Source organism: Polymorphospora sp. A560 (assembly GCF_045781765.1).
Classification (GTDB): Bacteria; Actinomycetota; Actinomycetes; order Mycobacteriales; family Micromonosporaceae; genus Polymorphospora; species Polymorphospora lycopeni.
Genome location: NZ_CP122282.1, coordinates 5,166,090 through 5,223,760 on the forward strand (window position 1 = coordinate 5,166,090; position 57,671 = coordinate 5,223,760).

At 72.7% G+C, this 57,671-nt stretch carries 50 protein-coding genes, 1 pseudogene and 1 riboswitch (2 of these 52 cut by a window edge); of the genes and pseudogenes, 17 read left to right on the forward strand and 34 right to left on the reverse strand.

The window, feature by feature from the left end; translation table 11 throughout:
- Positions 1–943, reverse strand: the 5' portion of a protein-coding gene (locus tag QCD66_RS22915) for a PEP/pyruvate-binding domain-containing protein (RefSeq protein WP_375733088.1). It extends 272 nt beyond the left edge of the window; the window shows 943 of its 1,215 coding nt (coding positions 1–943); its start codon is at positions 941–943; its stop codon lies beyond the left edge, outside the window.
- 57 nt (positions 944–1,000) lie between these two features.
- On the opposite strand from QCD66_RS22915, the gene QCD66_RS22920 reads away from it, so the two are divergent.
- The gene (locus tag QCD66_RS22920) at positions 1,001–1,393 is read left to right on the forward strand and encodes a DNA-binding protein (RefSeq protein WP_364212448.1); all 393 of its coding nucleotides are present in this window, start codon (positions 1,001–1,003) and stop codon (positions 1,391–1,393) included.
- Entirely contained in the window at positions 1,390–2,046 is a 657-nt protein-coding gene (locus QCD66_RS22925) for a transcriptional regulator (protein ID WP_375733087.1), read from the forward strand. The genes QCD66_RS22920 and QCD66_RS22925 overlap by 4 nt, the downstream gene beginning before the upstream one ends.
- On the opposite strand, the gene QCD66_RS22930 is transcribed toward QCD66_RS22925, so the two are convergent.
- Positions 2,043–7,499, reverse strand: coding sequence for a carboxyl transferase domain-containing protein (locus tag QCD66_RS22930; RefSeq protein ID WP_375733086.1), 5,457 nt, complete (start codon positions 7,497–7,499; stop codon positions 2,043–2,045). The genes QCD66_RS22925 and QCD66_RS22930 overlap by 4 nt on opposite strands.
- Positions 7,500–7,653: 154 nt before the next feature.
- Between QCD66_RS22930 and QCD66_RS22935 the strand changes: the two are divergent.
- Together QCD66_RS22935 and QCD66_RS22940 are read left to right on the forward strand one after the other, a co-directional pair.
- Positions 7,654–7,977: pseudogene (locus QCD66_RS22935) on the forward strand (alpha/beta fold hydrolase); the annotation flags it as partial.
- Positions 7,978–8,224: 247 nt separating this feature from the next.
- On the forward strand, positions 8,225–8,632 hold the full coding sequence (locus tag QCD66_RS22940; RefSeq protein ID WP_375733085.1) for an alpha/beta hydrolase: 408 nt from the start codon (positions 8,225–8,227) through the stop codon (positions 8,630–8,632).
- A gap of 49 nt (positions 8,633–8,681) precedes the next feature.
- Here QCD66_RS22940 and QCD66_RS22945 read toward each other — a convergent pair whose 3' ends face one another.
- A complete protein-coding gene (locus tag QCD66_RS22945) occupies positions 8,682–9,362 on the reverse strand; it encodes a hypothetical protein (RefSeq protein ID WP_375733084.1) in 681 nt (226 codons plus the stop codon).
- Between the two features lie 57 nt (positions 9,363–9,419).
- Here QCD66_RS22945 and QCD66_RS22950 point away from each other — a divergent pair, with 57 nt between their 5' ends.
- The 4 genes from QCD66_RS22950 to QCD66_RS22965 all read left to right on the forward strand — a co-directional run bounded on the left by QCD66_RS22950 (position 9,420) and on the right by QCD66_RS22965 (position 13,189).
- Positions 9,420–10,208, forward strand: coding sequence for a helix-turn-helix domain-containing protein (locus QCD66_RS22950; protein ID WP_375733083.1), 789 nt, complete (start codon positions 9,420–9,422; stop codon positions 10,206–10,208).
- 189 nt (positions 10,209–10,397) lie between these two features.
- Positions 10,398–11,582 (forward strand): macrolide family glycosyltransferase, encoded by a 1,185-nt coding sequence (locus QCD66_RS22955; RefSeq protein ID WP_375733082.1) that lies wholly within the window; start codon positions 10,398–10,400, stop codon positions 11,580–11,582.
- A gap of 205 nt (positions 11,583–11,787) precedes the next feature.
- Positions 11,788–12,354, forward strand: a complete 567-nt coding sequence (locus tag QCD66_RS22960) for a hypothetical protein (protein WP_375733081.1) — start codon at positions 11,788–11,790, stop codon at positions 12,352–12,354.
- Between the two features lie 58 nt (positions 12,355–12,412).
- Positions 12,413–13,189, forward strand: coding sequence for a DinB family protein (locus QCD66_RS22965; protein WP_364212475.1), 777 nt, complete (start codon positions 12,413–12,415; stop codon positions 13,187–13,189).
- On the opposite strand, the gene QCD66_RS22970 is transcribed toward QCD66_RS22965, so the two are convergent.
- The 7 genes from QCD66_RS22970 to QCD66_RS23000 form a co-directional block, all read right to left on the reverse strand.
- Complete coding sequence (locus QCD66_RS22970; RefSeq protein ID WP_375733080.1) at positions 13,184–14,371, reverse strand: Cmx/CmrA family chloramphenicol efflux MFS transporter; 1,188 nt, start codon at positions 14,369–14,371, stop codon at positions 13,184–13,186. The genes QCD66_RS22965 and QCD66_RS22970 overlap by 6 nt on opposite strands.
- A 315-nt stretch (positions 14,372–14,686) precedes the next feature.
- Positions 14,687–16,021, reverse strand: a complete 1,335-nt coding sequence (locus QCD66_RS22975) for an FG-GAP-like repeat-containing protein (protein ID WP_407566770.1) — start codon at positions 16,019–16,021, stop codon at positions 14,687–14,689.
- A 24-nt stretch (positions 16,022–16,045) separates the two neighbouring features.
- Entirely contained in the window at positions 16,046–17,362 is a 1,317-nt protein-coding gene (locus QCD66_RS22980; protein WP_407566771.1) for a glucosaminidase domain-containing protein, read from the reverse strand.
- 75 nt (positions 17,363–17,437) lie between these two features.
- On the reverse strand, positions 17,438–18,733 hold the full coding sequence (locus tag QCD66_RS22985) for an FG-GAP-like repeat-containing protein (RefSeq protein ID WP_407566772.1): 1,296 nt from the start codon (positions 18,731–18,733) through the stop codon (positions 17,438–17,440).
- Between the two features lie 90 nt (positions 18,734–18,823).
- Complete coding sequence (locus QCD66_RS22990; RefSeq protein WP_357515134.1) at positions 18,824–19,516, reverse strand: response regulator transcription factor; 693 nt, start codon at positions 19,514–19,516, stop codon at positions 18,824–18,826.
- On the reverse strand, positions 19,474–20,607 hold the full coding sequence (locus tag QCD66_RS22995) for a hypothetical protein (protein WP_375736234.1): 1,134 nt from the start codon (positions 20,605–20,607) through the stop codon (positions 19,474–19,476). The genes QCD66_RS22990 and QCD66_RS22995 overlap by 43 nt, the downstream gene beginning before the upstream one ends.
- On the reverse strand, positions 20,600–21,811 hold the full coding sequence (locus QCD66_RS23000) for a sensor histidine kinase (RefSeq protein ID WP_407566773.1): 1,212 nt from the start codon (positions 21,809–21,811) through the stop codon (positions 20,600–20,602). The genes QCD66_RS22995 and QCD66_RS23000 overlap by 8 nt, the downstream gene beginning before the upstream one ends.
- Positions 21,812–21,936: 125 nt before the next feature.
- On the opposite strand from QCD66_RS23000, the gene QCD66_RS23005 reads away from it, so the two are divergent.
- A complete protein-coding gene (locus tag QCD66_RS23005; protein WP_375736232.1) occupies positions 21,937–24,531 on the forward strand; it encodes a tetratricopeptide repeat protein in 2,595 nt (864 codons plus the stop codon).
- A gap of 10 nt (positions 24,532–24,541) precedes the next feature.
- Here QCD66_RS23005 and QCD66_RS23010 read toward each other — a convergent pair whose 3' ends face one another.
- The 6 genes from QCD66_RS23010 to QCD66_RS23035 all read right to left on the reverse strand — a co-directional run bounded on the left by QCD66_RS23010 (position 24,542) and on the right by QCD66_RS23035 (position 31,352).
- Positions 24,542–25,414 (reverse strand): amidohydrolase family protein, encoded by an 873-nt coding sequence (locus QCD66_RS23010; protein ID WP_375736231.1) that lies wholly within the window; start codon positions 25,412–25,414, stop codon positions 24,542–24,544.
- Between the two features lie 63 nt (positions 25,415–25,477).
- Complete coding sequence (locus QCD66_RS23015; RefSeq protein ID WP_375736230.1) at positions 25,478–26,659, reverse strand: anhydro-N-acetylmuramic acid kinase; 1,182 nt, start codon at positions 26,657–26,659, stop codon at positions 25,478–25,480.
- Between the two features lie 147 nt (positions 26,660–26,806).
- The gene (locus tag QCD66_RS23020; protein WP_364212501.1) at positions 26,807–28,048 is read right to left on the reverse strand and encodes a hypothetical protein; all 1,242 of its coding nucleotides are present in this window, start codon (positions 28,046–28,048) and stop codon (positions 26,807–26,809) included.
- A gap of 364 nt (positions 28,049–28,412) precedes the next feature.
- Positions 28,413–29,126 (reverse strand): hypothetical protein, encoded by a 714-nt coding sequence (locus QCD66_RS23025; protein WP_375736229.1) that lies wholly within the window; start codon positions 29,124–29,126, stop codon positions 28,413–28,415.
- A complete protein-coding gene (locus QCD66_RS23030) occupies positions 29,123–29,866 on the reverse strand; it encodes an iron-containing redox enzyme family protein (RefSeq protein WP_407566774.1) in 744 nt (247 codons plus the stop codon). Before QCD66_RS23030 ends, QCD66_RS23025 begins: the two co-directional genes overlap by 4 nt.
- Before the next feature lie 292 nt (positions 29,867–30,158).
- Positions 30,159–31,352 carry an FAD-dependent oxidoreductase gene (locus QCD66_RS23035; protein WP_407566775.1) on the reverse strand — a complete coding sequence of 398 codons (1,194 nt, stop codon included), beginning with the start codon at positions 31,350–31,352 and terminating at the stop codon, positions 30,159–30,161.
- A 114-nt stretch (positions 31,353–31,466) separates the two neighbouring features.
- On the opposite strand from QCD66_RS23035, the gene QCD66_RS23040 reads away from it, so the two are divergent.
- Positions 31,467–32,069, forward strand: a complete 603-nt coding sequence (locus QCD66_RS23040; protein WP_375736226.1) for a TetR/AcrR family transcriptional regulator — start codon at positions 31,467–31,469, stop codon at positions 32,067–32,069.
- 13 nt (positions 32,070–32,082) lie between these two features.
- On the opposite strand, the gene QCD66_RS23045 is transcribed toward QCD66_RS23040, so the two are convergent.
- Positions 32,083–33,486, reverse strand: a complete 1,404-nt coding sequence (locus QCD66_RS23045; RefSeq protein WP_375736225.1) for a PLP-dependent aminotransferase family protein — start codon at positions 33,484–33,486, stop codon at positions 32,083–32,085.
- Between QCD66_RS23045 and QCD66_RS23050 the strand changes: the two genes are divergently transcribed.
- From QCD66_RS23050 to QCD66_RS23065, 4 genes are all read left to right on the forward strand, one after another.
- The gene (locus QCD66_RS23050) at positions 33,485–34,438 is read left to right on the forward strand and encodes a DMT family transporter (RefSeq protein ID WP_375736224.1); all 954 of its coding nucleotides are present in this window, start codon (positions 33,485–33,487) and stop codon (positions 34,436–34,438) included. The genes QCD66_RS23045 and QCD66_RS23050 overlap by 2 nt on opposite strands.
- 377 nt (positions 34,439–34,815) lie before the next feature.
- On the forward strand, positions 34,816–34,959 hold the full coding sequence (locus tag QCD66_RS23055) for a hypothetical protein (protein WP_407566776.1): 144 nt from the start codon (positions 34,816–34,818) through the stop codon (positions 34,957–34,959).
- A gap of 47 nt (positions 34,960–35,006) precedes the next feature.
- Positions 35,007–36,575 carry a polysaccharide lyase family 1 protein gene (locus QCD66_RS23060; protein WP_375736223.1) on the forward strand — a complete coding sequence of 523 codons (1,569 nt, stop codon included), beginning with the start codon at positions 35,007–35,009 and terminating at the stop codon, positions 36,573–36,575.
- Between the two features lie 190 nt (positions 36,576–36,765).
- Positions 36,766–37,254, forward strand: coding sequence for a GNAT family N-acetyltransferase (locus QCD66_RS23065; RefSeq protein ID WP_364212525.1), 489 nt, complete (start codon positions 36,766–36,768; stop codon positions 37,252–37,254).
- 22 nt (positions 37,255–37,276) lie between these two features.
- Here QCD66_RS23065 and QCD66_RS23070 read toward each other — a convergent pair whose 3' ends face one another.
- From QCD66_RS23070 to QCD66_RS23085, 4 genes are all read right to left on the reverse strand, one after another.
- Complete coding sequence (locus tag QCD66_RS23070) at positions 37,277–37,402, reverse strand: hypothetical protein (protein WP_364212528.1); 126 nt, start codon at positions 37,400–37,402, stop codon at positions 37,277–37,279.
- Positions 37,403–37,543: 141 nt separating this feature from the next.
- Positions 37,544–38,596 carry a hypothetical protein gene (locus QCD66_RS23075; RefSeq protein WP_364212531.1) on the reverse strand — a complete coding sequence of 351 codons (1,053 nt, stop codon included), beginning with the start codon at positions 38,594–38,596 and terminating at the stop codon, positions 37,544–37,546.
- 86 nt (positions 38,597–38,682) lie between these two features.
- Positions 38,683–39,066 (reverse strand): hypothetical protein, encoded by a 384-nt coding sequence (locus tag QCD66_RS23080; protein WP_375736222.1) that lies wholly within the window; start codon positions 39,064–39,066, stop codon positions 38,683–38,685.
- Positions 39,067–39,186: 120 nt separating this feature from the next.
- Positions 39,187–39,357, reverse strand: coding sequence for a hypothetical protein (locus tag QCD66_RS23085; protein ID WP_375736221.1), 171 nt, complete (start codon positions 39,355–39,357; stop codon positions 39,187–39,189).
- Between the two features lie 80 nt (positions 39,358–39,437).
- Between QCD66_RS23085 and QCD66_RS23090 the strand changes: the two genes are divergently transcribed.
- On the forward strand, positions 39,438–40,016 hold the full coding sequence (locus QCD66_RS23090) for an IS607 family transposase (protein WP_407566777.1): 579 nt from the start codon (positions 39,438–39,440) through the stop codon (positions 40,014–40,016).
- Positions 40,013–41,392, forward strand: a complete 1,380-nt coding sequence (gene tnpB, locus QCD66_RS23095) for an IS607 family element RNA-guided endonuclease TnpB (RefSeq protein WP_407566778.1) — start codon at positions 40,013–40,015, stop codon at positions 41,390–41,392. Before QCD66_RS23090 ends, tnpB begins: the two co-directional genes overlap by 4 nt.
- 12 nt (positions 41,393–41,404) lie before the next feature.
- Here tnpB and QCD66_RS23100 read toward each other — a convergent pair whose 3' ends face one another.
- The 4 genes from QCD66_RS23100 to QCD66_RS23115 all read right to left on the reverse strand — a co-directional run bounded on the left by QCD66_RS23100 (position 41,405) and on the right by QCD66_RS23115 (position 43,123).
- Complete coding sequence (locus tag QCD66_RS23100) at positions 41,405–41,536, reverse strand: hypothetical protein (RefSeq protein WP_375737304.1); 132 nt, start codon at positions 41,534–41,536, stop codon at positions 41,405–41,407.
- Positions 41,533–41,970, reverse strand: a complete 438-nt coding sequence (locus QCD66_RS23105) for a MerR family transcriptional regulator (protein WP_357539201.1) — start codon at positions 41,968–41,970, stop codon at positions 41,533–41,535. Before QCD66_RS23105 ends, QCD66_RS23100 begins: the two co-directional genes overlap by 4 nt.
- Entirely contained in the window at positions 41,967–42,308 is a 342-nt protein-coding gene (locus QCD66_RS23110) for a hypothetical protein (protein ID WP_375737303.1), read from the reverse strand. The genes QCD66_RS23105 and QCD66_RS23110 overlap by 4 nt, the downstream gene beginning before the upstream one ends.
- Positions 42,309–42,463: 155 nt before the next feature.
- Positions 42,464–43,123 carry a class I SAM-dependent methyltransferase gene (locus QCD66_RS23115; protein ID WP_375737302.1) on the reverse strand — a complete coding sequence of 220 codons (660 nt, stop codon included), beginning with the start codon at positions 43,121–43,123 and terminating at the stop codon, positions 42,464–42,466.
- 106 nt (positions 43,124–43,229) lie between these two features.
- A riboswitch (cobalamin riboswitch) is annotated at positions 43,230–43,442 on the forward strand.
- Positions 43,443–43,557: 115 nt separating this feature from the next.
- On the opposite strand from QCD66_RS23115, the gene metE reads away from it, so the two are divergent.
- On the forward strand, positions 43,558–45,795 hold the full coding sequence (gene metE / locus QCD66_RS23120) for a 5-methyltetrahydropteroyltriglutamate--homocysteine S-methyltransferase (protein ID WP_407566779.1): 2,238 nt from the start codon (positions 43,558–43,560) through the stop codon (positions 45,793–45,795).
- Positions 45,796–45,886: 91 nt separating this feature from the next.
- Here the strand turns inward: metE and QCD66_RS23125 are convergent, their stop codons facing one another.
- The 9 genes from QCD66_RS23125 to QCD66_RS23165 all read right to left on the reverse strand — a co-directional run.
- Positions 45,887–46,354, reverse strand: coding sequence for a hypothetical protein (locus QCD66_RS23125; protein WP_407566780.1), 468 nt, complete (start codon positions 46,352–46,354; stop codon positions 45,887–45,889).
- Positions 46,351–47,412: a WxL protein peptidoglycan domain-containing protein gene (locus tag QCD66_RS23130; protein ID WP_407566781.1), complete on the reverse strand. Its 1,062-nt coding sequence runs from the start codon at positions 47,410–47,412 to the stop codon at positions 46,351–46,353. The genes QCD66_RS23125 and QCD66_RS23130 overlap by 4 nt, the downstream gene beginning before the upstream one ends.
- An 84-nt stretch (positions 47,413–47,496) precedes the next feature.
- Entirely contained in the window at positions 47,497–48,690 is a 1,194-nt protein-coding gene (locus tag QCD66_RS23135; RefSeq protein WP_375736855.1) for an Ig-like domain repeat protein, read from the reverse strand.
- 157 nt (positions 48,691–48,847) lie between these two features.
- Complete coding sequence (locus tag QCD66_RS23140; protein WP_375736857.1) at positions 48,848–49,621, reverse strand: phosphate ABC transporter ATP-binding protein; 774 nt, start codon at positions 49,619–49,621, stop codon at positions 48,848–48,850.
- Positions 49,622–49,695: 74 nt separating this feature from the next.
- Positions 49,696–50,619 (reverse strand): class E sortase, encoded by a 924-nt coding sequence (locus QCD66_RS23145; RefSeq protein ID WP_364212559.1) that lies wholly within the window; start codon positions 50,617–50,619, stop codon positions 49,696–49,698.
- Complete coding sequence (locus tag QCD66_RS23150; RefSeq protein WP_375736854.1) at positions 50,616–52,274, reverse strand: Ig-like domain-containing protein; 1,659 nt, start codon at positions 52,272–52,274, stop codon at positions 50,616–50,618. Before QCD66_RS23150 ends, QCD66_RS23145 begins: the two co-directional genes overlap by 4 nt.
- A 70-nt stretch (positions 52,275–52,344) precedes the next feature.
- On the reverse strand, positions 52,345–53,481 hold the full coding sequence (locus QCD66_RS23155) for a hypothetical protein (protein ID WP_375736853.1): 1,137 nt from the start codon (positions 53,479–53,481) through the stop codon (positions 52,345–52,347).
- A gap of 163 nt (positions 53,482–53,644) precedes the next feature.
- Positions 53,645–56,212 (reverse strand): hypothetical protein, encoded by a 2,568-nt coding sequence (locus QCD66_RS23160; protein WP_375736852.1) that lies wholly within the window; start codon positions 56,210–56,212, stop codon positions 53,645–53,647.
- Positions 56,209–57,671 carry the 3' portion of a phosphate ABC transporter substrate-binding protein PstS gene (locus tag QCD66_RS23165; RefSeq protein ID WP_375736851.1) on the reverse strand. Its footprint extends 172 nt past the window's final position, so the window shows 1,463 of its 1,635 coding nt (coding positions 173–1,635); the start codon falls outside the window, past its right edge; it ends in the stop codon at positions 56,209–56,211. Before QCD66_RS23165 ends, QCD66_RS23160 begins: the two co-directional genes overlap by 4 nt.

A 57,671-nucleotide genomic window follows, 5' to 3' on the forward strand; every position in this document is an offset into this window, starting at 1 on the left:
CGGTGGCCGTACCCCGGCTGCCGGGCGTGCCGGCCAGCGAGCCGGTCGGTGCCGGGGCGGCCGGTGGCGCGGGAGGTGGCGTGGCGGTCACCGGGCGCGCCTGGAGCAGCCAGATCCGGTCCCCGACGGCCGCCCACTCGATGTCCTGCGCGCCGCCGAGCAGCGCGGCCACGGTACGGCCGAGGCGGGCGAGCCGTACGGCGGCCGCGTCGTCGAGGACCGGCCGGTTCCGGGCGCCGGCCGGGACCTCGCGTACGGCGACCCGGCCCTCGTGCCGGTCGAGGCGGATCCGCTTGTCGGCGACGGATCGGGCGACGGTGTCCCGCGCGTCCACCCGGTACGTGTCCGGTGTGACGCGGCCTTCGACGATGCTCGGGCCGAGCCCCCACGACGCCTCGATCACGGTCGGGCCGGGGTGCGCGGGATCGGGGGTGAACATGACACCCGACGCCCCCGCGTCCAGGTGCCGCTGGACGATCACCGCCATCTCCGGGACGGCGGTGTCGTCGGTGGACCGGTAGGCGGCGGCGCGCGGCGACCACAGTGACGCCCAGCAGGCGCGTACGGCGTCCGTCACGGCCGGCGCACCGCGCACGGCGAGGAAGCTGTCGTGCCGGCCGGCCGCGGATGCCGTGGCCGTGTCCTCGTTCGTGGCCGACGACCGCACCGCCACCGGCGGGTGGCCGAGGGTGGCGAGCGCGTGGGCCAGCAGGTCGGGGAGGCGGGGCGGCATCGGCGTGGCCGCCACGGCCCGCCGGGCGGCGGCGAAGCCCTGCCCGGCGGCGAGCCGCGCGAGGTCGAGGTCGCGGGTGGCGGCACGGTAGGCCGCGCGGGGCACGACGACGCCGGGCGGCACCGGCAGGCCGGCGCGGATGAGCGCGCCGAGCGTGCCCGCCTTGCCGCCGCAGGTGTCGACCGTCGCGTCCGCGAGGGGTACGAGCATCTCCCACCTCCTCAACACAATGTTGACAACAGAACGTTGATGATGCAGGGTCACGGCATGCCACGCAAGCAGGACACCGGAGACGCCGCCCGCGCCGACCAGCGCCAGGCCCAACGCGAGCGGGAGGCCCGCGACCGCCTCCTCGACCTCGGCGCGGACGCCCTCGCACCGCGCCCGTGGCGTCCCCCACCCGTGCCGGCGTCCGCGGTCGATCTCGCGCAGTTCGCCCTCTGGCGGTCGTCGGACCTCTCCCGGGAGGGCATCCTGGCCGCGCTCGCCCTCCTGCCCGCCGCGCGGGCCGAGGTCGACGAACTCGAGGCCGGTCTGCTGTTCGCGGCCCGCACCGCGGGCCTGACCTGGGCCGAGATGGCCGAGCCGATGGGGCTCGGCTCACCCCAGGCGTGCCAGCAGCGATACGACCGCCTCACGACCCGGCGGGACGCGAGGTGACCAGGGGCTCGGCACCGGACCTGCTCGTCCTGCACGCGGTGCGGCTCAAGGGCTTCGCGGACACCCGGGCACTCGCCGACCGGTTCGGGCTCGACCCACGCACGACCGAGGAGTCGCTGCGCGACCACGAGGCACACGGCCGGGTCACGCACACCGGCTTCGCCGGCACGTACGGCTGGTCACTCACCGAGGCGGGGCGCGCCGAGAACGAACGCCGGCTCGCGGCCGAACTCGCGCACACCGGCGGAGCGGAGGCCGTACGCCGGGTGCACCGCGACTTCCTCCCCCTGAACGGCCTCCTGCGCCGCGCCTGCACCGACTGGCAACTGCGCCCGACGCCGGACGATCCGCTCGCCGCCAACGACCACACCGACCCGGAGTGGGACGCCGGCGTCCTCCACGAACTCGCCATCGTGGACCGCGCGCTCACCGCCGTCGTCGACCGGCTCGGGGTGATCCTCGCCCGGTTCCACGGCTACGACACGCGCTTCTCCGCCGCACTGACCCGCGCCCGCGCCGGCGAGGTGGCCTGGGTCGACCGGACCGACGTCGACTCCTGCCACCGGGTGTGGTTCGAACTGCACGAGGACCTCCTTGCCACGCTCGGAATCGACCGTGGCAAGGAGGCTGACGCTGTCTCCCGCCTCCGCTAGCGCAGGCGGGTCTCGATGGCCTCGATGATGCGGGGCCGGAGCTCGGCGGCGCGGATGACGGCGTCGACCGAGCCGACCTCGACCGCGCGCCGGATGTCGTGCACGCGGTCGAACTCCGTGGCCACCTCGCCGAGCTTCTCGGCCCGGACCGACGACCGGAGTTCGTCGAGTTCCGCGGTCAACGCGGCCCGGTCGGCGCCGGAGGCGGCCGCGGCCCGGGCCTCCAGATCCCGTACGCGCGGGTCGGCCGCGGTGCGCGCGTTGACGTCGCCGGCGAACACCACCGCGGCTGCGGGGGCGCCGCCGAGCACCGAGGCGAACGAGCCCTCCAGCGCCAGCACGGTCATGTTCGGGTTCAGCGCCTTCGAGAACACCACGAACGCGCCGCCGTGGTACCGCGAGATCACGCAGAACACGATGGGCCCACGGAAGTTCACGATCGCGCGCCCGATCTCGGCGCCGTACTCGAGCTGGAGCTTGCGCATCGACTCCGGTGAGCCGTCGAAGCCGGACAGGTTCGCCAGCACCACCAGTGGCCGGTTGCCGCTGGCCGCGTTGATCGCCCGCGCGGCCTTCTTCGACGACTGCGGGAAGAGGGTGCCGGCGGTGTAGGTGTCCGGGCCGTCGGTGGGCGGGAAGCCGCGTCGCGGCACCGCGCGGGACTCGATGCCGAGCAGGCACACCGGCATGCCGCCGAGGTGCACGTCCTGCACCACCGCCGTGTCCGCGTCGGCCATGCCCGCCCAGCGTTCCAGCACCGGGTGGTCCTGGTCGGACAGGGCCCGCATCACCGTACGGATGTCGAACGGCTTCTTGCGGTCCGGGTTGGCCGCGGCGGAGAAGATCTCGCCGACGGTGGTGAAGTCGCTGCCGTCCACGGTGTGCGGGAAGTCGGAGACGTCGCGGTCGACGGGGTCGGTGGTCACCGACCGGCGCGGCGCCGTCTCGCCGGGTGCGACGTACGTGTGGTCGTAGTACGACATCAGCAGGTCGCGCGCGGCGCCGAGGTTCGGCGCCCAGTACTGCGCCTGCCCGTTGGGACCCATCACCCGGTCGTAGCCGCCGATGCCGAAGTTGTCCTCGGCCGACACCCCGCCGGAGAAGTCGAGCGACTGCTTGCCGGTGAGCACCATCGCCGAGTCCGGCGTCATCACCAGGATGCCCCGGGTGTGCATCAGCATCGTCGCCTCGGCGTTCCAGTACGGCTGGGCGCCGACGGTGATCCCGGCGACCACGATGTTGATCTCGCCGCCGTCCTGGGTGAACTCGACGATCCGCTTGAGCGCCGCGGCCACCCAGTCCATGTTCTCGGTGCCCGACTCCATGGAGATCCGCGCGCCGGCGGACAGCGCGTACCACTCCAGCGGCACCCGCATCCGCTCGGCCAGGTCGAGCGCGGCGATCACCCGGCGGCACTCCGGTTCGGACAGCGCGCCGAGCGACTTCGTCGGGTCGCCGAGCAGCACGACCCGGGTGACACCCTGCGGGTGCCGCTGCGTCCGGGTGGTGACGACGCCGGCGACGATGGCCGCGGTGTTGCGGCCCTTCGGCCGGTCGACCGGCACCAGCGCGTGGTCGTCGTCGAGGTCGTGCTCGACGAAGTCGCCGAGCAGGCCGGTCAGCTCGTACGGGTAGACCGCGTTGCGACTGCTGGCCCGCAGCACCTTCTGCCGGTAGCCGTCGAGCGGCTCGACCGGTTCGTCCGACGGCTCGCCGACGGTCAGGCTGATGCCGCCGGTGGCGTGGAAGGAGATCCGCATCGCGATCGGGACCAGCTCACCGGTCTGCGGGTCGCGCTGCCGCGCGATGAACTCGATCTCCTCCAGCCCGGCGCCGGCGGTCGTCGGCAGCACCCGCCCGGCGATCATCTCCAGCTCGGCGCGGGTGAGGTCGCTCGGCGGCCAGACGTAGAGGACGATGCGGTTGGTGTTGAAGCGGTTCTTCGACGGCCGTCGCGCCTGGGCGCGGCGGATCGAGTCGAGGCAGGTGGCGATGGTGTCCTCGGCCGTGGGCAGGGCGACCAGCCGACCGTCGTGCTCGCGCAGCTCGGTCAGGTCGCGTACCTGGGCGAACGCGACCAGCCGGTCGTCGGACGGGTTGCCGCGCGCCACGCACTGGAAGAGGTAGACCTCCTCGTCGGAGGACGGCAGCCGGGTGAGGTCGAACTTGCTCAGCCGCTCCATCCGCATCCGCTGCGCGATGTAGGGGTGCAGGCCGCGGATCAGCCGTTCCTCGGCCATCCCGGTGGTCGAGGGGCGGAACGTGAAGTGCTGGTGCATCACGGTGCCGCTGCGGCCGGCGACGGCGACGGTGAGCCGGCGGACCTGTTCGGGCAGCGGGTGTGCGCTGACGACGTCGTGCAGCGTGCCCGCCATCGCCTCGGAGTCCGTGGGCTGGTTCTCCCAGGCGAGGTAGATGTCGGCGTCGATGGCGTCCTCGCCCCCCGCCAGTTCGGCGAGCCCGTGCAGCGCGCTGCCGAGCGCCTCGTAGCTCACCGCCGCGGAGACCACGGACGAGCCGGCGCGTTCGGCGACCACGAACGCGCAGCCGGCGACCTGCCTGGTGCGGACGCTGGTGAGCCCCTTGTTGCCGTAGTAGCGCCGGGTCAGCACCTCCAGCATGACCGAGTTGTCCAGGTCGGCGCGGGCGAGCCGCTGGCCGAGCAGCCGGACCAGCGGCTCGGTGCTGCGTACCATCTCGGCGACGCGTTCGGCCCGGTCGGCCGAGTCCGGGTGGGCGTCGAGGTGGCGCAGGTGCCGGCGGACGCCGGCGTAGACGAGGGCGCGGTTGCGGCGCAGCAGCGGCTGGCCGAACCAGGCGAAGACCACGCCGCGGGCCAGGTCGGCGACCACCGGGAAGCGCACCTGGGTCGCGGCGACCAGCCGCTCCAGCGCGAGACCGGCCGGCTCGCGCAGCGTCTCGTCCGGCGGCGGCTCGCGCAGCCAGGCGCGTAGCAGCGTCGCCACGACGGTGGCGTCGGCGGCCGCGCGCTGCTGGGCGAGGAAGATCCGGAAGACCGCGGCTTCGAGGTCCGGGCAGCGCTCCAGTTCGGCGACGCCGTAGTGCCCGAGCGCCTTGGCGAGCTTGGTCTGGAACGTCTCCGGCACCCCGGCCCGTTCGACGTCGAGGCTCTGCAGGTAGGTGTGGAAGTATTCGCGGGCGCTGTGCACGTGGCTGTCGCCGCCGTCCTCGCCCGCCGGCCGGTTACGGCTCAGCTCGGCGAGGTCGGCGAAGACGTCGAGGAGTTCGAGTTCCTCGGCCAGCGGCCGGTGGCCGTCGTCGGTGGCCGCCCGGCGCGCGACGAGGTAGTCGTCGAGCACCCGGCGGTCGTCGTGCGGGTCGACGTCGAAGCCGAGCAGCAGGCTGCGCAGGTCTTCCCGGCCCCGGCCGGCGCGCTCGCGGGCCGGGATCCGCTCGGGGGTGGCGGGCAGATCGAGTTCGACGGACCCGGTGGTCGAGGTCTCCTCGGCCTCGGCGTCGGCGATCGGCTCCAGGCGCAGCAGTGGGGCGCCGGTCTCCACCTGGCTGCCCACGGAGACGACACATTCCTTCAGCCGTGCCTTGAACGGCGCCCGCAGCACCGTCTCCATCTTCATGCTCTCCAGCACCAGCACCGGTGCGCCCGCCTCGACCTCCGCCCCGACCTCCAGCGGCGTGGCGACGACCAGCGCGGGCATGGACGAGCGGATGACGCCACCCTCGTCGCGGCTGACCCGGTGCGTGACGCCGTCAACCTCGACCAGGTGGACCGGCCCGTAGGTGCTGGTGAGCAGGCGGTAGCGGGTGCCGTTGACGACGGTCTGGCCGGTGTGCCGGTCGAAGCGGTCGAGTTCGACGTCGGCGGTGCGGACGTCGTCGCCGGCCTCGATGCCGACCCGGAACCGGTGCGCGCCGATCCGGGCGACGCGTACCCGGTATCCGGCGCCGCGCAGCTTGAGGTCCAGGGGGCGGCCGCTGGAGTGCCGCACCTGTGGGCGTCCGCCGAAGGCGGTGGACAGCAGCCGCTGCCGCTCGACGCGTTCCTCCTCCTCGTACGCCTCGATGGCGGCGGCGGCCAGCGCGACGGCGGAGTGCCGGTGCGAGACGAGCCGGCCCTCGCCGCGTACCCGGTCGATCCAGCCGGTGTCGGCGCTGGCGTCGATCACCTCGGGCTGGTCGAGCAGGTCGAGCACGAAGCTCTTGTTCGTCGCGCCGCCCTCGATGATCACCGTGGTCTGTGCCATCGCGCGCCGTAGCCGGCCGAGTGCCTCGTCGCGGTCGTGGCCGTACGCGATGATCTTCGCGATCATCGAGTCGAAGTCGCCGGGGATGGTGTCGCCCTCGCTGACCCCGGTGTCGACGCGGATGCCGGGTCCGGCGGGCAGGTCGAGCCGGGCGATGCGGCCCGGGGAGGGCGCGAAGTCGCGGTCGGGGTCCTCGGCGTTGAGCCGGGCCTCGATGGCGTGCCCCCGCTCCACCGGCGGCCGGCCTTCGAGGCGACCGCCGGACGCCACCCGCAGTTGCGCCTTGACCAGGTCGAACCCGGTGGTGGCCTCGGTGATCGGGTGCTCGACCTGCAGCCGGGTGTTGACCTCGAGGAAGGCGAACAGCCGGTCGCCGGGGTGGTAGAGGAACTCGACGGTCGCCGCGCCGCGGTAACCGACCGCGACGGCCAGCCGTTCGGCGGACGCCTTGAGTTCGGCGGTCTGCTCCGGGCCGAGCACCGGTGACGCCGACTCCTCGATGACCTTCTGGTTGCGCCGCTGTACGGAGCAGTCACGGACGCCGAGCGCCCAGGCGGTGCCCTGGCCGTCGGCGATGACCTGGACCTCGACGTGCCGGGCGCCGGTGACCAGCCGTTCCAGGAACACCACGCCGCTGCCGAACGCGCGGGCGGCCTCCTGGCTGGTGCGCTCGTAGGCGTCGGCGAGTTCGGCCGCGTTGTTGATCACGCGGATGCCGCGCCCGCCGCCGCCCGCGGTCGCCTTCAGCATCAGCGGGTAGCCGATGTCGGCCGCCGCCGCCAGGGCGGCCTCCACGCTCTCGACCGCGCCACGGCTCCAGGGGGCGACCGGTACGCCGACCTCCTCGGCGATCAGCTTCGCGCCGATCTTGTCGCCGAGCTTGCGCATGGCGTCCGGGCTCGGCCCGACGAAGGTGACCCCGACCCGCTCGCACAGCTCGGCGAACGCCGGGTCCTCCGCGACGAAGCCCCAGCCGACCCAGGCGGCGTCGGCGCCGGTCTCGACCAGGGCGCGCTCCAGGACCTTCAGGTCCAGGTACGGGCGCGCGGACGCGGGGCCGAGGTCGTAGGCGATGTCGGCCTCGCGTACGAAGGTTGCGGTGCGGTCGACGTCGGTGTGCAGGGCTACTGTCTCGATCCGGGTCCCGGTCTCCGCGGCCAGCTCGCGGACGGCGTGGATGAGGCGCATCGCGGCCTCACCACGGTTGACGATGGCGACGCGGTTGAACACCCGAGCGAGCCCTTCTGTAGACCGACGATGTGCGTGCCGCGACTCTGCGGCCCCCGGCAGTGTTTCACCCTTCCGTCTACGAGCTGGCAGCGCCATGTCGCAAACACTGCACACTTCTCAGCTTCCGTTGTAGGAAACATCCAAAGGTCGGCACGTGGCCACCCGATCGCTGGACAGGGCGGTCGACGTCGACACCCTCAGCGTGGTCGAGGACATGGACGCCGTACGCCGCTCGCTCGGCGAGCGCACGATCAGCTACTTCGGCCTGTCCTACAGCACCCTGATCGGCCAGCAGTACGCCGAGCGGCACGGCGACCACGTCCGCGCCATGGTCCTCGACAGCGTCATGGACCACAGCCTGGGCACCCGGCGGTTCGTCGAGACCGAGGCCGCCGCCGAGGACTCGTTCCGGGAGTTCGTCTCCTGGTGCGACCGCACCGGATCCTGCGCGCTGCACGGGCGAGACGTGGTCCGGGTGTGGAACGACCTGCTGCGGCGGGCCGACCGCGGCGAAGTCGCCGACCCGCGCACACCCGGCACGCCGGTCACCGCGCAGGCGCTGCGCGACCGGGCCTTCGCCGAACTCTACGGCCCCACCTGGGCGGTGCTCGCCGAGTTCCTGTCGGTGCTGGACGCGTCCTCCGTCGCCCCGCCCCCCCGCCGACGAGCCGTACCTGAAACCGCACCTGTTCCCGGCGGTGTTCTGCCTGGACTGGAGCCTCCCGGTGCGCGACCACCGCGAGTTCGCCGCCCTGACCCGGCGGGCCGAACGGACCGCACCCCACATGAAGGGCTCGCCGCTGGCCCGCGACGCCGTGGCCGCCTGCGTCGGCCGCTCCGCGGACACGGTGAACCCGCAGCACCGGCTACGGATCACCAAGGCGCCGAAGATCCTGCTGCTCAACGCGCGGCACGACCCGTCGACCGCCTACGAGTGGGCGGTCAACGTCCACCGGCAGTCCCGCACTGCCACGGTTCTGCTGACGTACGAGGGCTGGGGCCACGGCGTCTACGACCGGAGCGACTGCACCCGCAACGCCACCGACGCCTACCTGATCGACCTGACCGTGCCCCGCGACGGGACCCGCTGCGCCGCCGTCGAACCGGTCGTCACCCCGATGTCCGCGCGGTGAGCCGGCCGGCGCCGGACCCGACCGTGGTCGGGTCCGGCGCCGGGAAAGGTCAGGAGACGTACGTCCGCCCGCCCAGTTCCCGCCAGCCGAGCACGCCGTACCAGATCATGACCGGCAGGTGCAGGACGTAGCCGACCTGCTCCAGCATCGGCGACGGGCCGGCTGTTCCGGTGGTCCACGGCAGGGCGACCGCGGCGAGACCCGACAGCGCGGCGACCACGCCGGCACGGCGGAGTCCGGCGGGCAACGTGGTGAAGAACGTGGCGGACGCGAGGGCTGCGACCCAGAGCAGCCCGGCCAGGTTGACCATCCACTTGGCGACGAGCATCACCGCCCTGGTCACGGTGATCGCCGCCGGGTCGGCGGGGTCGGCGGCGAGCTGGGTCAACGCCAGGTTTCCGGCGTCGTGCAGCAGTCCCGCCAGCCCCGCGGCGGCCAGCAGCCCGGCGGGCAGCAGCGCGAGGTGCGGGCCGGTCACCCGCGCGCGGGCGGCCATCAGGAGGCCGGCCCCGGTCAGCGCGAGCCAGCCGATCACGTCGAGGCCCAACTCGAGCAGGTGCAGCCCGGGACGGGCGTTCACCGCGGCGAGCGTGGCGGCCGGGTCGGCCGGATTCAGGGTCAGTCCGGATGGCACGACGATGACGGCGGCGGCGACCATGGTGGTCAGCGAGGTCAACAGCAGGAGACCGGTCAGTCGTACGGCCGGTGCACTGTGGTGGGTGGACGTCATGGCCGCCGACGCTAGAACCCTGACGTAGGGCGAAGGTCAAGCCGCGAGGAGGACGACGTGTGGCGCATCGGGCAGTTGGCGACCATGACGGGGGTTTCCGACCGCACCCTGCGTCATTACGACAGCATCGGATTGCTGGTGCCGGCAGCCGTGGACCGGGCCACGGGTTACCGGTGGTACGGCGTGCCGGAGCTGGCCCGGCTGGAGCGCATCCGCGGACTGCGCCGCCTCGGCCTGTCGCTGCGCCAGATCACCGACCTGCTGGACGCGCCCGACGACCGGCTCCGGCAGGCGCTGACCGAGACGGTGGACGCCCTGCGCCGGGACATCGCCAGCCTGACCGAGACCATGGCCGCCGCCGAGGACCGGCTCGCCGCCGACACCCCGATCCTGCCCCGGCGGTCCCGGGTGGCCGCCCGCCGCCTGAACGTCCGCCGTCTGCGGGTCGGCCACCCGGCCGAGCTGGCGGCCCTTTGCGCCACCTCTGCGACGGTCCTGTTGACCTGGCTGACCGGGCATCCGGCCGGCGGCTTCGCCGCGGCCGTGGCAACCGGTCGCGGGGGTGAGAGTCTCACCCTGCCCGGTCGGGACGTGGTACGCGTCGTCGTGCCGCCCGGGCACGGCGTGGTCCGCGCCGGGCAGGACCTCTTCGACTGGCTGCACCGCAACCGTCTGGCGGTCACCGGCCCCACGCTCGAGGAACGGCTGGTCGACGCCGACGGCGCCAGCGCCACCGTCCTGGAGGTGCCGGTGCGGCCCGTGGCCGAACCCGGCATCGACGCACGCGACGGGGACACCGGCGCCGGGACCGGTTACCGACTTGTTGGACCGGGTCGGGCCCACTAGCATTCCGCGCATGATCATTCAGTTCATGCGCCTGCGTTCCGCCTGAGGCGGCGCGCCGTGCCGGTCGTCCATCGACCGGCTTTCGGCCGGCCCGGCTGAACCCCCGCCCACGCGCGGGAGGCCCGGGTCGGTCCACGTCGTGTCGCCGCCGGACGGCATCTTTCCTCCGACTCGACAGGACTTCTTCACATGCGTAAAACAGCTCATGTCGCCATGGTCGGCAGCACCACGCCCAGCCACGTCTACCCGTCCCTGGGCCTGATCCGGGAACTGGTCGACCGCGGGCACCGGGTCACGTACGCGGTCGGCGAACCACTCACCGGCCTGGTCACGCCGACCGGGGCGGAGCCGGTCGCCCACCCGTCGATCCTGCCGCAGGGCGACACCGCCTGGCCGGAAGACCCCGGTACGGCGATGCGGGTGTTCCTCGACGAGGGCATCGCCGTGCTACCGCGCCTGACCGCCCGCTACGACACCGACCGTCCGGACCTCGTGCTCTACGACATCGGCGGGCTGCCCGGACCGCTGCTGGGCGCCCGCTACGGCGTACCGGCGGTGCAACTGTCGCCCGCGATGGTCGCCTGGGACGGCTACGAGGAGGACATGGCGGAGTTCATCACCGCCCTGGCCGCCTCGGAGTCCGGACGGGACTACTACGCCACGTTCGACAGGTGGCTGGCCGACAACGGCATCCACCAGGACGCGCGGACGTTCCTGAACCATCCGGCACACGTGCTGGCGCTCATCCCCCGGGTGATGCAGCCGAACGCCGACCGGGTGCCGGAGCACCGGGTACGGTTCGTCGGTCCGTGCCTCGACCCGGCCCGGCTCGCCGAACCCGGCTGGGCGCCGCCGGACAGCGGGCGCCGGGTCCTGCTGGTCTCCTTCGGCACGGCCTACAACGACCAGTTGCCGGTCTACCGGGCCTGCCTGGACGGGTTCGCCGACTCGCCGTGGCACGTGGTCATGGCCATCGGCGACAAGGTCGACCCGGCCGACCTGGGGCCGCTGCCGGACAACGTCGAGGCGCACCGCCGCGTACCGCAGCTGGCGGTCCTGGCCCACGCGTCGGCCTTCGTCACCCACGCCGGCATGGGCGGCTGCACCGAGGCACTCTGGTTCGGCGTACCCACGGTCGCGATCCCGCAGGCGGTGGACCAGTTCGCCAACGCCGACCGGCTGGTCGAGGCCGGGGTCGGCCGGCGGCTGCCGGCCGAGGAGGTCACCGCGCGGACGCTGCGCGCGGCGGTCGACGCGGTCGCCGACGACCCGCGGCTGCGGCACCGCCTGGCCGAGATCCGGGCCGAGGTACGGACGAACGGCGGGCTGCGGCACGCGGCGGACGCGGTGGAGGCGTTTCTTCCCGGGCGCTGAGCACGGTGCGGGGGCCGCCGGGAGGTGGCGGGAGGTCCGGGGCGTCCACAGCGCCGCCGGCACCGCCGACCAGAGCCGCTGCCGGCGGCCCGCGTTCCGCTGCCAGATCAACGACACCCGACCACGATGCATCGAACAACCTCTATGCTCGCCGTTACCTCGACCGCGCGGCCACGCGTGTCGGCGCGCGAACGGAGAGATGGCCATGGCCGCTGATCGCACCCTGCCCACGCTCCACTTCCACCGTCTGCGAACGGTGCTCCTCGCACTCGGTCTCGCGCTCGGCCTCGCCGCACCCACGCTGGTGGCGACTCCCGCGTCGGCCCAGCCGACCACGCAGGCCCGCGACCCCCTGTGCTGGGCCGACGGATTCAGCGAACCGCCGGGCATCGGCCGGCCGCTCGCACTCACCTGGTCACGCATCGGCAACCGGTCCAACGGCGGCTACACCTACCGCTACTGGATGGTGCAGGAGGTGAGCGCCACATCGAACCTTTACTACCAGCGCAGCCTGGTGGCCAGGTGCTCCGGCGACTCGCTGGTCTCCACCACGACGATCACCGCGACCGACGGGACCGGCACCCAGGCATGCACCAGTCCCGGTGACATCCACCTACCGGTGGGGAGCACCGAGCGGTTCGTCGGCCAGCGCGTCGCGTACGTGCGGTCGTCCCTCGTCTTCACCTACACGTTCCGGTACTGGCACCGGGAGGCGCTGTCGATCGCCACCCTCCAGTGGTTCTACCAGTCCAGCGGCGTCGTCATGTGCTGACCCACGCGGCGGGGCGAACCGCCACACCGACGAGCGCGAACGTCGCTAGTGTCGCGGCATGGTGGAATTCATCGGCGATGATCTCAGGGGTTCGCGGTTCGAGCGGGTGAACCTCAGCGGTGCGCGGTTCCGCGCCAGTGACCTGAGCGGTGCGAGCCTGCGCGGCGTGGCGATGACCGGCGTGGTGATGCGCGGCGTCGAACTGGTCGACGTCGACATCTACGGCGAGATCGCGAACCTGACGGTCAACGGCGTCGACGTCGGGCCGCTGATCGACGCCGAACTGGACCGGCGGTACCCGGACCGGGCCAAGATGCGCCCGGCCACGGCCGCCGGCTTCCGGCAGGCGTGGGACACCGTCGAGCGGCTCTGGGCCGGCACCGTCGCACGGGCCCGACGTCTCGACCCCGACCTGTTGCACGAGTCCGTCGACGGCGAGTGGTCCTTCGTCGAAACCCTGCGCCACCTCGTGTTCGCCACCGACGCGTGGGTCAGGAGGGCCATTCTCGGCGATCCGGCACCGTGGGATCCGTTGGGCCTGCCGTGGGACGAGATGCCGGAGACGGCGGGAATCCCCAGGGACCGGGCCGCACGCCCCTCGCTGGACAGCGTCCTCGACCTGCGCCGCGACCGGATGTCAACCGTCCGCGAGGTCGTCGACGGCCTCACCGACGAGACGCTCGGCGGCCACACCCGGCCGGTGGTGGCACCGGGGTGGCCGCCGCCGGACAGTTTTCCGGTGCGGGAATGCCTGCTGATCGTCCTCAACGAGGAATGGGAACACCGCCTCTACGCCGAACGGGACCTCGCCGTGCTCGAGGCGCGCGACTCATAGTGCGTCGTCGCGGCGGACTTCGCCGGTGCCGCGCCCGACGACGTGGCGGAACCGGAGCGCGAGGACGAGCGCGAGCGCGACCAGGATGGCGCTGGCCCACACCGGTCCCGATCGGCCGGCACCGGCGGTGAGCGTCGCCGCCGCGATCGCGGGCCCGGCGGCGGCTCCCACGTTGAGGGCGGCGGTGGCATAGGAACCGGCCATCGTCGGGGCTCCGGTGGCCTCGTAGAGCACCCGGGTGATCAGGGTGCTGCCGACCGCGAACGACAGCGCTCCCTGGGTGAACGCGAGGCCCAGCAGGGCCGCCGGTACGTCGGCGGTGAGGCCGAGTGCGATCCAGCCGCCGAGCAGGAGCGGGCCGCCGCCGGCGACCACGGCACCGGGGTGCCGGTCGGCGAACCGGCCGGCGACCGTGACACCGGCGAAGCAGCCCAGACCGAACAGGGCCAGCACGGTCGAGATCCACAGTGGCCCCAGCCCGGCGACGTCGGTGACGATCGGGGCCAGGAAGGCGAAGGTGGCGAAGGTGGCGGCGTTGACCAGCGCGCCGAGCAGCAGGACCACGATCAGTCGTGGTCGCCGCAGCCGCGCCAGTTCGTGCCGCAGGAACGGGCCACCCGGGTCGCCGGCGCGGCCGGGGCCGGCGGGGATGCCGCGCACCACCGCGAGCGCGGCGGGCAGCCCCAGCAGGGCGACGGCCCAGAACGTCGCCCGCCAGCCGTGGAGCGCACCCAGCAGTGCCCCACCCGGTACGCCGACGACGGTGGCGACGGTCGTACCGGCGAGCAGGATCGACAGGGCACGTCCCTTGCGGTCGGCGGGGACGAGGTCGGCGGCGGCGGTGAGCGCGACCGCGAGGAAGCCGGCGTTCGCGAACGCCGCCACGACGCGGGTGACGAACAGGACCGGAAAGCTGTCGGTGAGCGCGCCGACGACGTGCGCGGCAAGGAACACGCCCAGGAATCCCAGGAGGCTGATCCGGCGCGGCCACGTACGGGCCAGGGCGGCCATGAGCGGCGCACCGACGATCATGCCGACGGCGAAGGCGGATGTCAGCAGTCCGGCGGTGGCGACGGATATGCCGAGGTCGGTGGCGATGTCCGGCACCAGGCCGGCGAGCATGAACTCCGAGGTGCCCATGGCGAACACGGCCACGGCAAGCAGGTAGAGCGGCAGAGGCATCGAGTACTCCGAGGTGACGAGAGCTGGTGGGACGTCATCTCGGTCACCGCGTCGGCAGGGCCCGGCCCCGAACGCCACCCGCCGGTGCGGTCCGCGCCGGCAGGTCGAGGTTTCAGTGGTTCAGGGGGCTGACGGGTGACCGAAAGCCCCCACCCTGGATGCCTCAGGACTCGACATGCGGCCATGTTACGTCACCGGTTCGCGCGGGCGGTCCGGCGTCGAGCGGTGGCCATCGCGGAGGTACGGCCGGTCATAGGCGCGGCTGTGCCGGCATGTCGGCGGATCGACATGCCGGCACAGTTCACGCACCCGCGGTCAGTAGTTGGCGAGGCGGTGGGTGGACCAGCCGTGGCCGATCTGGGCCGGTGCGGCGAAGGTGCCGTCACCGTCCCCGGTCCAGCGGATCAACGTGTTGTCGCTCGCCTTCACGCCGACGATGTCGGCCTTGCGGTCGCCGTTGACATCCAGCACGGCGAACTCGCGGACGCCCTGCCAGCCCCCGCCGACGACGACCGGTGCGGTGAAGCCACCCTGGCCGTTGCCCTTCCAGAACAGCAACGTCCCGTCCGGCTTCGTCCCCCAGATGTCAGCATCACCGTCACCGTCGGCATCACCGGCGGCGAACCGGGACACCTGGCTCCAGCCCGTACCGACCCGACGCGGCTCCGCGAACTGACCCCGACCCGTGCCGACGTAGAGGTTCAGGTAGTCACCGACCTTCGCCAGGATGTCGGCCTTGTCGTCACCGTTCACATCCGCGACCGTGAACCACTGCACGGTCTTCCAACCCTGACCAACCTGCGTACGGGAACCGAAACCACCCTTGGCGTCGTTGTGCCAGTACCACAACACCCCGTCCGTCGCCGTCGCGAACAGATCCGCGAACCCGTCCCCGTTCGAGTCACCGACCGCGATCCGGTTGTAGTTGTCGATCCACCCCGACCCGACCCGGACCGCCGCACCGAACGTCCCCGCCGAACGACCCGGATACATCCACATCACATCGTTCGCATCCACCGCCACCAGATCCTCGAACCGGTCACCATTCACACTCTCCGCCGGCCGATCCGGCACGGAGATGTTCGGCGGTGACACGTACCCGCTGATCAGGACGTCGCGTTCGCCGGCCCGCTGGGTGGCCGGGTTGATGCGCCGCTTGACCACCGCGTCGTTCTGGTTGCCCTCGATGGTCGTGATGGTGCCGTCGGAGTGCACGGTGTGGACGATGCCGACGTGGCCTCCCACACCGGAGCCCGGCGTACCCCACACGACGACGTCACCGGGGGCCGGGCTGCCGGTCCCGCCGGAGGGGCGGGCCTTCCAGAGCCCCTGCTGCTGTCCCCAGGTGCCGACGCCGGTGGCGACGTCGGTCGTGAACACCGGGGAGACACCGGCGTTGCGCCAGACCCACTCGGCGAACATCGCGCACCAGGCGGTGGTGATGCATGGACCGTACTTCTGGCAGCGGCCGTTGGCCTCGGAGTTGCCGACCTCGCCCTCGGCGACGGCGACGATGCCGGCACGGGTGGCGGCGTGGGCCGTACGGGTGCCGAGGGTCGCGTCCTGCACCGCGTACGCGGCAAGCATGGTGAGTATCCCGATGACCGCGGTGACGACCGCTCGCGCCCGCGGTTTCCTGACTGTCTGCATGTTCACGGCTCCTCTGTTCCTGGTCTAGTGGTTGGCGAGGCGGTGGGTGGACCAGCCGTGGCCGATCTGGGCCGGTGCGGCGAAGGTGCCGTCACCGTCCCCGGTCCAACGGATCAACGTGTTGTCGCTCGCCTTCACACCGACGATGTCGGCCTTGCGGTCGCCGTTGACATCCAGCACGGCGAACTCGCGGACGCCCTGCCAGCCCCCGCCGACGACGACCGGTGCGGTGAAGCCACCCTGGCCGTTGCCCTTCCAGAACAGCAACGTCCCGTCCGGCTTCGTCCCCCAGATGTCAGCATCACCGTCACCGTCGGCATCACCGGCGGCGAACCGGGACACCTGGCTCCAGCCCGTACCGACCCGACGCGGCTCCGCGAACTGACCCCGACCCGTGCCGACGTAGAGGTTCAGGTAGTCACCGACCTTCGCCAGGATGTCGGCCTTGTCGTCACCGTTCACATCCGCGACCGTGAACCACTGCACGGTCTTCCAACCCTGACCAACCTGCGTACGGGAACCGAAACCACCCTTGGCGTCGTTGTGCCAGTACCACAACACCCCGTCCGTCGCCGTCGCGAACAGATCCGCGAACCCGTCCCCGTTCGAGTCACCGACCGCGATCCGGTTGTAGTTGTCGATCCACCCCGACCCGACCCGGACCGCCGCACCGAACGTCCCCGCCGAACGACCCGGATACATCCACATCACATCGTTCGCATCCACCGCCACCAGATCCTCGAACCGGTCACCATTCACACTCTCCGCCGGCCGGTCGGGGGCGGTGGTGTTGAAGCGGTACAGGTTGTAGGTACGCATCAGGCTGATGACCTTGTTCGCGTATTCCGGATCGGTGGCGTATCCGGCGCGGTGCACCTCGCGGATGAACTGGTCGGGATCGTCCACGTGGTCGAACGCGGCCGCGTACCGCGCGGTCCGCAGCAGCCGGCCGTAGTCGCGGAACGAGTCCGTGCTGCTGGCGTACCCGCGGAAGTACTGGTTGACGGTGTAGCAGCCGGACGGACCGCACTCCTGGGTCGGATAGTTGTGGCAGCTCGTCGCGATCGGGCCCGGCGCGTTCGACGCGGTGCACTTGAAGCCGAAGAAGTTCCTCCGTTCGCGGGTCAGTCGGCTCTCGCCCCACGCGGATTCGAGGATCGACTGGCCGAGGGCCACCGATGCCGGCACGCCGTACTGCTGCTGCACGGTCTGGGCGGAGGCGGCGTAGCTGCTGATGTATGTCTCGGGCGGGACCGCCGACGCGCTGTTCACCAGCGCGGTGGAGAGCATTCCGCCGATGAGTGCCGCGGCGGTCAGCCGGGCAAGGAGACGTCTTTTCACGTACAACTCCTGGGGTTCGATTCTGGGCATGCGCCATCGACCGCGATTCGCGGGTGGTGGTGACTGAGTGGTGGATCAGTAGTTGGCGAGGCGGTGGGTGGACCAGCCGTGGCCGATCTGGGCCGGTGCGGCGAAGGTGCCGTCACCGTCCCCGGTCCAGCGGATCAACGTGTTGTCGCTCGCCTTCACGCCGACGATGTCGGCCTTGCGGTCGCCGTTGACATCCAGCACGGCGAACTCGCGGACGCCCTGCCAGCCCCCGCCGACGACGACCGGTGCGGTGAAGCCACCCTGGCCGTTGCCCTTCCAGAACAGCAACGTCCCGTCCGGCTTCGTCCCCCAGATGTCAGCGTCACCGTCACCGTCGGCATCACCGGCGGCGAACCGGGACACCTGGCTCCAGCCCGTACCGACCCGACGCGGCTCCGCGAACTGACCCCGACCCGTGCCGACGTAGAGGTTCAGGTAGTCACCGACCTTCGCCAGGATGTCGGCCTTGTCGTCACCGTTCACATCCGCGACCGTGAACCACTGCACGGTCTTCCAACCCTGACCAACCTGCGTACGGGAACCGAAACCACCCTTGGCGTCGTTGTGCCAGTACCACAACACCCCGTCCGTCGCCGTCGCGAACAGATCCGCGAACCCGTCCCCGTTCGAGTCACCGACCGCGATCCGGTTGTAGTTGTCGATCCACCCCGACCCGACCCGGACCGCCGCACCGAACGTCCCCGCCGAACGACCCGGATACATCCACATCACATCGTTCGCATCCACCGCCACCAGATCCTCGAACCGGTCACCATTCACACTCTCCGCCGGCCGATCCGGCGCCGGTGCCGGCGGGTTGCCGAAGTAGATGTAGCGGAAGCTGGACGCGGGGACCGTACGGGTGCCGTACCCGCTCGGGGTCGCCCAGTTGTACTCCTCGATCAGCACCGTGCCGTTCGAGTTGACCCGGGCCACCCAGGCGACGTGGCCGAACGAGCCGGCGTCGGTCTGCGCGACCGCACCCGCCCGTGGCGTGCCGCTGACCGTCAGGCCGGCCCGTCGGGCGGCGTCGTCCCAGGTGTTGGCGTTGCTGAAGTGCTGCCCCTTGTAGCGGTTGGTGAAGTCGATGCCGAGGCGGTCGTTGAGCCGCCACGCCACGAACGAGGTGCACTGTCCCTTGTAGTAGTTCCACGGGTCGACGCCGCTGCTCTGCCCCCGGTAGGGGTAGTCGTCGACGACCGGACCGGCATCGGCGGCGGCCGGGCGCGCGGTGTCGGCCACGTCCACGGCACCGGTGGTGAACATGCTGAGCGTGAGCGCCGCGGCGAGCGCGACCACGATGTGTCGTAGCCCGGGCAGCCGTCTGGCTGTACGTGTCAAGGTCGTACCTCCTGTGAGCGCGGGCGGGTTTGCCCAGCGCCGACGGTATGGAAGACCGGGCACACGCTGTGTCAGGTGAACACCCCACAGTCACGACACGGGGTCTGGTGCCGCGCCGAGTTCGTCGAGCGTGATCAGGCCGTCGTGGAGGGCGCGGGTGACGAGGTCGCTCTTGGTACGGGCGGCTCGGCCGACGTTGGCGTACTTGATCCGTACCCGCTCGATGTGGGTGTCGACGGTCTTGACGCTGATCCTCAGCCGGGCGGCGACGAGTTCCTTGGAGGAGGCGGCGAACCAGGCCCGCAGCACCTCCGCCTCCCGATGGGAGATCCGGGGGCGGCCCGGGTCGTCGTCACCGGCCAGCGCCCCGCCGAGCGACGGCGCGGTGTACGGCCGGCCGGCCGCGGCCGCGCGGATCGCCGGAACCAGGTGCTCCGGCCCCTCGGTCTTGGTCAGGTATGCGAGCGCGCCCAGGTTGACGCACTTCAGCACGGTCGGGCTGTCCGAGTGCTGGGAGTAGACGACGACCCGGCGGCCGTAATCGGCGAGCCGGCGCAGTTCGCCGAAGGCGGGGTTCTTCGGCACCAGTTCCAGGTCGAAGATCACCACATCGGCGCCGGCGCCCGGCCCGGTCCACACGTTGGCCATCCGGGCCCGTGCGTCGATCAGTTCGATCGTCGGTCGCGCCTGCTCGCACCAGTAACGTACGCCGGCGGCGATCGCGGCGTGGTCGTCGACGATCACCGCGGTGATGCGTCCGCCTGCCAGCGCACTTCCACCCATAGCTGCTCCTCGCTGCGAAACGTGTCGAGTCGTACCTGCGGTGTCACCGGCCGGGGCAGGTCCACCGGCCCGCAGTCGGCGAGTACGTTCACACAGACCAGGTCGGGTCCGCCGACCACGGTGACCCGGGCCCAGGAGGCGGCCGTGGCGAGGACCGTGAGCGGGGCCTCGGTGAGGTCGCGGCGGACCGGCGGCGGCAGTTCGGGCCACTGTCCCCGGGTGTCCAACTCCACCAGTACGCCCTTGCGGTCCGCGACGTCGGCACAGTGTCGCAGTTCGTGCAGCAGCCGGTTCGGCACGACGTCCACCTCGGCGAACAACCGCCGCATCCGGGCCGCCTCGATGGCACAGTCGTGCTGGACCCCCCGGTCGGTCGGGTCGAGCCGCCCGGTGGCCAGCCCCTCCAGCAGCGGGACCATGCTCAGGTCCAGGTCCGCGAAACGCTGCCGCCGTCGCTGGTGGGACTCGACCGCGGCGGCCTCCACCACGGCGACCTGCTCGGTCTGCCACTTCGCGGCGGCCGCCGACCGCGCGATCCCCTGGAACGCCGCGGCCGTCACCGCCATGCACAGCGGGTAGCCGATGACGCCGATCGACCCGGTCGCGAACCGGAGCACCGTGGCCCGGTCGGCGGCCGTGTTCAGCAGCATGCTCGTCAACGCGATGCCCCAGTGCAGGGCGAGGAAGGCGAGAGGAACCGGCAGCGGCCGCCCGACCAGCGGCGCGAGCCCGACCCAGTTGGCCTGGCCGAAGATCCAGTCGCCGGCGGTGGCGGCGTGCCCGTACGGCAGCGCGGCGTACGACAGCACCGAGGCGGTGACCACCGTGCCGATGGCCGCCCACTGCCACCTGACCGGCGCGAGCCGGCCACGGAACACCAGCGCCGCCTCGACGCACAGCACGGCGGCGAGCATCGCGAACGCGCACGCCTGCGCCCACGCCGACTCGTAGCGCTCCCAGTCCCGCAGCATGTTCGGCAGGCTCAGCAACAGCAGGCCACCGGTCCCGGCGGCCAGGATCCCGATCCGCAGCCGGGCCATCAGCTGGGCCCGCGTCGTGCGTTCGATGACGGCCCGGTGCTGGTCACTCACCACGCCACTCCAGCGACACCGTGGTGCCCGCACCGATCCGGGAGGTGATCCGTACGGTGCCGCCGACCGCGGCGACCCGGCCCCGTACGCAGTCACGCAGCCCGCGCCTGGTCGGCGCCACCCGGCCCGGCTCGAACCCCCGGCCGTCGTCGACCACGTCCACCCGCAGCCGGCTGCCGCCCCCGCTCACCAGTACCCGCATCTCGCCGGCGGCGGCGTGCCGCACGACGTTGTTCATCGCCTCCCGGGCCGCGTCGGCCACCGCCCGCCCGACCCGGCCCGGCACCGGCAGGACCGGCGGGGCGGAGAAGCGGACCGGCAGCCGGTTGACCGCCGCCACCTCCACCCGCAGCAGCTCGACCAGGTCGGACCGCGACGGTGCCTGCCGGCCGTACGCGCGCAGCATCTCCAGGTCCCGCCGTGCCCGCGGTCGCAGCCAGTCGTCGTGCGCCCGGACCTGGCCACCACCCACCATCATCAGGGTGGACGCCGCCGTGTCGTGCAGCGCGTTCACGAGGTCGCGTTCGTCGGCCCGGACGGCGGCGGCGACCCGCTGCGCCTTGCGGCCCGCCTCCGCCTCCAGCGCCAGCCGGTCCGCGCTCCCGGCCCCGCGCACGACCAGCGTCCACGCCGTCCGGGACAGCGTCGCGATGGCCAGCACCCAGATCGCCGCGTTCACCACGTCCGCCGCCGGGCCGGTCAGCAGCACGACGGCGAGCAGTGTTCCGGCCGCCCCCGCGGTCGCCACCACGCCGTGGACCAGCGGGGTGTGCCACTGGTACGCCACACACGCGAAACTCACCAGCAGCCGGATCCAGCCGACGTTGCCCTCCACCGCCGAGTCGGTCCAGAGGATGCTGAGGCACGCCGCCACCATCACCGCGACGTCGACCGCCGTCGCCCACAGTCCCGAGCGGCGCAGCAGCCACCAGACGTAGACCGCGCTCCACACCGTCACGCCGCCGACCACGACGGCGGTCGGCACCAGGTGCTCACCGGTCGCCCGGACCAGCCCGAGCACGGCGACCGGGCCGAGAACCGCCAGCCGTACGCCGGCGGCGAAGCGCCGCCCGAACCGGGACAGGAACACGACCGACTCGCCGCCCTCGACGGGCGCACCGCTCACCGCACCCGGCCCCTTCTCCTCGACCGGTCGCCCGCGGCGTTCCGGTGGACGGTCGTCGACCGGAACCCGTCGGACCATGCCCGGCACGATGGCAGCCCGTCCGGTGGCGGTCGAGAACTTCGATCAAACTCGACCAACGACGTGCCGCCGGACTTCCCCGAGGCCGCTGTCGCGGCTCCAGCGGGATCGCCGACAATGGCGGGGTGGCGGTCCAGAAAGCCGATCAGGCTCAGCCGGTCCCCGATCCCCCGCCCGGCCCCGCCGGTGCGCGTACCCTCGACGAGCTGGTCCGGCGGCTGCGCCGGCTGCACGCCTGGTCGGGCCTGTCCTACCGGGAGCTGCACCGCCGGGTGGTCCGGTCCCGCCGCCGGCGCGGCGTGCCGGAGCTGCCGGCCTACAACACCGTCTACCGATCACTGCAGCCCGGCCGCAGCCGGCTCGACGTGGAGCTGGTCGAGGAGATCGCGGCGGTGCTGCGTGACCAGGTCGGCGACGCCGCGGCGGCCGGCGGGTGGCGGCAGGCATACCGGGCGATCACCGGCGGGGACGGCGACGCGGTCGTGGTACCCGCGATGGAGACGCTTCCGGCCGACCTCGCCGAGTTCAGCGGACGCGACGACGAACTCGACAGGCTGCGTGACCCCGGTCCCGGAATCGTGGTGATCGAGGGCATGGCCGGAGTGGGCAAGACCGCGCTCGCCGTCCATGCCGCGCACCGGCTGCTCCGGTCCGGCCGGTACGGCGACCCGCAGCTGGTCGTGGACCTGCGCGGCTACGATCCCGAGCTGCCGCCGGCCGACCCGGCGGCGGTGCTGGACACCTTCCTGCGCCGGCTCGGGGTGCCCGGCGACCGGATCCACGGCCTCGATCTGGCCGGCCGGACGGCGGAGTTCCGGCGGATGCTGGCGGACCGGCCGGCGCTGGTGGTGCTCGACAACGCCGCCAGCGCCGAACAGGTCCGGCCGCTGCTGCCCGACCGCCCGGCCGGCCTCACCCTGGTCACCAGCCGGGCCGAACTGACCGGCCTGCGGGTCACCCACCGGGTACGGCTGGACGTGTTCACCGCGGACGAGGCGCTGGCGTTCCTGCGCCGGGCGGCCGGCCCCGACCGGATCGACGCCGCGCCGCACACCGCCGCCCGCATCGCCGAGCAGCTCGGCCACCTGCCGCTCGCGCTCGGCCTGCTGGCGGGCCGGATCCGCGTCGACCCGGAGTGGACCCTCGAAGACCACCTGGAGCGGCTGGTCGAGCAACGCCGGACGCTCCGCCTGGACCGTGGCGTGGACGTCGCGCTGGCGCTGTCCTATCAGGGGCTGCCGGCCGAGCAGCAGCGGCTGCTCCGGCTCGTCGCGCTGCATCCCGGCCGCGATCTCGACCAGTACGCCGCGGCGGCGCTCGCCGACACCGACGTGACCACCGCGACCCGCCGGCTCGACGCGCTGGTCACGGCCACCGTGCTGCGTCGACCGGCGGCCGGCCGGTACGAGCTTCACGACCTGGTCCGGATCTACGCCGGGCAGCGGGCCCGCGACGGGGACCCGGCCAGTGCCCGGCGGGCCGCGCTGACCAGGCTGCTCGGCCACTACCGCTACGCGGCGGCGCGGGCCATGGACCGGTACGCGCCGCACGAGGGGCACCGGCGACCGGCGGTACCGGACCCGGGCGTGCCGGTACCCGCGTTCGCCGACCGGTCGGCCGCCGGCGACTGGCTGGACCGGACCCGCACCAACCTGCTCGCGGCGGCGCGGTACGCGGTGGAGCAGCCGAACGGCCACGATGTACCCGAGTTCCCCAGTGACCTGTCCGGGCTGCTCTTCCGCTACCTGGACCTCGGCGCGCACCACCAGGACGCCGGGATCGTCCACCTGCTCGCGAGCCGGAGCGAGGACCCGGTCCGGCGGGCCCGGGCGCTGAGCGACCTCGGTGTCACCAGCTTCCGGCTCGGCCGCTACGACGACGCCGTCGACCACCTCCGGCAGGCCCTGAGCGGGGCCCGGGCCACCGGCGACGAACGGGTCGAGGGCCGGACCCTCGGTCACCTCGGCAACATCCTGCTGTGGCTGGGCCGCTACGAGGAGGCCCTGGAGTGCCACGAACAGGCGGTGGCGGTCTGCCGGACGCTCGACGACCGGCCCGCCGAGAGCGCGAACCTGAGCGGCCTCGGCAACGTCTGCTGGCGGCTGGGCCGCTACGAGGAGGCGATCGGCTACTACCGGCAGGATCTCGACATCACCCGCGAACTGGGCGACCGCGCGGGTGAAGGGCTCACGCTGGGGAACCTGGGGGCGACCTTCGAACGGATGGGACGGTTCGAGGAGGCGATCGACCACCACCGGCAGGCGCTCGCCATCGCCGACGAGACCGGCGACCGGATCAGCGCGGGCCGGACACTGGGCAACCTCGGTTCCACCTATCACGCGCTGGGCAACGACACCGAGGCGCTCACGACCTACCGTGCCGCGCTGGCGATCGCCCGTGACCTCGACGACCAGCACGGTGAGACCGAGATGCTCAACGGCGTCGGGAACAGCCTGTGCGCGTTGGGGAACCCCGTCGAGGCGGCCGCACACCACGAGCGGGCGCTCACGCTGGCCACCGGTCTCGGCGAGCCGTTCGAGCGGGCGCGCGCCCACGACGGAATCGCCCGGGCCCGGGCCGCGCTCGGCGAGCCCGCGGCCGCCCGTACCCACTGGAGGGTGGCGCTCGACGGCTATGCCGCGCTGGGCACCCCGGAGGCGGCGGAGGTCGCGGCCCGGCTGCGGGAACTCGACCCGGATTCCGCCGGCCCGGGCCACTGACGCTTCCCGGTCAGCTCCCGATGCGGTAGACGCGGCGGGCGGTGCCGCCGAACACCGCGGACCGCTCGGACTCCGGGCGGCCGGCCAGCGCGGCGGTCACGACGCCGAGCCAGTCCGGATAGGTGACGGCGAGGGTCGACACCGGCCAGTCGCCGCCGAACATGCAGCGGTCGGCGCCGAACACGGCCAGCGCGTGTGCCAGGTAGGGCACGAGGTCGGCGGTGGTGTGTCCGGGTGCGGCCTCGGTGGCCAGGCCGGACAGCTTGCACACCACGTTGGGTGCCGCCGCCAGCCGGGCCAGGTCGGCCCGCCACGGGCCGGGTCGGGCGGCGGCGACCGGCGGCTTGCCCAGGTGGTCCAGCACGATCGTGACGTCGGGCGCCCGGCGGGCCAGGGTGGTGACCTCGGCCAGTTGGTGGTGCCGTACGCACAGGTCGAAGGTGAGGCCGTACCGGGCGAGGGAGCGGACACCGGTGACGAAGGCGTCGGTGGTGGCGAAGCCGGCGGGCTCGTCCTGCACGTTGCGGCGTACGCCGCGGACCAGGGGGCGTCCGGCCAGTTCGGCGAGGCGCGGTGCCGCGGCGGCACCCTGTTCGAGTGGCGCGTGCGCGACGACGGCCCGCAGCACGGGCCAGTCGGCGGCCAGTTCCTCGACCCAGTCGACCTCGCGGGCGGCGTCGCCGTCGGCGCGCCCGGCCTCGACGAAGACCGCGGCGGCCAGTTCGTGCCCGCCCGTGTCGAGGTCCGATGGCCGGTAGGGGCGGTGCAGCGCCGGTACGGCGGCCAGCCACGGGTAGTCCATCCGCGCCGGGTCCCAGAAGTGCACGTGTGAGTCGACGACCTGCACGGCGGCCTCCACGGTCTCGTCGTCCTCCGACCGCACGCGGTCACCACCATCCTCGGCGTCCGGGGCCGGCCGCGCCAGACGCCCGTCCCGCCGCCGGGGTCAGGTCCCGATCCGTAGCCGCCGCGGCGGTGGGCCGGGCCGGGCCGGCCGGACCGGCGGCGGCCCCGGCGTCCACGAGCCGAGTACGGCGGCGGCGCCGGCCCCGGTGACCGACGGCAGCGCGCCCGGCAGCCCGTGCGCGGACAGCCAGCCCAGCAACGCGAACGCGTACGCCTCCTTCGCCTGGGCCGGTATCCCCCAGTCGTCGGTGGTGCGCAGCACCCGGTGGCCGGCCCCGAGGTCGCGCAGCCGGCGCATGAGCACCGGGTTGCGGACCCCGCCGCCGGCCGCCACCACCTCGACGACGCCGTGCCGGTCGCATTCGGCGGCGACCGTACGCGCGGTCAGCTCGGTGAGGGTGGCGATGACGTCGTCGGGCCGGACCGGGTGGCCGTGGGCCGCCAGGCGGTCGTCGAGGTAGCCGGCGTGGAAGAGTTCCTTGCCGGTCGACTTGGGCGCCGGCCGGCTCAGGTAGGGCTCGGCGAGCAGCAGCGCGAGCAGTTCCGGGTCGACGGTGCCGGCCGCCGCGAATCGGCCGTCGTGGTCGTACGGCGCCGCGTGGTAGCGGAGGGTGGCGGCGTCGATGAGCGCGTTGGCCGGCCCGACGTCGTACCCGGTCACCGGCCGGTCCGGTGCGACGACGGTGAGGTTGGCGATGCCGCCGAGGTTGAGTGCCGCCCGGGGGCCGGCCGGGGCCGGCCGGTCCGGGTCGGGTGCCAGCAGCAGCGCGTCGAAGGCCGGGACCAGCGGGGCGCCCTGCCCGCCGGCGGCGATGTCGGCGCCGCGCAGGTCGGACAGGACCGGGAGCCCGGTCCGGGCCGCGACCCAGGCGGGTGCGCCGAGTTGCAGGGTCCCCATCGCCCGGCCGTCGGCGATCCAGTGGAAGACGGTCTGTCCGGGTGAGACGACCAGGTCGGCGGCGCCGCCGGCCAGTTCGACGCCGGTGGCGGCGGCCCGGGCGAAGACCTGGCCGAGCCGGGTGTCGAGCCGGCAGACCGCCTCGATGGTGGTCGGCCGGGGTGGCAGGACGGCGGCGATCTCCGCGCGCAGCGCGTCGTCGAACGGCTGATCGACCGTGCCGAGCGGGTCCATCCACAGGGTGTCGCCGTCGCGGCGGAACCGTGCGGCGGCGACGTCGACGGCGTCGTACGAGGTTCCCGACATCATCCCGACGATCAGCATCCGGTCACCGTAGCCGTCGCCCGGCCGGCGGGCCGGGCGGGCGCCGCGCCGCCGCCGGCTCCCGGTCGGCGCGGCACCGGGCCCGGACGCGCGGCACCGGGCCTGTCGGTCGGCGGGACCGACAGGCCCGGTGCGTCGGTGCGACGGTCAGCTCGTGACGATCGAGGCGCCGTAGCTTCCCAGCGAGACGTTGATCGGGATGTAGTACACATAGTTGTAGCCCGGCGAGAAGAGGGTGCCGGGGCAGTTGGCGGCCGGAACGGGGTTGGAGCCGGCGGTGATGGTGCCCAGGGCGTCGGCCTTGCCGTCGGCGCGGTAGGCGATCACCGGGCCGCCGCTGTCACCGGGAGCGACCGCGCACAGGCCGGCGGTCTGGCGAGCCTGGACCAGCGGTCCGACGGAGCCGCACGGGATGCCGCCGACGGACAGGTAGAGGTTGACCGCGGTGATCTGGACGTTGTTGTGCTCGCCGCTGGTGGATCCGCTGGTGACGACCCAGTTGCCGACGAAGCTGCCGGCGGTGCCGCCGATGGCGACGCTGGTGGACGAGTTGTTCGGGCCGGTGAAGACCCGGCCCCAGGAGCCGGTGTTGATGATCTCGATGTCCTGGCAGGCGATCTTGCTGTGGATGGTGCCCATCGGGACGTTGGCGCCGGTGGTCACGGTCTGGCCGTTCTCGCCGCAGTGTCCGGCGGTGAGCATCTGCTGGGAGCCGCCCACGTGGATCGCGAAGCCGGTGCTGCACCCGCCGCCCGGCGACCAGAACCGGCCGCCGCCGTAGTAGTTCGGGGTGTCGGCCTGCCGGCTGAAGGTGGCGACCGGCTTTCCACCGGCCACGATGGTGACCGGCACGGCGGAGTCGCGGACGGCCGGAGCCGCGCTGACCTGAGCGCTGTTGCCCTCGACGGTGAGCTGGATGCCGCTTCCGTCGACCGCCGGGGTGACGTTGACGACGTTGGGTACGGCGGCGAGGCCGCGGGCCGCGGAAGCCAGTTCGGCCTCGGAGAACCGGGCCGGGTAGAGCTTGACGGGCACGTTGCGGTTCAGGTCGGTGACCAGTGAACGCACGCTCGCGCCGGGGTTCTTCCAGTAGACCCGCACCTCGCGGTTCTCCGGAGCGGCGACGATCCCGGCGAAGCCGGCGTTCTTGGCCGCTGCCACCTTCTCGGCGGCGGCGTTGAGCTTGCTCTGGACGGCGATCAGCTCCGACCAGTCGGCGAAGCCACCCGGTACGGCGCCGACCGGCCCCGCGCCGGGCGTGACCGGCTTGGCGTTCGGCGCCGCCGACGCCGGGCTGGTGAGCGACGCGGCGACGAGTACGGCGACGCCTGCCGTGACAAGCGCGCGATGCAGAATCGCGCGCCTGTTCGCGGGCTGTGATCCGATCATCTGTGCGACCTCCTACTGCGGAATCGCGGCGGTCGATCGGCCGCCGCGATTCCGTAGTGTTCCGGCCGGGATGCGGCAAGTCACTATCAGTAAAGATTCTTTCGCACACGATCGCAGTCGTCATTTGAAACAATTGCATTGATCTCAATTAATGGATATATACAGGTCAACTTCGTCGCGAACATCATTCACGTCCCGCCCGCGAATATCATTTCGAAGCGACGCGGACGGTTTCCTGAGTGATTCATCAGCTCGAAACCGATCGACGCCGCGGACACTTTCCCGGCACCGGACCGGCCCACCAGGATCAGGACCCGGGCCGGACGGCGGCACCGTCCGGCCCGTCGCCCGCCGCCGGGATCGGTCATCGCCCGGCGGCCGAGCCGATGCCTGCGTGGAGCTGGTCGATGAGGTCGGCGTACTCCCCGCCGGGACCGTCGACAGGATGGACGATGGCGCAGACGTGGTCCTGGTAGTGGGTGGAGTAGTGCTCGGTTCCCGCGCAGACGCGGTAGCCGAACCGCTGGTGGAAACGGTGTTGCCCGTCGTCCATGCCACAGATGGCGACGATGCCGGCCGCGCCGAGTGCCCGGGCGGTGGCGATGGCGCCGGCGTTCAGCACGGCTCCGAGGCCCAGGCCACGGGCCCACCCGGCGACCACGAGCCGGCTGGGCTCGTAGACGCCCTCCCCGGCAATCCGGTGGAGGTCCAGAACGGCGGCGAACCGGTCGGGGCCGAGCAGTTCCCGGGTCTGGAACTGGCCGTTCAGAGCGGGTGGAACCAGCCGGATGTAGCCGCTGGGTGGCGCGGTCGGCGTGGCGTGTGCCGTGATGTGGTACGCGCCGAAGTCCAGCAACTGGGCGTCGACGTACTGACCCGCCGGGTTGCGGAACTCCGGTCGTCGGCCGCCGGCGTAGAGGATTTCCGCGCGGAAGGCACGCAGCTCCTGCAGCAGCCTCGTGTTGTTGCACGCGGCCAGCGGTAGCTGGCGGATGTGCAGGTGCCAGCCCCGTTGCTCGACGACCACGTCCCACAACGGGCCGACGACGGGGGCGGGCGTGCGGACCGGTGCGCTCATGCGGAGACCGGGACCTTGCCCAGGTCCTCCTGCGCCAGCCGCAGGCACTCCGCCATGAAGGCCCCGTAGCAGGCCAGCGCGGTCCGACCGGCCTCGATCATGGTGGGCAGCGCCTCCGGCGACTCGGCCAGCACGCCCTGCAACTGCCGGCGGTTGAACGCGGTGTGGCCGGCGTCCAACTCGACGTGCTCGGCGAGGAAGCTGTAGAAGCTCGGGTCTCCGCCGAAGACGCGCTCGCAGTTGCGCAGGATGTGCGGGGCCATGGTGACCGACAACTGCTCGATCTCGTACTCGATGGCGAGCTGCCCCTGCGGGTTCGGTCCGGCGATCACCCGCTCGTGCAACTCGATGTACGGAACGGTGCTGGCCAGGGCGGGCTCGGCGAGCAGCGCCTCGACGTCGACCGTGCCGGGCGCCTCCGCGTTGAGCCGGGCGGCGATCGCGCGCGCGTCGTCGACCATCATCTGGTCGTGGCCCGCCTCGGCGCGGGCGTGCGCCTTCAGCGCCTTGCCCAGGGCCTCGTTGCCGAGCTGCGCGCACCGCTCCCCCGCACCGGCGATCCAGGACTCGACGGGGGCGGTCATCGCGACCCCGTGCACGCTGTAGCGCAGCATCCAGCGGACGAGCAGGCGCTCGTCGCACGACGGCGACATCAGCAGGTTCACCGCTTCGTCGGCGGCGAAGGCCGCCCGGTGGCCGGCGAGGTCCGCCTCGTACCGCTCGAAGGTCTCAGCACTCACTGGGTATCCCCTTTTTGTGTAAGCCCTCGTGGGTGAAGGGCTTTCCGGAACATTCCTGCGGGTTTCCGCACCGGGTTCCGCGGGCCCGGATCGTCTACCGGGGCACCGCGGACCTGCCCTCAAACAATGATCATTACGCCGGCCGTACGCATCGGTAGCCGCTACTCATCAGCATATGACAGCGCGTAACTCCGGTCGATGTTCAGCCCCGGGCGCCCATCCGGAAACTTGCCGGACATATAGCCGTGTTAGCGGTGGAGAAATCGTCAGGGGTTGGACGGTTAGCGGGCGACTATTGGTTCGCCCGCTGGATACGGCGCTGCACCAAACGGCGAATACCGGGAAGAAGGATGGCCCGAATCGTCAGATCGCGGATCCAGACGTGCGCCCTGCTGGGTGGGGCGTACTGCGCCATTCCTCTGCGGGCCAGCGCCTGCCGCTGGTGCACCTCGGGGCGCAGCGGCGCCTCCCAGCGGGCCAGCGCCGCCGGGATGTCGTCGCCGTGCTCGCGCAGGGCGGTGCCGAGTTGGTCGGCGCCGGCGAGAGCCAGGGCCGCTCCGGCACCCGCGAAGAGGGTCACGCACCAGGCGGCGTCGCCGAGCAGGACGACCCGGCCGTGGCTCCACCGGTCCATCACGATCTGGCTGACCGAGTCGAAGTAGGCGCGGGCCGGCTCGGCCTCGAGCTGGGCGAGGGCGTCGGGCACTCCCCCGCCGAGATCCGCGAAGGCCGCGGTGAGGGCCCGTACCGGCCCGCTCGCCAGTTCGGACAACGGATCGGGGCTGCGGTAGGCGAAGAACGCCGACGACCGTCCCGGCCCCAGGTTGACCACCGCCGCGGTCCGTCCCGGACCGATGAACGTCGTGCCGCTCCCGACCGCGACGTCGCCCGGGACCCGCTGGAGCGGGAACGCGGCCACCAGGTGCCCGAAGTCCACCCGGAAATCCGCCTCGGGGCCGAACACGATCTCGCGGACGCCGGAGTGCAGGCCGTCGGCGGCGACGAGCAGGTCGGCACGCTCCGGTGTGCCGTCGCTCAGCGTGGCCCGTACCTCGCCGGGGTCCTGGGCGACGGCCCGCACGGTGGTGCCGAACCGGATCTCGGCGATGTCACGCACCGCCTCGTACAGCACGGATTCCAGGTCGCCACGGAAGACCGAGATCGCCCGTGGGCCGAGCGCCGCCTGCGCGATCGCGGTCGGGACCGTGAACTTCTCCCGACCGTCGGCCTTGACCAGGATCGAGGTGAACGGCCCGAGGTCCTGGTCGGCCAGCGCGGGCAGCAGCCCCAGCCGCTCCGCCGCCGTGTAACCCGGTCCGAGCAGGTTCACCATGTAACCGCCACCGCGACGGTGCGGGGCGCGCTCGATCACGAGCACGTCGGCTCCCGACCGGGCGAGCCGGAGCGCGGTGGCCAGACCGGCGATGCCGGCTCCCACGACGATCACCCGTTTCCCGCGTACGCCGCGGTCCGCGTCACCCGTCACTGCCACTCCCACCTCTCGGCCGATATGAGCGGATGCTCAAAGTCAGTATGAGCATCCGCTCATACTTGACGCAAGGCGATCGGCGGGCGCCGTGGAACGCATAGGGTGGACGGCATGCCCAGAGGTGTCGCGATCCCGCAGATCAGGCAGCACCTGTTCGCCGCCGTCGAGCGGGTGATCGTCCGCGACGGACCCGGCCGGCTCAACGGCCGGGCCATCACCGGCGAGGCCGCTGTCGCGACCGGACTGCTGTACGCCCACTTCGCCGACCTCGACGACTTCCTGGCCGGATACGCCGTCGACCGGACCTTCTCGGTCTCCGCCCACGCGGCGGCGCTGCCCGAACGGGCCGGCACGGGCGACATCGCCGCGAACCTGTGCGACGCCGCCCTCGCGACCCCGCCGGCGACCCTCATGGCACTGACCAGGCTTCTCGTCGCACGACCGGACCTGATCGCGCGTGTCCACGCGGTGCTCGGGGACGACACGAGCGGCATCGACGCCGTCGAGGGAGCGGTGACCACGTACCTGACCGAGGAGCAACGGCTCGGGCGCCTCGCCGCGGCCGTTCAGCCCGCCCCGCTCGCGCTGGCGGTGGTCGGCGTACTCCACCGCCTCACGCTCGCCGCCGACACCGGGGCGGACCTGCCCGTGTCCGTCCGGCAGGCGGTCACCGCGCTCGTCGGCAACTTCACCACCGCCGTACCGCGCCGGTAGGCGGCGGCGTCGGCTAGGGGGCCGCTCCCGCGTGGACGGCGCGGGCGAGGCGACGCACGGCCTCGTCCATCAGGTCGGGTGGCGCCGCGGCGTAGGTGAGGCGAAGGTGCGGGGCCGGGGGTTCGGCCGCATACCAGGGGCGGCCGGGGAAGACGACGACGCCCTCGCCGGCCGCGGCGGCGGCCAGTGCGATGTCGTCGGTGCCCTCGGGCAGGCGGACCCACAGGTGCAGTCCGCCGCGCGGGACCGGCTGGCCGGCGAGTTCCGGCAGGTGGCGGCCCAGCGCGGTCAGCAGCGCGTCGCGGCGGTCGCGCAGCGCGGCGCGCAGGGTCTTCCGGTGCCGGGTCCAGGCGGGCGCGCTGACGAAATCGAGCGTGGCCTGCTGCAGCGGGCCGGCGACGTAGAGGTCGTCGAGCAGCCGGGCCGCCCGCAGCCGGGCGCCGGCCGGGCCGCGGGCGCCGATCGCGGCGACCCGCAGCCCCGGAGCCGCCGGCTTGGTCAGCGAGCGCAGGTAGACGACGTGCCCGTCCGGGTCGTCGGCGGCCAGCGGCGGCGGGACCGTCCCGTCGATGGTCAGGTCGCGGGCGTAGTCGTCCTCGATCAGGAACGCCTCGGCGTCGCGGACGGCCCGCGCCACCTGGTCCCGGCGGTGACCCGCCAGCGTCGCGCCGTGCGGGTTGGCGTGCAACGGCTGGCAGTAGAACAGCCGGGCGCCGGTACGGGCGAACGCGGCCGCGAGCTGGTCGGGCCGTACGCCGTCGGCGTCGGCGGGCACGGGGACGATCCGCAGTCCGGCCGCCCGGCCGGCGGCCAGCGCGCCCAGGTAGGTCGGGGACTCGACGAGCAGGGTGTCGCCGGGCCCGGCGAGCGCGCGCAGCGCCGTCGACAGGGCGGCCTGCCCGCCGGGGCAGATCACCATGTCGTCGGCGCGCAGCCCGGCGCCGACCTCCCGGGCGAACCAGGCACGCAGGTCCGCCCGTCCCTCGGTCGGTCCCCGCTGCCACGACGCGGGCTGCCGGGCGGCCCGGGTGAGGGCGGCGCCGAGCGCGGCGGCCGGCTGGAGGTCGGCGTCCGGGTAACCGCCGGACAGCGGGATCGCCCCGGCGGATGGTAACGCCAGTAGCGCCTGCATCTCCTCCTCGCCGGGCCGGCGGGGGCCGAGCGCGACGGTCTGCCAGGACAGGTCCGGAGCGGGTCGCCGGTGCGGCGGGGCGGCCACGAAGGTGCCTCTGCCGGATCGGGTCTCGACCAGTCCTTCCGCCACCACCTGCCGGATCGCCTCGGCGACGGTGACCGGCGAGGCCCGGTGCCGGGCGGTCAGCTCGCGCACCGACGGCAGCCGGGTGCCGGGTTCGGCGGCGGCTACGAGGGCACGCAGATCTTGGATAACGCGTTCGGCGGCGTTACCGTTATTCATGAATGGACAGAGTAGCGCTACTGACCGGACGACGGTAACGGCGCACCGGGCGGCCGGCCTCTCCCTCGGCGCGCTGGGCGTGCTCGCGTTCAGCCTGTCGCTGCCCGCCACCCGCGTCGCCGTGCAGCAACTCGACCCGTGGTTCGTCGCCTTCGGCCGGGCCGTCGGGGCGGCGCTGCTGGCCTTGGCGTACCTGCGTTTCACCGGTGCGCCACGGCCCACCCGCGACCAGTGGCGGCGGCTGTCGGTCGTCGCGGTCGGCGTCGTCGTCGGCTTCCCGCTGTTCACCTCGCTGGCGCTGACCACCCAGACGTCCGCGCGCGGCGCGGTCGTCATCGCGGTACTGCCGGCGGCGACCGCCGTGTTCGCCGTGCTGCGGGCCGGCGAGCGGCCACCGGTGCTGTTCTGGGTCGCGAGCACCGGCGGCCTGGCGGCGGTGCTCGCCTTCCTGACCACCGGCGGGGCCGTACACGGCGCACTGTCCGCCGCCGACCTGTTCCTGCTCGCCGCGGTCGTCCTGTGTGGACTCGGGTACGCCGAGGGCGGGGCGCTCGCCCGCGAACTCGGTGGCGCCCGCACGATCTGTTGGGCGCTGCTGCTCGCGCTGCCGGTCACCGTTCCCGTCACGGCGGTCGCCGCGATCGCCGCTCCCCCGCGCGCCGACGTCGCGGCCTGGTCGGCGTTCGGCTACCTCACCGTGGTCTCCATGTTCCTCGGCTTCTTCGCCTGGTACGCGGGCCTGGCCCGGGGCGGCGTCGCGTACGTCGGCCAGGTCCAGCTGGCCCAGCCGGTGCTCACCCTGATCTGGTCGGCGCTGCTGCTCGCCGAGGCCGTCACGCCGGCCTCGATCGTGGCGGCGCTGGCGGTGCTGGCCTGCGTCGTGCTGATCCAGCGCACCCGCGGTTCGGCACGTCCCGACCGGGACGGACTGCAAAAAACCTGCAAACAGTAACTATTGCATTCATGGAAACCGCTTTCCTACGATTGCGTTTCATTGATGTTTCATTGTGGAGCCGGGCGAGGGCATATCGGGCGATGCCACCAGCGGCGCGGGCAGTACGGCGGTGTCCGCTCCGCCATCACAGCATGGGAGATTCTGATGAGACGCAAACCGTTCCCGGCGGACCCCGCCGACGCGGTCGGCGCGGACCTCGGCCCGCCGTCGCCCGGGGTGGCCGCCACATCGACCCCGCACGGGGCTGACCGGCCGCCGCGATCCGCACCACCGCGATCGACACCCGCAACGTCCCGGTAGCGGCGACCGCCGTCGCCGCCGGCACCCCCCGAATCACTCCACCCCGACGGTGATCGCCGCGCGGGTGGCACTCCGTGCCCGCAACCACGAGCCGACCGTGTACGGCGATACGGGCGGCGAAGCGGCGGACCCGGCACGGTGCCCGCGACGAGCCGTCGACCCGATTCATCGACAGGAACACCGGGGTCCGGGGCGACCGCTACGCCCCGCTGACCTGACCGGCAGCTATCAGCGAACGAGCATTCGAAGACAAAGGAGAGGCGAGATGAGACGACCAGTCGCACTGCGACTCCTGGCGGCGCTGTCCACGGCGGCCGTCGGAGGCGCGATCGTCGTCGCCCTGCCGTCGCCGCAGGCGTCGGCGGCGACGGGCACCGTCACCGGCTACGCGACCCAGAACGGCGGGACCACCGGCGGGCGGGGCGGACAGACGGTACGGGCCACCACGGGAACCGCGATCCACGCCGCCCTGTGCAACCGGGCCAGCAGCAGTACCCCGATCATCATCCAGGTCGAGGGGACCATCAACCACGGCAACACCACCAAGGTGTCCGGCTCGAGCTGCAACACGGCCGCCGGCGTGATCGAACTCAAGCAGATCAGCAACGTCTCGATCATCGGGGTCGGTGGCGGAGCCGTCTTCGACCAGATCGGCATCCACATCCGCGAGGCCAGCAACATCGTCATCCAGAACGTGACCGTCCGGAACGTCAAGAAGTCGGGTTCCCCCACGTCCAACGGCGGCGACGCCATCGGCATGGAGAGCGACGTCCGCAACGTCTGGGTCGACCACGTCACCCTGGAGGCCTCCGGTGGCGAGTCGGAGGGCTTCGACGGCCTCTTCGACATGAAGGACAACACCCAGTACGTGACCCTGTCCTACAGCATCCTGCGCAACTCCGGCCGGGGTGGCCTGATCGGGTCCAGTGAGAGCGACCGCTCGAACGGCTACGTCACCTACCACAACAACCTGTACGAGAACATCGACTCCCGTACGCCCCTGCTGCGGGGCGGCATCTCCCACATCTACAACAACCACTACGTGGGCATCCACGAGTCCGGCATCAACTCCCGGGCCGGTGGCCGCGCCAAGGTGGAGAACAACTACTTCAAGAACGCCAAGGACGTGCTCGGCACCTTCTACACCAGCGAGCGCGGCTACTGGCAGGTCGCCGGCAACATCTTCGACAACGTGACCTGGTCCAGCCAGGGCAGCGACAACTACCCGGCCGGCCCCAACCCGCAGTCCAACACCACCGTCAGCATCCCGTACTCCTACCGCCTCGACGGGGCGAACTGCGTGCCGGACATCGTCCGCCAGACGGCCGGCGCCAACAAGGGCATGCGGGTGTCGGACGGCAACTGCACGCCGACCAACCCGACCCCGGGTCCGACCAACCCCACGCCGGGTCCGACGACCCCGACCCCCGGTCCGACCACCCCCACGCCCGGGCCGACCCAGCCCGGTGGAACCAACCTCAGCCTCGGCGCCGGCGCCGACGGCTCCAGCAAGGGCAGCGGGACGAGCTACGGCAACGTGATCGACGGCAACATGAGCAGCTACTGGTCGCCGTCCGGTTCGACCGGTGACATCTCGGTGAAGTGGGGTTCCGCCACCCGGGTCGGCAGGATCTCGATCCGCGAGGCGTCCGGCGCCGTGGGCGTCATCGGAAACTGGCAGGTCATCAACCACGACACCGGTGCCGTCCTGGCCTCCGGCAGCCAGGCGGGCATCGTCAGCTTCACCCCGACCTCGCTGAAGAAGATCACCTTCCGGATCACCAGCGCGAGCGGTACGCCGCGGGTCGCCGAGTTCGAGACGTACGCCGGGTAGCACCGACCCGGTGACCGCCGGCCACGGCTGACCGCCCACCACGGGGGCGGGGGCGTCGGAGACGACGCCCCCGCCCCCGACCACGTCGCCGTGGCCCGATGCGGCCACGGGCGCCCCCGGCCCCGCCGGGTCTCGTAACCTGCTTCCTGGACAACCTCGTCGATGGGAGGGCAGGACCGTCGTGCCACAGGTGAGCGCAGCCACGCCAGCGGACGTCCCGGCCCTCGCCGCCCTGATGGAGGAGATGGGCCGCTTCTACGGCGACACGGTGTTCGAGCCGCTGGCGCGACGGATCGCGCAGATCGAGCAGGCTCTCTTCGGCCCCCGCGCCGTCGCCGACGTGCTGCTGGTCAGGAATACCGACGAGCCGGTGGGATTCGCGTCCTACACCTTCCTGTGGCCCGCGGTCGGCGTCACGAGTTCCCTCTACCTCAAGGAGCTCTACATCGCCCGGAGTCATCGTGGCCACGGGCTGGGAACTCTCCTGATGAGCCACGTCGCCGCCGTCGCCGTGCGGCACGACTGCACCCGGATGGAGTGGGCGACCGGCCTGGAGAACAGGGACGCGCAGGAGTTCTACCGCTCGCTCTCGGCGACGGTGCACGCCGGCAAGGTCTCCTACCGTCTCGGCCCGGCGGAGATCTCCACCCTGAGCGGTCTGGCCCGGCGGGCCAGCTGACGGTCCGCCGGGCCAACCGCGCTCAGTTGGACCAGGTGTATCCCGCCAGGTTCCAGGCTTCCTGCGCCTGCGTGAACCCGAGGACGGCGGCCACCCCGAAGGCGACCAGGAGAACAGCGGTGGTCCTGACCATGGTTCGTACCCGCATGACGATCTCCTATGGACAGCGATGCGATTCCATGTCAGCACTCATCTTCATCGACGCCGGGCGCTGCGCGCAACGGCCGTAAGGGCGACCCCGGCGGCCGGCCGCCACGGGGACCGGGCGGGTCCCCGTGGCGGTCGTCGTTCACAGCATGGACATGTGGACGTGGTCGGTATGGTCCGAGGCTCCGACGTACGGTTGCCAGCCGGTCGCCGGCATCCAGATCTGCTTGTACCAGATGACGTAGTAGATACCGAGCTGGTCGGCGTTGCGGACCAGGAAGGCGGCCAGGTTGTTGCCGTAGAGCCGCTGGTCGGTGGTGCGGGCGGGACTGAATCCGCGGGACTGGAGCGACCAGTCACAGGCGCGTCCCTTCGGATGCTCCCAGCGGTCGCCGGTGCGGAAACAGCCGACGAACCGGTTGAAGCCGGCCCGCTTGACCTCGTTGTACGCGTGCAGGGTGCGGCGGGTCAGGCAGCCGGAGGTCGTCGGGTCCTTCTGGTTGCAGGCCTCGGACGGCCAGTTCCCGTTGCCACCGTTCGGGGCCGGGCGGGCCACCGGCGAGTCGGCCGCGACAAGTCCGCCGGCGGTCAGGCCCGATCCGCCGAGCAGTGCGAGTTCCTTCTCGGCGTCGCGTTTCTGCTTGCCCATGAGGGCGTGCTGCCGCTGCTGCTGGGCGACCTCGGCGTCGATGGCCTGCTTGGCCTGCTCGGCGCGGGACCTGGCGGCGTTGAGGTCGCGGACCTTCCTCGCGTTCACCATGTTCAGTTCTTCGAGCATGATCATTCGGGACAGGAAGGAGTCCGGGGTGGCGCTGTTGAGCATGACGGCCGCCGCCTGCAGGCGCCCGTCCCGGTAGGACTGGGCACCCATGACCTGGACCTGACCGCTCAGACCTTCCAGGTCGTGTTCGGCCTTGTTCAGCTCGAGGGTGAGATGCAACTGCCGGGCGCGGGATTCCTCGAGTGCCGCCTTGGCCTTCACGAACTCCCGGTTGGTGGATTCGAGTACGTCCCGAAGCAGCGGCGGCCCGTCGGTTCCGTGCCCGGACGGCGGCGGCTCGGGGGGAACCGCGAGGGCGGGCGTGCCCAGGGTGACGACCGCGAGCCCGGCGGCGACCGCCCGGACCAGCGCCCGTACCGGCCAGCGCGGCCGGACCGGCCGTAGCCGTTCGGGTGGGTGCTTGGAAGTGTTCATCGTGGTCTCCAGAAGGATCTCCGGCCGGGCCGGCGGGGCGGGCGCGTGGGGGGCGCGCCGGTGCGACTCCTCTTGTGGAGATCTGCCTACGTTCGACTGACGGCCAACCGGATCAGGCTGGGACGCAGATGTGCACCCACCGCCGGCTCGCCGACACTCCTGCCGGACGTGCCCCCGGGAGCGGACTGGAGCAACCGGGTGGCGGGGATCGCGGTCTCGGGTGCCGCGGTGCCGGGCGGGAGGGCGGCGCAGCGCTGGACGTCGTGGCCCGACGAGTCGGCGGCGCAGTGCTGGTTGGAGAGTGCGTCCAGCACGACGGTCGCCGAGCCGGCGGGATGGGAGCCATGGTGATCGGCCGGGCAGGTGCCGCAGATGCCGGGATGAACGATGATCATGCCGACGAGGACGGCGGTGAGCAGGCACAGGCGCCGGAGGTGTTGCCGCAACCGCCATGGCGCCCCGGATCTCATCGCCGCCGATCCTAGTGGCCCGCGATCCGGCCCGGAGCGGGTGGTCCCGTCGATCACGGGTGGGCGCGGCCCGGTCACCGGCGCCGACCCGGTGCGGCCGCCGGTGACCCGGTCGTACGTTCAGCAGCCGCAGCCGCTGCCGGCGCAGTTGCCGGCGGCACCGGTCCCGGCGGCGGCCCGGGTGCCGCGCCGCCGGTGCAGCCACCACATGCCGAGGGCTGCCACGGTGAGCGCGGCGGAGACGACGAGAAGAGAATGCCTGAGTACGGCCGCGCCGGCGGCGGTGACCACGCCGGTCGCGATGAGCAGGGGATGACAACTGATGGCGTTCGATCGTCAGTAGTGATCGCTAGTCGGCTATGGTTCATGTGGTGAATCTGAAGGAGTGGGCGGCGGCCACCGGTATCTCGTATGCGACCGCGCGTCGGCGGTACGAGTCCGGCACGCTGCCTGTTCCTGCATACCGGCTGGGTCGGCTGATCATGGTTGGTGAACCGTTGGCCGGTGTGACCGCGGGGGCCGGGCAGACGGTGGTGTATGCCAGGGTGTCGTCGGTCGAGCAGAAACCTGACCTGGACCGGCAGGTCGCGCGGGTCGTTATCTGGGCCACGGGACAGCACCTCGCGGTGGACCGTGTGGTGACCGAGGTCGGTTCCGCGCTGGACGGGCACCGCAAGGAGTTCCTGGCGCTGCTGCGCGACCCGCGGGTGACGACTGTTGTGGTCGAGCACCGGGACCGGTTCGCCAGGTTCGGTGCCGAGTACGTGGAGGCTGCCCTGGCCGCGCAGGGGCGCCGACTGCTGGTGGTCGATCCGGCCGGGGTCGATGACGACCTGGTCGGCGACGTCACCGAGATTCTGACATCGTTGTGCGTCCGCCTGTATGGCCGTCGTGTCGCCGCGGACCGTGTCCGTCGCGCGGTCGAGGCGGTCACCGGGGGCCCGGTGTGAAGACGGTCCAGGCGTACCGGTTCGCCCTCGACCTCACCGCTGCCCAGGAACGTGACGTGTACGCGCATGCCGGTGCGGCTCGGGTCGCCCGTAACTGGGCTCTCGCCCGGGTGAAGGCCGTCATGGATCAGCGCGCGGCCGAACGCACCTACGGTGTTCCCGACGAGTTGCTGACCCCCACGGTGTCGTGGACGCTCCCGGCGTTGCGGCGGGCGTGGAACGCGGTGAAGCCCGAGGTGGCGCCGTGGTGGTCCGAGGTGTCCAAGGAGGCGTTCAACACCGGCCTCGACGCACTCGCTCGCGGCTTGAAGAGCTGGGCCGACTCCCGCACCGGCAAGCGAGCCGGCCGGCCGGTGGGCTTTCCCCGGTTCGCGTCCCGTCGGCGTACCACACCGTCTGTGCGGTTCACCACCGGGGCGATCCGGGTCGAGGCCGATCGGATGCATGTGGTGCTGCCCCGGCTGGGCCGGTTGAAGCTGCACGAGTCTGCCCGCAAACTGGCCCGCCGCCTCGAGGTGGGCACGGCGCGGATCATGTCCGCGACCGTGCGTCGTGACGGCGGACGCTGGCACGTGTCGTTCACCGTCGAGGTCGAGCGCACCGCCTGTACTCCGGTCCGGCCGGGCACCGTGGTCGGCGTGGATGTCGGTATCAGGCACCTCGCGGTGCTGTCCACCGGGGAGCTGGTCGACAACCCGCGCCATCTCGCCGCTGTGCAGACCCGGCTGCGGCAGCTCGGCCGGGCGCTGTCCCGCAAGATTGGCCCGGACCGGCGCGCCGGCCGACGTGCGTCGAAGCGGTGGGAACGTGCGGCGGCCCGGCTCGGCCGGGCACACGCCCGGGTGGCGAACCTGCGCCGCGACGGGCTGCACAAGCTGACCACCCGCGTCGCCGCCACTGTCGGCACGGTCGTGGTCGAGGACCTCAACGTCTCGGGCATGCTCGCCAACCGCAAGCTGGCCAGGCATGTCGCCGACGCTGGTTTCGCGGAGATCCGCCGCCAGTTGGCGTACAAGACCTTGTGGAACGGTGGCCGGCTGCTGATCGCCGATCGCTGGTATCCATCCTCGAAGACCTGCTCGGGCTGCGGCACGGTGAAAACCAAGCTGGCCCTGTCCGAGCGTGAGTACGTGTGTCAGGCGTGTGGTTTGGTCATCGACCGCGACCACAACGCCGCCGCGAATCTGGCCGCCCTGGCGGCTGAGTTCGACACTGCCGGGAGTGGCCCGGTGGCAGCACGTGGAGCCGACCAGAAGACCCGCGTACGCGGGCGGGTGGCCGTGAAGCGTGAACCCGGCACGACACCAGTCGGTCAGACCGGGACCGTCCCGCCGCAAGGCAGGACTACCAATCGTGAGCTCACCAAAGCTCACTGAGAGGTAACGGGATCACGCAGCAGGCGGCGCGCAGGCGAGGGCGGCGGGACCGCCGGTGATCTTGCTGCGGGTGGGCGGGTCGCCGTCCGTCCGGTGCGGCTTGTGCCCGGGGCGACCGGCGGACGGCGGGACGGTCTGGTTCACGCGGGGTCTCCGTCGGGGTCGGCGGCGCTGCCTATGGTCAGGAACGGGATCGGGCAGTCGGCGCAGGTGCAGTCGGTGAGGCTGTCGCAGCGGGCGTCGACGACCTCGACCAGGGTCGTCCGGATGGCGTTCAGGTCGGCGATCCGCGCGTCGATCTCGGCGATCTTGTCGATCGCGCGCTGTCGCAGGTCGGCGGTCGGGTGCCGGCGGCGGCCGGTGTCGAGAAGGTCGGCCACCTCGTCGAGGGTGAATCCGAGCCGCTGCGCCGCCTTGATCACCTGGAGCAGGGCGACGGTGTCCGGCGGGTAGAGCCGGTGGCCGCCGTTGGAGCGGGCCGGTTCGGCGAGCAGGCCCCGGCGCTCGTAGTAGCGCAGGGTCTGGATGTTCACCCCGGCCTGTTCGGCGACCTCGCCGCTGCGTAGCCCGGGGGTCACCGGGCCGGCCCGGGCGCGGCCGCGGCGGCCCGGCCGACCAGGGACCGCAGTACGTCGGCGTGGCCGGGTGGCACCCGCACGTCGAGGGTCAGCGGGCTGCCGTCGTGGGCCGGGCTGACGGTGAAGGTGAAGAACGAGCAGCAGCTCGCTTCGCGTGCGGTGAGGTCCCTTACCGCCGTTTCGAGGTCGGGCGGGCCGGCCAGGCGAAGTCGGGCGTGGGTCGGGGTGAGCGACTCGACGGCGCGCACGGCGGTGGTGAGCAGGGCGTCGAACTCGGCCAGCCGGGGCGGCCGGTCGGCGGTGGGCAGGCTACAGGCGTCCGGGACGACAAACGGCATCACAGCCTCCTCGTACGGGCGGTTCCGGTGCCGGGTCGGCGCCGGCCATCCGACGGTAAGCCTGTACCCGGGTACCGGATGCAACAGCCCGGACCGCCGCGCGCCCTCACCCGCGCGCCCGACGGGTCGGCGCCACCCGTCGGGCCGGCGGCCGGTCAGGGCAGTGACGGCTCCCGTCGCGCCCGCAGGACGATGTCGTTGCGGTGGTGCGTCCCCGGCGGCGCGGGAACCGTCCGTGGCCGGATCTCGTCGACCAGGACGGCCCAGTCGTCGTCGAGCAGCCCGGCGACCTCCCCGGGCTGGTAGAAGTCGGCCGGGTCGACGTCGAGGTCGTGCCGCGGCGGAAGATCGGCCAGATCGTGACTGACGACGAGCAGGGTTCCGCCGGGTGCGACCGTGGCCAGCAGGCCGCGCAGTACGGCGTGGCCCGGTTCGCGGCGCAGCGGGAAGTACTGGGCCGAGACCAGGTCGAACGGGCCGGCCGGTGGTGGCTCGGTGGCCAGGTCGACCCGGGTCCACGTCACCCGGCCGGTGTCGTCCCCGGCCGCGGCGCGGCGCAGGGCCACGTCCGAGATGTCGACTCCGGTCACCTGCCAGCCGCGCCGGGCCAGCCAGAGCGCGTCGGCACCCTCGCCGCAGCCGAGGTCGAGGGTGCGCCCCGGCCGCAGGTCGGCCACCTCGGCGACGAGGACGCCGTTGGGGTTGCCGCTGAAGAGCTGTTCCCGGCTGAGGTACCTGTCGTCCCAGAACTTCGCGTCCATGGTTACCACCCTCGGTTCGTCGGTGCCGGAGGTGACCGCCTCCGGCGCCAACATGCCGCACCCCGGACGGGTTGACAAAGAAGTTTGCGGAAACCGCAAAGTAGCACCCCGCCGTCCCGTACGTCGGACACCCTCACCCGGACACCGCCCGAAGGCCCGTACGATGGCGGACGGTGCTGGTTCGCCCGACCCGTGAGGGTGGGGCGTCGTAAGAGGGAACCCGGTGCGAGACCGGGACTGCCCCGCAGCGGTGAGTGGGAACGACCGCCGTCATCAGAGCACTGGACCGCGAGGTCTGGGAAGCGACGGCCAGTAGGCGACCATCGGGTCACGCCCACGAGTCCGAAGACCTGCCAGCGCCGCGCACGCCGCCGGTGTGCGCCGCCGGCGGCCTCTCGGGAGGGCCAGGGCGGAAGCCGGTACCGACCCGTACCCTGCCTTCCCCCTCCCGTGCCCCGCCGGGCACCTCGAGGGGAAGGACCCATCCGTTGAGCACCGCATTCGGCCAGAGCACCGTGCTCGGCTATCCGCGCATCGGCACCAACCGGGAGCTGAAGAGGGCCGTCGAGGCCTACTGGGCCGGCACCGTCGACGCCGGCGAACTGGAGCGCACCGCCGCCGGGCTACGCGCCGAGGTCTGGCGGACGCTGCGGGACGCCCGTCTCGACGCGATCCCGTCGAACACCTTCTCCTACTACGACCACGTGCTCGACACCGCCGTCGCCGTCGGCGCGGTTCCGGACCGGTTCGCCCGGCTCGGACTGTCCGAGCTGGACACCTACTTCGCCATGGCCCGTGGCGTCGACGCCGAGCCGGCGCTGGAACTCACCAAGTGGTTCGACACCAACTACCACTACCTGGTGCCGGAGATCGGCCCGGACACCGCCTTCGTCGCCGACCCGGCCAAGGCGCTACGCGAATACGGCGAGGCCCGCGAATTGGGCATCACCACCCGGCCGGTGCTGGTCGGGCCGGCCACGTTCCTGCTGCTGGCCAAGGGCGACGATCCGTTCGCCCGCCTCGACGACCTGGTCGAGGCGTACGCCGGGATCCTCACCGCCCTGGCCGACGCCGGGGTGGCCTGGGTGCAGCTGGACGAGCCCGCGTACGTCGCCGACCGCGCCCCGGCGGAGATCGACGCGCTGCGCCGCGCCTACACCCGGCTCGGTGGGACCGAACACCGGCCACGGATCTTCGTGGCCACCTACTTCGGCGAGCTGGGCGAGGCCCTGCCGGCCCTGCTGGACACGCCGGTCGAGGCGATCGGCGTGGACCTGGTCGCCGGGCGGGGCAACCTCGACCGGCTCGCCGCCGCGGGGCCACTGCGCGGCAGGACCATCGTCGCCGGCCTGGTCGACGGACGGAACATCTGGCGTACCGACCTGCGTGCCGCGGCGGCCGCCGGGGCGGCGGTCGCCGGGCTCGCCGACCACGTCGCCGTCGCCACGTCCTGCTCGTTGCTGCACGTCCCGGTCGACCTGTCCGTCGAGACCCGCCTCGACCCGCACCTGTACGAGCGGCTCGCGTTCGCCCGGCAGAAGGTGGACGAGGTCGTCCTGCTCGGCCGCGCGGTGCGCGACGGCACCGGGCACCTGCCGGCACCGCCGCGCCCGGCGCCGGCGGCGTGGCGGCACGACGACGTACGGGCCCGGCTCGCCGCGCTCGGTCCCGCCGACCGGCGGCGCGGCGACCACGCCGACCGGGCCGCCCGCCAGCAGGAGCGGCTGGGGCTGCCGGAGCTGCCGACCACCACCATCGGGTCGTTCCCGCAGACCGTCGAGCTGCGTAGGGCGCGCGCCGCCCACCGGGCCGGCACCCTCGACGAGGCCGGCTACACCCGGCGGATGCGTGCCGAGGTCGAGCACGTCATCCGGCTCCAGGAGCGGCTCGGTCTGGACGTGCTCGTGCACGGCGAGCCGGAACGCAACGACATGGTGCAGTACTTCGGCGAGCAACTCGACGGGTTCGCCGCCACCGAGCACGGCTGGGTGCAGTCCTACGGCTCCCGCTGCGTACGTCCGCCCATCATCTACGGCGATGTCGCCCGCAAGGCGCCGATGACCGTGGCGTGGTCCACGTACGCCCAGTCGCTGACCAGCCGGCCGGTCAAGGGCATGCTCACCGGCCCGGTCACCATCCTCGCCTGGTCGTTCGTCCGCGCCGACCAGCCGCTGGCCGACACCGCCGACCAGGTCGCGCTCGCCCTGCGGGACGAGTGCCACGACCTGGAGGCGGCCGGGATCAGGGTCATCCAGGTCGACGAGCCGGCGCTGCGGGAAACCCTGCCTCTGCGCGGGGCCGACCAGAGGACCTACCTGGACTGGGCGGTGGCGGCCTTCCGCCTGGCCACCAGCGGCGTCGCCGACGACACCCAGATCCACACCCACCTGTGCTACTCCGAGTTCGGCGAGGTGATCACCGCGATCGACGCCCTCGACGCGGACGTGACCAGCATCGAGGCGTCCCGTTCGAAGATGGAGGTCCTCGACGACCTCGCCGCGGTCGGCTACCGCCGGGGTGTCGGCCCCGGGGTGTGGGACATCCACTCGCCACGGGTGCCGTCCCACGCCGAGGTGGTCGAGGCGCTGCGCCGCGCCGTCGCGGCCGTACCGGCCCGGCGGGTGTGGGTCAACCCGGACTGCGGCCTGAAGACCCGCGGCTATCCCGAGGTCGAGGCGTCGCTGCGGCACCTGGTCGCGGCCGCCGCCGAGGTACGCGGCAACTGACGGCACCGGGTCGGGCGGGCTCTCCGGTCCGCCCGGCCGGACGCCGGCGACCTCGACGCACGGCACGGCGTCCGAAACGGCCCCCGCGGATTCACCTGCGGCGGCTGAGCGTACGCAGTCCGGCGCCGGCGCCGACCAGGGCCGCGCCGAGGACCAGGATGCCGCCGATGGCGAGCCCGGTCTGCGGGAGCCGGCCGCCGGGATCGGGTGACGCCGACGGGGTCGGCGGCGCGGGGGTGCCGGTCGGCACAGGGCCGGGGGTCCCGGTGGGGGTCGGTTCAGGGCCGGTGGGGGTGGGTCCGGGCGTGGTCGGCGCCGGTGCGATCGACACCGTGACCTCCGTCCGGCGCGCGGTCCCGGAGTCCGGCGCCGCCGACCCGGCCCGCAATCCGCCGGCCAGCGGTGTCCCGAGGGCGGCCGAGACCACGGCCGGCGGCACGGGCGCGGCCGGCGCGGAGGTGGCCGCACCGGTCATCCCGGCGGTGAGAAGGAGCCCCACCGCGATCCGCGGGACGGCCGCCCGGCTGGCCGGGCGCGGGGCGCGGCCGGCCGGTGTCATGACGCCACCGGCCGGACGGTCGGCGCCGCCTCCGGCGCGGCGTCGAAGCCGCCGGCGGCGACGATGCGGTGCCAGCGCCTGTTCCGCAGCCACCAGCCGAGCAGCAGCACCCCGGCCAGCAGCAGCCCGGCCGCCAGCGGCCACGGCACCGCCCACAGCGCCGAGTCGCGGCTCAGCGAGGGCAGCGGTCCGCCGCTCTCCTGCGGGTTGACGGTGACGGTCGTGGTCAGCAGGCCGGCCGGGAACACGCCGGGGAACCGTTGCGTCAGCCGCAGTTCCGAGTCGGGCAGCAGCTCGGGGATGTCGATGACCTCGCTGTTGGCGACACGTATCCCGAACGGTCCGGTGACCTGGACCCGGGCCTTGCCGGAGAAGCGGACGTTGCCGTCGTTGGCGATCCGGTACGTCACCGTCATGTCGCCGCCGAGCGACAGCGGCGGGTTGGCATAGTCGACGTCCAGGGCGCTGATCAGGGCGGCCGGTTCGACCGGGCCGGCGACCCGCAGGTAGATCCGGGCGGCGATGCGTCGCTCGACGTTGACGGTCTGCCCGTCCTCCTGCCGTTCCTCGGTGTTGACCGAGGCGATCAGGCCGCCGATGTGGTCGCCGGGGCTCGCGTTGGCCGGTACCGCCAGTTCGAACGGGACGTCGGCCCGCTTGCCGGCCGGCACCGTGTACGACTTCTTCGGCAGGGTGACCCAGCTCCCGACGCCGGTGGCCGGCTCGTCGGCGGTCAGCAGGGCGAATCCGCCGTCCGGGGCGGTGAACGCGTCGGTCGCGTACACGTTGACGGTCAGCGGCTTTCCGGTGAGGTTGCTGACCGCGACCCAGTCGGTGATCTTCTCCTCGGGGTTGAGCTCGTACGCGAACTCGTTGCGGCCGTTGGGTCCGCGCGGGCTCGACGGCTGCACGCTCCACCGGAACTCCTCGGCCGGGGCGTACCCGGGCAGCGCCGGTGGCGGGGCGGGCGCGGCGGCGGCCGGACCGGTGGCGCCGAGGATGACGGCCGACCCGACGAGCAGCCGGACGACCAGGCGGGTGGCACGGGAGTGGGTCATGTCAGCGGCTCCGTGGAGTCGGTCCGGCAACGGTGGTGGGGATGCCGGGCCCGGCGGGCCCGGCATCCCCCGGTCGCGGAAAGGTCAGGCCAGGGTCAGGGTCAGGGTCGCCTTGTACTCCCCCGGCGCCACGTTGTCGGGGATGGCGAGGTCGAGGTCGGCGCCGCAGGCGAAGACGCCCGCGCTGGCACCGGCCGCCGACGAGCACAGTGTGCGGGTGTCGCCGAGGTCGGCCGCGGTTCCCGCGGTGACCGCGCCGGAGCCGCTGGTCTTGCTGGCCGACGGCGTCCAGGACAGGTTGCCGCCGGCGATGGTCGCGTCGGGTCCGACGAAGTCGGCGAGCTGGCCGGTCAGGTCCCAACCGGCGTTGCTGCCCCGAAGGTCGGTGACGGTGGCGCCCTGGAGCGCGCCGGTGGCGGTGCCGCCGACGGAGCCGCCGGTCAGGATGGCGGTGTCACCGGCGAGGTCGAGGGTGAACGCACCCGGGGCCACGTCGGCGATGATCTCCTGCTGCTTGGTGATCACATCGTCGCCGGGCTGGATGGTGAACGAGGTGGACGAGGAGGTGGACGCGCCGAAGACGGTCGCGTCCGACGGCACGAACGCCGCGGTCAGCGCGTGGGTGCCGACCGGGAGCGCGGTCGTGGTGAGGGTGGCGGTGCCGGCCGAGACCGGGGCCGAGCCGATCACCGAGGCACCCCGGCGGAACTCGACCGTGCCGGTGGCGGTGTTCGGGGTGACGGTGGCGGTGAGGGTGACCTCGGTGCCCTGCTCGACCGGGCTCGCCGGCACGACGGCCAGCGCGGTCGAGGTCGCCTCGGCGACCGGGATGCGCCAGGTGTCGCCGGTGACGACGATCGCGGTGCGGTACTCGTCGGGGTGCCGGCCCTCGGTGAGGCTGAAGCACTCGACGATGACCCACCACTCACCGGCCGCCGGAGCCGTGCCGCCCAGCGCCGTGGTGAACGACCGGTTCGCCTCGATCGACACCGGAGCGGCGTCGAACCCGCCACCACCCAACGGACGACCCAGGTTCGAGTACGGCCCGCCCGGCCGGCCGACCCGCAGGCCGGCGTTCTCGCCGTACCCGGTCGGGCACCCGGCGCTGCCGGCGGTGGCGAACATCGGGGTGTCGTTGACGTTGCCGCTGGTCTGCGACAACTGCACTTCGCCGAGCGAAGCCGCCTGCGCGGGACCGGCGACACCGACGAGGACGCCGCCGGCGAGCGCGGCTGCCCCCAACAGCGCGACCGCCCGAGCCAAGACACGCTTGCTCATGAATCACTTCCTCTCGTGAGGGTGATGGTGCCGGCCGGACCCTGCTGGTCCGACCGGCAATGAGGCTCTACACGGGCAGTGACCCGGCATGCAGGCCCACGTCTCCGCCGGACGTGCGGAAGGCGAACTCTGGGTGCCGTCCGGGCAGGTGGCCGGTTCACCCGAACCGCCCGTGTACGTAGTCGGCGGTGCGCTGGTCCTGCGGGCTGTCGAACATCAGCGCGGTGGGTCCATGTTCGACGATGACGCCGGGGGTGCCGTGCGAGGCGAGGAAGAAGGCGCACCGGTGGGACACCCGGGCCGCCTGTTGCATGTTGTGCGTGACGATGACGATGGTCACCTCGTCGGCGAGTTCGGCGATCGTCTCCTCGATGCGGCGGGTCGAGGTCGGGTCGAGTGCCGAGCACGGTTCGTCCATCAGCAGCACGCGGGGACGTACGGCGAGGGACCGGGCGATGCAGAGCCGTTGCTGCTGCCCGCCGGACAGTGCCCCGCCGGGTGAGCGGAGCCGGTCGCGTACCTCGCGCCACAGGCCGGCCTTGGTGAGACTTTCCTCGACCAGGTCGTCGCAGCCGGCGCGGCCGACCCGGGTGCCGGTGAGTCGCAGGCCGGCGACGACGTTGTCGTAGATGGACATGGTGGGGAACGGGTTCGGTTTCTGGAAGACCATGCCGACCTGGCGGCGGGCGTCGGTGAGCCGCCGGTCCGGGGAGTAGAGGTCGTGCCCGTCGAGCAGCACCTCGCCGGCCAGCGACGCGCCGGGGACGAGTTCGTGCATCCGGTTGAGGACGCGCAGGAAGGTCGACTTGCCGCAGCCGGACGGGCCGATGAGTGCGGTGACCCGGCCGGCGGGCATGGTCAGCGACACCCGGTCGAGGACCTTGTGGTCGCCGAACCAGGCGGACACGTCACGTGCGTCCAATGTGGCCAGTCCGTGGGCCGGGACGGGGTCGACGAGGGTCGGGTCGGTGGTCTGGGTCACCGCGGCGCCTTCCGGTCGGGTGGTTACAGCAGGTTGGGCAGGAGTCGGGCGACCTGGTCCGCGGCGGCGCCGCCGAGGGCGGCGACCAGCGGCACGCCGACGGTCCACGCCGGCCAGCCGCCCCACCGGCCGCGCAGGTAGGCGACGGCGAGGGTGGCCAGCAGCAGTGCCTGGCTCCACAGCATCAGCGGGGTCCAGGCGTCCGGGTCGGTCGCCATCGGCTGCTCGGCGGCGGGCAGCGAGGCGGCGCCGAACCTGCGGGCCGGGGCGGGTTGGGCCGGTGACACCAGGTCGGCGTCGACCCGGAGCAGGTCCTGTGGCAGGTACCGGTCGCCGTCGGCGGTGATCAGCGTGAGCCGTCCGGCGCCGGACGCCAGTCGCGGCGGGGTCGGGTCGCCGGGGCGGCGGGTTCCGGTGACCCGGTAGCTGTGCTCGCCCTGCCCGGTGACGACGGTGACCAGGTCGCCGGGGATGAGCAGGTCCAGGTCCCGGAACGGGCCGCCGTACGCGGCCTGGCGGCCCATGACGACGCTGGTGCCGGGCTGGCCGGGCAGCACGGTGTCGCGGCGGTGGCCGGGGCCGTCGCGCAGCACCTCGGCGTCGCTGCCCTCGAGGACGACGGCCCGCAGCCCGATGGCCGGTATCCGCAGCACCGCGACCGGGGAGCCGGTCTCGACGATCCGTTCGTCGCCGGCGATGCCGTCGGTGAACTCGAGCCGGGTCTGGCCGACGGGGGCGGTGCCGCGGGCGAGTTCGGCGCGGTAGTCGGAGTAGAGCGTCTGCTGGCCGCGGGCGTACTGGAGGTGCGAGACCAGGGTGAGGTGGACGACGAAGCCGAGCGTGAGCATGGCCAGGATGGTCAGGGCGGTGCCCGGCAGGTAGAAACCGAGCCGCCCCGTCCTGGACGGGGCGGCACCGGGTGGTGTCGTCGGCGTTGCGGTGGTCACCGGTCCGGCCCGTTCCCGACGGACGGGTCCGGTGCTCCGGTGCCGGCCGGGCTGTCCGGCCAGGTGACCGGGGCCGGTTCCGGGCGCCGCCGCCGGGTCAGCAGCATCGCGCCGGAGCCGGCACCGACCAGGGACAGGCCGGCCATCCCGAAGGCGATCAGCGAGATACCGGTCCTGGGCAGCATGCCGCCCCCGCCGTCGGGGTCACCGCCGGGGTCGTCACCCGGGTCGTCCGGGTCGCCGCCGGGGTCGTGGGCGGTGATCTCCACGGTCCGGACCGCCGACTCCGACGGCCGGTACGCGGTGGCGTCGGCCGGGGTGAACACCGCCTTGAGCGAATGGGTGCCGACCGCCAGAGTGGCGGTGAAGGCCGCGGTGCCCTGTGCCACGGCGGCGGTGCCGAGTTCGGTCTGGCCGTCGAGGAAGCGGACGGTTCCGGTGGCGCTGTTCGGGGCGACCGTCGCGGTCAGGGTCAGCGGGGTGTCGGCGGGCTGGCTGCCGTCGGGGGTGACGGTCAGGGTGGTGGTCGTGTCGGTGGCCGGCAGGCCGTCGGCACCGATCCGGTAGCCGTTGACGCTGTTCGACACCGCCTGCGTGTAGCGGTCGGGGTCGGCCGGCCGGAAGGTCGCCTGGAGGTCGTACGCGCCGTCGGCGAGGCCGGTCATGGTGAGGGTGGCCCGGCCGTCGGCGACCGGCACGTCCCGCACCGGGGCGAAGGCGGCCTCGCCGGAGTCGCGCCGTTCGAAGGTCACGGTGCCGGCCGCGGCGGCGGGGTCGACGGTCGCGGTGAGCACGGGCTGGCCGCCGCTCGGCGCCGGGCTGGCCGGGTCGACGGTGAGGTCGACGGTGACCGGTTCGGCGCCGACGTAGACGGTGAGCGGGCGGCTGGCGGTGGAGACCGCGTAGGCGTCGGGGTCGGTGGGGTTGAAGGTGGCGGTGAGGGTGTAGTCGACCTGGGTCGCGCCGACCAGTGGCAGGTCGCCGGTCTCCAGGACGGCGGTGCCGGTCTCGCTCACCGGGACGGCACCGAGTTCGCCGGAGCTGCCGGAAGTGGATTCGGTGGCCCGGCGGAAGACGACGGTGCCGGGTACGGCCGGGGTGACGGCCGCGGTGAGGGTGACGGGTGTCCCGGCCGCGATCCGGTCGGCGGGTTCGACGGTCAGCGTCGTCTGGGTGGCGGCGACCGACGAACAGCTGGTGCCGACCCGCCACTGGGTGCCGCAGACGTGGATGGTGGTCTGGAACTGGTCGGGGTGCCGGCCCTCGGTGAGGCTGAAGCACTCGACGATCACCCACCACTCGCCGGCGGCCGGGGCCGCACCACCGAGCGCGGTGGTGAAGGACCGGTTCGCCTCGATCGAGACCGGGGCCGTGTCGAAGCCGCCGCCGCCCAGCGGACGGCCCAGGTTCGAGTACGGCCCACCGGGACGGCCGACCCGCAGGCCGGCGTTCTCCCCGTACCCGGTGGGACATGCCGCACTGCCGGCGGTGGCGAACATCGGGGTGTCGTCGACGTTGCCGCTGGTCTGCGACAGCCGCACCTCGCCGAGCGAAGCCGCCTGCGCGGGACCGGCGGCGACGAGCACCACCCCGGCGACGACGGCGCAGAGGCTCAGGGCGCTGGTCACCAGCGCGGCCAGGATTCGCCTGCTCATCGGTTTGCTTCCTTTGCGTGACGGATGCGCCGGTCCGGGCGGCCGGCGGGCCGCCCGGACCGGCGGGGAACTAGCTGTTGAACCGCAGGTTGGTGTAGCCGCAGGCGGCGTTGAGGTCGTCGAGGGTGGTGGTACGCAGGCCGAAGCCGAACAGCTGCACGACGTTGCGGTTGGTGCCGCCGTCGTTGACGGTCGCGGTGCAGACCGCCGAGTTGGCGCCGACGAACGTGGCGGCGATCGTCGGGTCGGTGAGCTTCGCGGTCGGTACGACGTTGTAGACGTCGCGCCGGAGCCCGAAGTTGGGGTTGGTGGTGCCGCCGACCAGCGGCTGCTGCACCGACTGGCCGGGCATGCTGATGCCGACGAGGCGGGCGGCGCCGCGCCGGTCGGTGACCGGTACGCCGGTCAGGTTGGCGATGGCGGTGACGTTGCTCTGGGCCACGAACTGGCCGGAGGAGAACGGCACGACGTGGGTCGGGTTGCCGGTCAGCGCCGAGCCGTCGTGCTCCTGGGTCCGGGGCAGCCCGGTGAGGCACGGGTAGTCACCGAGGCCGATCTCGGTCTCGTTGATCTGCATCTTGCTCATCCAGAACTCCCAGGTGCCGGAGCCGGCCTGGATGGTCCGGGGCTGCACCGGGTTGCCGGCGATGGTGGTGTCGAAGCACTTGTAGACCCGCTGGATCTGGGCGAACGACATGTTGAACGGCAGGTCGCCGTTCTGGTTGACGGCCAGCGAGACGGCGTCGACGCCGAACGGGATGTACGTGTAGTTGCCGGTGCTCGACGGGGTGCTGCCGCCGCCGTACGACGACGAGCGGGCGTAGTCGACGCAGTTGCGGATGTCGGCGCCCTCGTAGAAGCCGGGGCCACCGTTGGTGCCGCCCAGGTTCTCGCCGCCCGACGCCCGCAGTGCGCGCCGGCCGTTGCCGGAGCCGTTCGGCCGGTTGAGGGTGCAGCCGGCCGACTTGACCTTGATGGTGTCGGTGCCCCGGGCGTCCCAGGAGGCGACGACCTTGCCACCGCCGGAGGTGATGACGTTGCCCAGGCCGTTCATCACGTCCTGGGTGGTGTCCGAGCCGACACCGGCCAGGACGCGGTAGTCGGTGGCCGGCGACGGGTCGGCGGCGGCCGGGGTGGCGGCCATGACGACGGCGAGTGCCGCGCCGAAGCCCGCCGCCGCCACCTTGCCGAAGGTGTGGACCTTCATGCTTGCTCCCTTTCTGGTGACAGGTGAGTCGGGAGAATCGTCTGTCGCCGTGCCGGTGGCCGAAACCGCGTGCGGGCGAACGTTTCGGGCCGCTGTCTTCCGCCAACACGTAGGCCGGATGAACGACTGTTGGCGGACCGGTGGGCCGGCCCGAGACCGTCGTTCATGGACGGTTCCGGGGTGCGCGGACGGCCAGGCGGCGCAGTACGGGGCCGGCCACGCCGCCGAGCAGGCCGACGACGAGCGCGCCGACGAGTACGTACCGGATCGCTCCGGCGGCGCTGCCGAGGGTGGTTCCGGCGGCGGGCCGGACGGACGGGGCCGGCGACGGTGCGACCGGACCGGGCGACGGCGGTGTCCCGGTGGCCGGTACGCCGGTCGGCGGGCCGCCGGCCGGCGGCGGCCCGGCCGGGGCCTCCCCGCCGGGCGGTGGGGTCGTCGGCGCGGTCGCCTTTCCGAGGGTGTCGGCGGCGGTGCGGGTCAGGTCGCGCATCGGCTGCGGCAACGGCACGTACCCTTCGGGCAGGTTGCCGGGTGCGACCCCCGGGGTCTGGCCGGGGCCGGCGGCGTGCCGCAGCATCGCCGCGTAGTCGCGTCGGGCGTCGGCCGGGGCGGCGGTGTTCGCGATCGCGTAGGTGACCATGGTCAGCGGGTACGCGCCCGGGGTGGCCCGGGCCCGTTCCGGGTCGACGGCCACCACGCCCGGCACCTCGGTCGGTGCCATGGCCGACAGTGCGGTCGTCATCTGCGCGGTGGTCGCGCTTCGGCAGTCGGTGGCGACGTACGTGCCGGCCGCGTCGGGTGCGGCGGCGCAGAGTTCGGCGGTGTGCAGGCCGTACCGGGCGGCGGAGGCGGAGTCGGTGACCGACATCGCCAGCCGGAAGCCGGGCTCCTGGCGCGCGATCCGGGTCCACTTCGGCTGTTCGCCGGCGGGCAGGTTGATCGTCTGCAACGGTACGGCGGTGCCCTTGCTGTCGGCGCGCAGGGTCAGCAGGGCGGCTTCGCCGAGGGAGCCGGCGTACGGCCGGTAGTCCAGTGTGCAGTTGGTGTACTCGACGTCCTGGAAGGACTCCTTGGCGCAGGTCTGGTCGGCCTTCGGGAAGTAGTCGACGGCTCCGGCGGCGAACAGCCGCTGGTAGGCCGGATTGACCACCATGCCGGGCCTGCCGGTGCCCTGGTCGTCGGCGGTGCCGGCCAGCCAGGCGCGGGCCGCCGGGTCGGCGAGGACCCACCGCCACAGTTCCCGGGTCGCCATCGAGTTGCCGACCGGGGTCATCAGCCCGTTGAGGGTCGCCGAGGGGGTCTGGTCCCAGAACCGGAAGACCGGGTTGAGGTCCAGGAACTCCTTGTCGTACTTGATGCTGTTGGGGTTGCCGGCCGGGCCGCCGATGCCGGACACGTCGCGGCGGTACGACTGGGTGAGGAGTTTGGCGACCAGCCGCGGGGTCAGGCGGAGCTGGGACAGCACCGCGCCGCGCAGCCGCTCCTGTTCCCCGCCGGAGGCGTACGGGTCGAGGTTGCCGTCGACGTTGAAGGCGACGACGACGCCGCTGGCGGCGACCGGGGCGTGCACCAGCGGCGGTTCGCTGCCGGGCACGGGGGCGGAGCTGAACACCACGCCGGGTGCGCCGGCGGACGGCGACAGCACCTGGTTCTGCGCCTCGAAGTCACCGATCGCCGAGTAGCCGATGACCGGGCCCGAGTTGGCGCACAGGGCCGGCTGCCAGGAGGTGATCGCCTCGGCGACGAGTTCGGTGCCGGCGGTACGCCGTTCGGCCTGGGTCAGCGAGCAGGCGGCGCCGACCGCCCGGAAGTCCAGCGGGACCACGATCCGGTGCCGCCACACCGGCAGGCTGAACGGTGAGCCGTGGACCGCGGCGGTGGTGGAGACGTCGGTGCCGGCGTACGGGTCGTGGCGGCCGCGCGGCACGATCACGAGGTGGCAGCGGCGGGGTCCCGCGCCGGCCGGGGCGCCGCAGCCGAGGTGGGGCGCGCGCGCCGCGTTCTGTACCTCGAAGGCGACCCGGCCGGTGCCGTCGGCGGCGCTGAGCGCGTAGGGGTACTCGTTCGTCGACGCCTCGTTGAAGTGGGCCCGCAGGACGTCGTCGTCGGTCTGGTCCATCGTGCCGCCGGGGACGTTGGGGTTGGGTTTGGTGCCGAACGGCTGCCGTGGGCTGCCGTCCGGGGTCCGGGCGCCGCCGACGGTCCGGAACGGCACCATCTGCGCGTCGGCGGGCAGCGGCTCGGCGGGGTCGGGGTGCGGGTAGCCGGCGATAGCGTCGAGCCGCCGCCGGCTGGCGTTCTTGCCGGCCGGCGCGTCCGAGCCCTGGGCCATCGCCGGCTGCGGCAGGCCGAGACCGAACTGGCAGGTCTCCCGGAACGCCAGGCCGAGCGGGTCGTCGGGGGCCTGCGGGTCGCCCCAGCACTGCATCAGCTGGAGGTAGTCGACGCCGACCGGCCGGTTGCGCGGGGTCGGTTCGGCGCCGGTCCAGGTGACCAGGACCGCCTGGTTGGTCAGGTCCCGGGTCTGCGAGACGGTGATCCGGAGGGCGGAGAAGTCCTCGTACCCGTCGGCCCGGCCGGGGACGGTGACGGCCGAGCCGGCGCCGTCCTCGCCGCGCGCGGGCCCGGCCGCCGGCGGTACGGCCAGCAGCGGTGCGAGGGCCAGCAGGCCGAGGACGAGCGTGGCGACGCGGGTCCGGCGGGCGGTCCGGGTCCGGCGGGCGGTCATCGCCGGTCTCCGCGGTCGCGGCGCCCGGCGAGGGTGTGTGCCAGCAGCGGTGGGCCGAACAGTACGCCGACCAGCAGGACGCCGGCGATCAGCATCACCGTGTGCCGCAGCCGCCAGCCGCCCTCGCCGTCGAGGGACACCGGTACGGCGGCGACCTGTTCGCCGCCGCCGCCGGTGCCGGGGTCGACGACCTCGCCGGTCTCCGGGTCGACGAGGCCGCCGGTCGGGTCGCCGGTCGCGGTCGCCGACGGTGCGGCCGACGGGCCGCCGGACGGCGTGGGTCCGCCGGGGCGTGGGTTGGCCCCGCCCGTGCCGCACCGGGCGGCGGCCTTGACCGGCGTCTCCTGCCGGGCGCCGGCGGTGCCGGTGGGACTCTGCGTCGGCCCCTGCCGGTCGCAGGCGGCCGGTTGGGGCGCGTTGCGGGCCAGCGTGTTGGTGCCGTCGCGGGAGAACGTCGGGTTGTTGCAGTTCTCGATGCCGATGTTCCGCTGCGGCGCCCCGGGGATCTTGCGGACCTGCTCCATGCCGGCCCGGACCAGGTTGATCGGCAGCGGCGAGTAGCCCAGGACGTCGGCCTGCTGCTGGCCCTCGCACAGGAAGTAGTTCGCGAAGGAGGCGAGGGTGAAGCCCTTGTCCTCGGTGACGTTCATCTCGATCCGCTGTGGAACGATCATGTACGAGTACGACGACAGCGGATAGACGCGCGGGTCGTCGTAGGTGTAGACCCCGTCGAGGATCTGGGTCAGGTAGTCCGGCGACGACGGGTTGTCGTTGATGGTCGCCCGGGTCAGCGCGACGGCGACGTTCGCGGCCGTCGGTTCGACGTAGTAGTTCGCCGCGTTGAGCATCTTGACGACCGGGAACCGGGCGTTGAGCGCGTACGAGTACTCGACGTAGGTGATGGCGCCCTCGGCGTTGTCCTGTCCGACGTAGCCGGAGACGCCGGTCGAGCCGGTGGCCCCGACGAACCCGTCGGCGGACCGGAACGGGTAGGTGGAGGTGATGCCGCACGGCGCGGGCTTGCCGAACCTGGCGCAGTAGGCGTTCCAGATCTGCGGGTGCTGCTTGCTCATCCACAGGGTCAGTTGGGCGCTGGTGCCCGAGCCGTCCTGCCGCACCACCGGGACGATGTTGCGGGCCGGCAGGGTCAGTCCGGGGTTGTGCGCGGCGATCTGCGGGTCGTTCCAGCGTTTGATGGCCCCGGTGAAGATCTTGGCGATGACCTCGCCGGACAGCCGCAGGTTGGTGACCCGCCGGCCGCCGATGGTCAGGTTGTACATGAACGCCGTGCCGCCGGCGACGATCGGCATGTACCCGAACCCGCGGTCCGGCCGCAGGTCCGAACCGCCGAAGACGTCCCGCAGGCCGTACGGGATCTCCGAGACGCCGAAGTCCGAGGTTCCGTTGCGGAACTGGTTGCGGCCGTCGGTCGAGCCGGTCGCGTCGTAGTTGACGTAGA

Bases quoted from the DNA above. Each gene is read 5' to 3' on its own strand.
- QCD66_RS23050 (WP_375736224.1), top strand. From the start codon at position 33,485: ATGAATGGACAGAGTAGCGCTACTGACCGGACGACGGTAACGGCGCAC.
- QCD66_RS23080 (WP_375736222.1), bottom strand. From the start codon at position 39,066: ATGAGATCCGGGGCGCCATGGCGGTTGCGGCAACACCTCCGGCGCCTG.
- QCD66_RS23115 (WP_375737302.1), bottom strand. From the start codon at position 43,123: ATGTTGGCGCCGGAGGCGGTCACCTCCGGCACCGACGAACCGAGGGTG.
- QCD66_RS23150 (WP_375736854.1), bottom strand. From the start codon at position 52,274: ATGAGCAGGCGAATCCTGGCCGCGCTGGTGACCAGCGCCCTGAGCCTC.
- QCD66_RS22960 (WP_375733081.1), top strand. From the start codon at position 11,788: ATGGCCGCTGATCGCACCCTGCCCACGCTCCACTTCCACCGTCTGCGA.
- QCD66_RS23000 (WP_407566773.1), bottom strand. From the start codon at position 21,811: ATGGTCCGACGGGTTCCGGTCGACGACCGTCCACCGGAACGCCGCGGG.
- QCD66_RS22955 (WP_375733082.1), top strand. From the start codon at position 10,398: ATGCGTAAAACAGCTCATGTCGCCATGGTCGGCAGCACCACGCCCAGC.
- QCD66_RS23160 (WP_375736852.1), bottom strand. From the start codon at position 56,212: ATGACCGCCCGCCGGACCCGGACCGCCCGCCGGACCCGCGTCGCCACG.
- QCD66_RS22990 (WP_357515134.1), bottom strand. From the start codon at position 19,516: ATGGGTGGAAGTGCGCTGGCAGGCGGACGCATCACCGCGGTGATCGTC.
- QCD66_RS22920 (WP_364212448.1), top strand. From the start codon at position 1,001: ATGCCACGCAAGCAGGACACCGGAGACGCCGCCCGCGCCGACCAGCGC.
- QCD66_RS22975 (WP_407566770.1), bottom strand. From the start codon at position 16,021: ATGCAGACAGTCAGGAAACCGCGGGCGCGAGCGGTCGTCACCGCGGTC.
- QCD66_RS23110 (WP_375737303.1), bottom strand. From the start codon at position 42,308: ATGCCGTTTGTCGTCCCGGACGCCTGTAGCCTGCCCACCGCCGACCGG.
- QCD66_RS23060 (WP_375736223.1), top strand. From the start codon at position 35,007: ATGAGACGACCAGTCGCACTGCGACTCCTGGCGGCGCTGTCCACGGCG.
- QCD66_RS23015 (WP_375736230.1), bottom strand. From the start codon at position 26,659: ATGCTGATCGTCGGGATGATGTCGGGAACCTCGTACGACGCCGTCGAC.
- QCD66_RS23045 (WP_375736225.1), bottom strand. From the start codon at position 33,486: ATGAATAACGGTAACGCCGCCGAACGCGTTATCCAAGATCTGCGTGCC.
- QCD66_RS22970 (WP_375733080.1), bottom strand. From the start codon at position 14,371: ATGCCTCTGCCGCTCTACCTGCTTGCCGTGGCCGTGTTCGCCATGGGC.
- QCD66_RS22965 (WP_364212475.1), top strand. From the start codon at position 12,413: ATGGTGGAATTCATCGGCGATGATCTCAGGGGTTCGCGGTTCGAGCGG.
- QCD66_RS23040 (WP_375736226.1), top strand. From the start codon at position 31,467: ATGCCCAGAGGTGTCGCGATCCCGCAGATCAGGCAGCACCTGTTCGCC.
- QCD66_RS22945 (WP_375733084.1), bottom strand. From the start codon at position 9,362: ATGACGTCCACCCACCACAGTGCACCGGCCGTACGACTGACCGGTCTC.
- QCD66_RS23125 (WP_407566780.1), bottom strand. From the start codon at position 46,354: ATGACACCGGCCGGCCGCGCCCCGCGCCCGGCCAGCCGGGCGGCCGTC.
- QCD66_RS23130 (WP_407566781.1), bottom strand. From the start codon at position 47,412: ATGACCCACTCCCGTGCCACCCGCCTGGTCGTCCGGCTGCTCGTCGGG.
- QCD66_RS23155 (WP_375736853.1), bottom strand. From the start codon at position 53,481: ATGAAGGTCCACACCTTCGGCAAGGTGGCGGCGGCGGGCTTCGGCGCG.
- QCD66_RS23075 (WP_364212531.1), bottom strand. From the start codon at position 38,596: ATGAACACTTCCAAGCACCCACCCGAACGGCTACGGCCGGTCCGGCCG.
- QCD66_RS23025 (WP_375736229.1), bottom strand. From the start codon at position 29,126: ATGAGCGCACCGGTCCGCACGCCCGCCCCCGTCGTCGGCCCGTTGTGG.
- QCD66_RS23020 (WP_364212501.1), bottom strand. From the start codon at position 28,048: ATGATCGGATCACAGCCCGCGAACAGGCGCGCGATTCTGCATCGCGCG.
- QCD66_RS23070 (WP_364212528.1), bottom strand. From the start codon at position 37,402: ATGCGGGTACGAACCATGGTCAGGACCACCGCTGTTCTCCTGGTCGCC.
- QCD66_RS23135 (WP_375736855.1), bottom strand. From the start codon at position 48,690: ATGAGCAAGCGTGTCTTGGCTCGGGCGGTCGCGCTGTTGGGGGCAGCC.